At 40.8% G+C, this 57,057-nt stretch carries 64 protein-coding genes, 4 tRNA genes and 3 pseudogenes (1 of these 71 cut by a window edge); 64 read left to right on the forward strand and 7 right to left on the reverse strand.

Annotation, left to right across the window (positions count from 1 at the left end):
• Window positions 1-180: 180 nt before the first annotated feature.
• Together CRO04_RS09265 and CRO04_RS09270 are read left to right on the forward strand one after the other, a co-directional pair.
• Window positions 181-378, forward strand: coding sequence for a hypothetical protein (locus CRO04_RS09265; protein WP_097003958.1), 198 nt, complete (start codon window positions 181-183; stop codon window positions 376-378).
• 31 nt (window positions 379-409) lie between these two features.
• Window positions 410-967 (forward strand): hypothetical protein, encoded by a 558-nt coding sequence (locus CRO04_RS09270; protein WP_097003959.1) that lies wholly within the window; start codon window positions 410-412, stop codon window positions 965-967.
• Between the two features lie 71 nt (window positions 968-1,038).
• On the opposite strand, the gene CRO04_RS09275 is transcribed toward CRO04_RS09270, so the two are convergent.
• The gene (locus CRO04_RS09275; protein WP_097003960.1) at window positions 1,039-1,365 is read right to left on the reverse strand and encodes a hypothetical protein; all 327 of its coding nucleotides are present in this window, start codon (window positions 1,363-1,365) and stop codon (window positions 1,039-1,041) included.
• Between the two features lie 123 nt (window positions 1,366-1,488).
• On the opposite strand from CRO04_RS09275, the pseudogene CRO04_RS09280 reads away from it, so the two are divergent.
• Window positions 1,489-1,797, forward strand: a pseudogene (locus tag CRO04_RS09280) (HIT family protein); the annotation flags it as partial.
• 422 nt (window positions 1,798-2,219) lie between these two features.
• Window positions 2,220-2,441, forward strand: coding sequence for a terminase small subunit (locus CRO04_RS27425; RefSeq protein WP_330400812.1), 222 nt, complete (start codon window positions 2,220-2,222; stop codon window positions 2,439-2,441).
• Window positions 2,442-2,561: 120 nt separating this feature from the next.
• Here CRO04_RS27425 and CRO04_RS09290 read toward each other — a convergent pair.
• A tRNA-Val gene (locus CRO04_RS09290) sits at window positions 2,562-2,634 on the reverse strand.
• Between the two features lie 74 nt (window positions 2,635-2,708).
• A tRNA-Pro gene (locus CRO04_RS09295) sits at window positions 2,709-2,782 on the reverse strand.
• Window positions 2,783-2,908: 126 nt separating this feature from the next.
• On the opposite strand from CRO04_RS09295, the gene CRO04_RS09300 reads away from it, so the two are divergent.
• The 3 genes from CRO04_RS09300 to CRO04_RS09310 are packed head-to-tail and all read left to right on the forward strand — an operon-like array spanning window position 2,909 to window position 6,919.
• Window positions 2,909-3,703: a Cof-type HAD-IIB family hydrolase gene (locus tag CRO04_RS09300; RefSeq protein ID WP_097003962.1), complete on the forward strand. Its 795-nt coding sequence runs from the start codon at window positions 2,909-2,911 to the stop codon at window positions 3,701-3,703.
• Window positions 3,703-5,139: a dihydrolipoyl dehydrogenase gene (gene lpdA / locus CRO04_RS09305; protein WP_097003963.1), complete on the forward strand. Its 1,437-nt coding sequence runs from the start codon at window positions 3,703-3,705 to the stop codon at window positions 5,137-5,139. The genes CRO04_RS09300 and lpdA overlap by 1 nt, the downstream gene beginning before the upstream one ends.
• A complete protein-coding gene (locus tag CRO04_RS09310; RefSeq protein WP_097003964.1) occupies window positions 5,132-6,919 on the forward strand; it encodes an aminopeptidase P family protein in 1,788 nt (595 codons plus the stop codon). Before lpdA ends, CRO04_RS09310 begins: the two co-directional genes overlap by 8 nt.
• A 21-nt stretch (window positions 6,920-6,940) precedes the next feature.
• Here the strand turns inward: CRO04_RS09310 and CRO04_RS09315 are convergent, their stop codons facing one another.
• Window positions 6,941-7,279: a helix-turn-helix transcriptional regulator gene (locus CRO04_RS09315; protein ID WP_097004066.1), complete on the reverse strand. Its 339-nt coding sequence runs from the start codon at window positions 7,277-7,279 to the stop codon at window positions 6,941-6,943.
• Between the two features lie 174 nt (window positions 7,280-7,453).
• Here CRO04_RS09315 and CRO04_RS09320 point away from each other — a divergent pair, with 174 nt between their 5' ends.
• Window positions 7,454-8,353: a GGDEF domain-containing protein gene (locus tag CRO04_RS09320; protein WP_097003965.1), complete on the forward strand. Its 900-nt coding sequence runs from the start codon at window positions 7,454-7,456 to the stop codon at window positions 8,351-8,353.
• A 2-nt stretch (window positions 8,354-8,355) separates the two neighbouring features.
• Here CRO04_RS09320 and CRO04_RS09325 read toward each other — a convergent pair whose 3' ends face one another.
• Entirely contained in the window at window positions 8,356-8,934 is a 579-nt protein-coding gene (locus tag CRO04_RS09325) for a prolyl-tRNA synthetase associated domain-containing protein (RefSeq protein WP_097003966.1), read from the reverse strand.
• A gap of 153 nt (window positions 8,935-9,087) precedes the next feature.
• Between CRO04_RS09325 and rlmD the strand changes: the two genes are divergently transcribed.
• The 51 genes and pseudogenes from rlmD to CRO04_RS09590 all read left to right on the forward strand — a co-directional run bounded on the left by rlmD (window position 9,088) and on the right by CRO04_RS09590 (window position 52,656).
• Complete coding sequence (rlmD, locus tag CRO04_RS09330) at window positions 9,088-10,563, forward strand: 23S rRNA (uracil(1939)-C(5))-methyltransferase RlmD (protein WP_097003967.1); 1,476 nt, start codon at window positions 9,088-9,090, stop codon at window positions 10,561-10,563.
• A 270-nt stretch (window positions 10,564-10,833) separates the two neighbouring features.
• Window positions 10,834-10,906 (forward strand) — tRNA-Ala (locus CRO04_RS09335).
• 170 nt (window positions 10,907-11,076) lie between these two features.
• On the forward strand, window positions 11,077-11,259 hold the full coding sequence (locus CRO04_RS26575) for a hypothetical protein (protein ID WP_207654426.1): 183 nt from the start codon (window positions 11,077-11,079) through the stop codon (window positions 11,257-11,259).
• Between the two features lie 249 nt (window positions 11,260-11,508).
• Entirely contained in the window at window positions 11,509-12,498 is a 990-nt protein-coding gene (locus CRO04_RS09345) for an aldo/keto reductase (protein WP_097003969.1), read from the forward strand.
• A 94-nt stretch (window positions 12,499-12,592) separates the two neighbouring features.
• Window positions 12,593-13,492, forward strand: coding sequence for a LysR family transcriptional regulator (locus CRO04_RS09350; RefSeq protein WP_097003970.1), 900 nt, complete (start codon window positions 12,593-12,595; stop codon window positions 13,490-13,492).
• A gap of 129 nt (window positions 13,493-13,621) precedes the next feature.
• On the forward strand, window positions 13,622-14,155 hold the full coding sequence (locus tag CRO04_RS09355) for a flavodoxin family protein (RefSeq protein WP_097003971.1): 534 nt from the start codon (window positions 13,622-13,624) through the stop codon (window positions 14,153-14,155).
• Window positions 14,156-14,167: 12 nt separating this feature from the next.
• Entirely contained in the window at window positions 14,168-15,322 is a 1,155-nt protein-coding gene (locus CRO04_RS09360; RefSeq protein ID WP_097003972.1) for an aldo/keto reductase, read from the forward strand.
• An 18-nt stretch (window positions 15,323-15,340) separates the two neighbouring features.
• Entirely contained in the window at window positions 15,341-16,096 is a 756-nt protein-coding gene (locus CRO04_RS09365) for a carboxymuconolactone decarboxylase family protein (RefSeq protein WP_097003973.1), read from the forward strand.
• Window positions 16,097-16,123: 27 nt separating this feature from the next.
• The gene (locus tag CRO04_RS09370) at window positions 16,124-16,543 is read left to right on the forward strand and encodes a cupin domain-containing protein (RefSeq protein ID WP_097003974.1); all 420 of its coding nucleotides are present in this window, start codon (window positions 16,124-16,126) and stop codon (window positions 16,541-16,543) included.
• A 15-nt stretch (window positions 16,544-16,558) separates the two neighbouring features.
• Window positions 16,559-17,395 (forward strand): SDR family oxidoreductase, encoded by an 837-nt coding sequence (locus CRO04_RS09375; RefSeq protein ID WP_097003975.1) that lies wholly within the window; start codon window positions 16,559-16,561, stop codon window positions 17,393-17,395.
• 143 nt (window positions 17,396-17,538) lie between these two features.
• Window positions 17,539-17,913 carry a nuclear transport factor 2 family protein gene (locus CRO04_RS09380; RefSeq protein ID WP_097003976.1) on the forward strand — a complete coding sequence of 125 codons (375 nt, stop codon included), beginning with the start codon at window positions 17,539-17,541 and terminating at the stop codon, window positions 17,911-17,913.
• Between the two features lie 158 nt (window positions 17,914-18,071).
• Entirely contained in the window at window positions 18,072-18,914 is an 843-nt protein-coding gene (locus CRO04_RS09385) for an aldo/keto reductase (RefSeq protein WP_097003977.1), read from the forward strand.
• 22 nt (window positions 18,915-18,936) lie between these two features.
• Window positions 18,937-19,440 carry a flavodoxin gene (locus CRO04_RS09390; protein ID WP_330400814.1) on the forward strand — a complete coding sequence of 168 codons (504 nt, stop codon included), beginning with the start codon at window positions 18,937-18,939 and terminating at the stop codon, window positions 19,438-19,440.
• A gap of 30 nt (window positions 19,441-19,470) precedes the next feature.
• Window positions 19,471-19,809 (forward strand): NAD(P)H-dependent oxidoreductase, encoded by a 339-nt coding sequence (locus CRO04_RS09395; RefSeq protein ID WP_097003979.1) that lies wholly within the window; start codon window positions 19,471-19,473, stop codon window positions 19,807-19,809.
• A gap of 18 nt (window positions 19,810-19,827) precedes the next feature.
• Window positions 19,828-20,937 (forward strand): aldo/keto reductase, encoded by a 1,110-nt coding sequence (locus CRO04_RS09400; RefSeq protein WP_097003980.1) that lies wholly within the window; start codon window positions 19,828-19,830, stop codon window positions 20,935-20,937.
• A gap of 28 nt (window positions 20,938-20,965) precedes the next feature.
• Window positions 20,966-22,084 (forward strand): aldo/keto reductase, encoded by a 1,119-nt coding sequence (locus tag CRO04_RS09405; protein ID WP_242974409.1) that lies wholly within the window; start codon window positions 20,966-20,968, stop codon window positions 22,082-22,084.
• Between the two features lie 21 nt (window positions 22,085-22,105).
• Window positions 22,106-23,275 carry an iron-containing alcohol dehydrogenase gene (locus CRO04_RS09410; RefSeq protein ID WP_097003982.1) on the forward strand — a complete coding sequence of 390 codons (1,170 nt, stop codon included), beginning with the start codon at window positions 22,106-22,108 and terminating at the stop codon, window positions 23,273-23,275.
• A gap of 52 nt (window positions 23,276-23,327) precedes the next feature.
• Window positions 23,328-24,083 carry a flavodoxin gene (locus tag CRO04_RS26795; RefSeq protein ID WP_242974410.1) on the forward strand — a complete coding sequence of 252 codons (756 nt, stop codon included), beginning with the start codon at window positions 23,328-23,330 and terminating at the stop codon, window positions 24,081-24,083.
• An 84-nt stretch (window positions 24,084-24,167) separates the two neighbouring features.
• Window positions 24,168-24,548 carry a MerR family transcriptional regulator gene (locus tag CRO04_RS09420; RefSeq protein ID WP_097003983.1) on the forward strand — a complete coding sequence of 127 codons (381 nt, stop codon included), beginning with the start codon at window positions 24,168-24,170 and terminating at the stop codon, window positions 24,546-24,548.
• Between the two features lie 25 nt (window positions 24,549-24,573).
• Window positions 24,574-25,140: an ECF transporter S component gene (locus tag CRO04_RS09425; protein WP_097004068.1), complete on the forward strand. Its 567-nt coding sequence runs from the start codon at window positions 24,574-24,576 to the stop codon at window positions 25,138-25,140.
• Window positions 25,103-25,708 (forward strand): hypothetical protein, encoded by a 606-nt coding sequence (locus tag CRO04_RS09430; protein WP_097003984.1) that lies wholly within the window; start codon window positions 25,103-25,105, stop codon window positions 25,706-25,708. The genes CRO04_RS09425 and CRO04_RS09430 overlap by 38 nt, the downstream gene beginning before the upstream one ends.
• A gap of 75 nt (window positions 25,709-25,783) precedes the next feature.
• A complete protein-coding gene (gene fliB / locus CRO04_RS09435; protein WP_097003985.1) occupies window positions 25,784-27,046 on the forward strand; it encodes a flagellin lysine-N-methylase in 1,263 nt (420 codons plus the stop codon).
• Between the two features lie 301 nt (window positions 27,047-27,347).
• Window positions 27,348-27,416 (forward strand) — tRNA-Ala (locus CRO04_RS09440).
• Between the two features lie 165 nt (window positions 27,417-27,581).
• Window positions 27,582-27,749 (forward strand): annotated as a pseudogene (locus tag CRO04_RS09445) (23S rRNA (uracil(1939)-C(5))-methyltransferase RlmD); the annotation flags it as partial.
• Window positions 27,750-28,777: 1,028 nt separating this feature from the next.
• Entirely contained in the window at window positions 28,778-29,245 is a 468-nt protein-coding gene (locus CRO04_RS09450; RefSeq protein ID WP_097003987.1) for a hypothetical protein, read from the forward strand.
• Entirely contained in the window at window positions 29,242-29,427 is a 186-nt protein-coding gene (locus CRO04_RS09455) for a hypothetical protein (protein ID WP_097003988.1), read from the forward strand. The genes CRO04_RS09450 and CRO04_RS09455 overlap by 4 nt, the downstream gene beginning before the upstream one ends.
• Entirely contained in the window at window positions 29,393-29,647 is a 255-nt protein-coding gene (locus CRO04_RS09460; RefSeq protein ID WP_166432515.1) for a hypothetical protein, read from the forward strand. Before CRO04_RS09455 ends, CRO04_RS09460 begins: the two co-directional genes overlap by 35 nt.
• 312 nt (window positions 29,648-29,959) lie before the next feature.
• On the forward strand, window positions 29,960-31,216 hold the full coding sequence (locus CRO04_RS09465) for a potassium channel family protein (RefSeq protein WP_097003990.1): 1,257 nt from the start codon (window positions 29,960-29,962) through the stop codon (window positions 31,214-31,216).
• A gap of 415 nt (window positions 31,217-31,631) precedes the next feature.
• Window positions 31,632-32,210: a hypothetical protein gene (locus CRO04_RS09470; RefSeq protein ID WP_097003991.1), complete on the forward strand. Its 579-nt coding sequence runs from the start codon at window positions 31,632-31,634 to the stop codon at window positions 32,208-32,210.
• Between the two features lie 484 nt (window positions 32,211-32,694).
• Entirely contained in the window at window positions 32,695-32,898 is a 204-nt protein-coding gene (locus CRO04_RS09480; protein ID WP_097003993.1) for a hypothetical protein, read from the forward strand.
• 4 nt (window positions 32,899-32,902) lie between these two features.
• Window positions 32,903-33,835 (forward strand): DNA adenine methylase, encoded by a 933-nt coding sequence (locus tag CRO04_RS09485; RefSeq protein ID WP_097003994.1) that lies wholly within the window; start codon window positions 32,903-32,905, stop codon window positions 33,833-33,835.
• Window positions 33,836-33,873: 38 nt separating this feature from the next.
• Complete coding sequence (locus CRO04_RS09490; RefSeq protein WP_242974419.1) at window positions 33,874-34,308, forward strand: hypothetical protein; 435 nt, start codon at window positions 33,874-33,876, stop codon at window positions 34,306-34,308.
• A complete protein-coding gene (locus CRO04_RS09495) occupies window positions 34,305-34,589 on the forward strand; it encodes an AbrB family transcriptional regulator (RefSeq protein WP_097003996.1) in 285 nt (94 codons plus the stop codon). The genes CRO04_RS09490 and CRO04_RS09495 overlap by 4 nt, the downstream gene beginning before the upstream one ends.
• Before the next feature lie 3 nt (window positions 34,590-34,592).
• Complete coding sequence (locus CRO04_RS09500; RefSeq protein ID WP_097003997.1) at window positions 34,593-35,180, forward strand: hypothetical protein; 588 nt, start codon at window positions 34,593-34,595, stop codon at window positions 35,178-35,180.
• A 52-nt stretch (window positions 35,181-35,232) separates the two neighbouring features.
• Window positions 35,233-39,276 carry an S-layer homology domain-containing protein gene (locus CRO04_RS09505; RefSeq protein WP_097003998.1) on the forward strand — a complete coding sequence of 1,348 codons (4,044 nt, stop codon included), beginning with the start codon at window positions 35,233-35,235 and terminating at the stop codon, window positions 39,274-39,276.
• Window positions 39,277-39,306: 30 nt separating this feature from the next.
• The gene (locus tag CRO04_RS09510; protein WP_097003999.1) at window positions 39,307-39,867 is read left to right on the forward strand and encodes a YodL domain-containing protein; all 561 of its coding nucleotides are present in this window, start codon (window positions 39,307-39,309) and stop codon (window positions 39,865-39,867) included.
• A 55-nt stretch (window positions 39,868-39,922) separates the two neighbouring features.
• A complete protein-coding gene (locus tag CRO04_RS09515; RefSeq protein WP_242974411.1) occupies window positions 39,923-40,288 on the forward strand; it encodes a SpoVG family protein in 366 nt (121 codons plus the stop codon).
• 53 nt (window positions 40,289-40,341) lie between these two features.
• A complete protein-coding gene (locus CRO04_RS09520; protein WP_097004000.1) occupies window positions 40,342-40,632 on the forward strand; it encodes a DUF6133 family protein in 291 nt (96 codons plus the stop codon).
• On the forward strand, window positions 40,622-41,047 hold the full coding sequence (locus CRO04_RS09525; protein ID WP_097004001.1) for a prepilin peptidase: 426 nt from the start codon (window positions 40,622-40,624) through the stop codon (window positions 41,045-41,047). The genes CRO04_RS09520 and CRO04_RS09525 overlap by 11 nt, the downstream gene beginning before the upstream one ends.
• 11 nt (window positions 41,048-41,058) lie before the next feature.
• Window positions 41,059-41,937: a Flp pilus assembly protein CpaB gene (cpaB, locus tag CRO04_RS09530; protein WP_097004002.1), complete on the forward strand. Its 879-nt coding sequence runs from the start codon at window positions 41,059-41,061 to the stop codon at window positions 41,935-41,937.
• Window positions 41,934-42,746, forward strand: coding sequence for an AAA family ATPase (locus CRO04_RS09535; RefSeq protein WP_097004003.1), 813 nt, complete (start codon window positions 41,934-41,936; stop codon window positions 42,744-42,746). Before cpaB ends, CRO04_RS09535 begins: the two co-directional genes overlap by 4 nt.
• Window positions 42,743-44,143: a type II/IV secretion system ATPase subunit gene (locus tag CRO04_RS09540; protein ID WP_097004004.1), complete on the forward strand. Its 1,401-nt coding sequence runs from the start codon at window positions 42,743-42,745 to the stop codon at window positions 44,141-44,143. The genes CRO04_RS09535 and CRO04_RS09540 overlap by 4 nt, the downstream gene beginning before the upstream one ends.
• A complete protein-coding gene (locus CRO04_RS09545) occupies window positions 44,140-45,069 on the forward strand; it encodes a type II secretion system F family protein (RefSeq protein ID WP_097004005.1) in 930 nt (309 codons plus the stop codon). Before CRO04_RS09540 ends, CRO04_RS09545 begins: the two co-directional genes overlap by 4 nt.
• A gap of 4 nt (window positions 45,070-45,073) precedes the next feature.
• Window positions 45,074-45,946, forward strand: a complete 873-nt coding sequence (locus tag CRO04_RS09550; protein WP_330400815.1) for a secretion protein F — start codon at window positions 45,074-45,076, stop codon at window positions 45,944-45,946.
• A 132-nt stretch (window positions 45,947-46,078) separates the two neighbouring features.
• Window positions 46,079-46,474, forward strand: a complete 396-nt coding sequence (locus CRO04_RS09555) for a DUF4320 family protein (protein WP_097004071.1) — start codon at window positions 46,079-46,081, stop codon at window positions 46,472-46,474.
• Window positions 46,471-47,022, forward strand: coding sequence for a hypothetical protein (locus CRO04_RS09560; protein ID WP_097004006.1), 552 nt, complete (start codon window positions 46,471-46,473; stop codon window positions 47,020-47,022). The genes CRO04_RS09555 and CRO04_RS09560 overlap by 4 nt, the downstream gene beginning before the upstream one ends.
• Before the next feature lie 96 nt (window positions 47,023-47,118).
• A complete protein-coding gene (locus CRO04_RS09565; RefSeq protein ID WP_097004007.1) occupies window positions 47,119-47,706 on the forward strand; it encodes a DUF6550 family protein in 588 nt (195 codons plus the stop codon).
• 70 nt (window positions 47,707-47,776) lie between these two features.
• A complete protein-coding gene (locus tag CRO04_RS09570) occupies window positions 47,777-49,024 on the forward strand; it encodes a hypothetical protein (RefSeq protein ID WP_242974412.1) in 1,248 nt (415 codons plus the stop codon).
• Window positions 49,025-49,842: 818 nt separating this feature from the next.
• A complete protein-coding gene (gene ltrA, locus CRO04_RS09575; RefSeq protein WP_242974420.1) occupies window positions 49,843-51,639 on the forward strand; it encodes a group II intron reverse transcriptase/maturase in 1,797 nt (598 codons plus the stop codon).
• A gap of 146 nt (window positions 51,640-51,785) precedes the next feature.
• Window positions 51,786-52,244 (forward strand): annotated as a pseudogene (locus tag CRO04_RS09585) (hypothetical protein); the annotation flags it as partial.
• Between the two features lie 73 nt (window positions 52,245-52,317).
• Entirely contained in the window at window positions 52,318-52,656 is a 339-nt protein-coding gene (locus CRO04_RS09590) for a DUF3852 domain-containing protein (RefSeq protein WP_097004009.1), read from the forward strand.
• A gap of 108 nt (window positions 52,657-52,764) precedes the next feature.
• Here the strand turns inward: CRO04_RS09590 and CRO04_RS09595 are convergent, their stop codons facing one another.
• On the reverse strand, window positions 52,765-53,172 hold the full coding sequence (locus CRO04_RS09595; protein WP_330400820.1) for an SRPBCC family protein: 408 nt from the start codon (window positions 53,170-53,172) through the stop codon (window positions 52,765-52,767).
• Window positions 53,173-53,367: 195 nt separating this feature from the next.
• On the reverse strand, window positions 53,368-54,030 hold the full coding sequence (locus CRO04_RS26580; protein ID WP_207654427.1) for a hypothetical protein: 663 nt from the start codon (window positions 54,028-54,030) through the stop codon (window positions 53,368-53,370).
• A 418-nt stretch (window positions 54,031-54,448) separates the two neighbouring features.
• Here CRO04_RS26580 and CRO04_RS09605 point away from each other — a divergent pair, with 418 nt between their 5' ends.
• From CRO04_RS09605 to CRO04_RS09625, 5 genes are all read left to right on the forward strand, one after another.
• Complete coding sequence (locus CRO04_RS09605) at window positions 54,449-55,351, forward strand: conjugal transfer protein TrbL family protein (RefSeq protein ID WP_097004010.1); 903 nt, start codon at window positions 54,449-54,451, stop codon at window positions 55,349-55,351.
• On the forward strand, window positions 55,348-55,728 hold the full coding sequence (locus CRO04_RS09610; protein ID WP_097004011.1) for a DUF4406 domain-containing protein: 381 nt from the start codon (window positions 55,348-55,350) through the stop codon (window positions 55,726-55,728). Before CRO04_RS09605 ends, CRO04_RS09610 begins: the two co-directional genes overlap by 4 nt.
• Before the next feature lie 116 nt (window positions 55,729-55,844).
• Window positions 55,845-56,108: a hypothetical protein gene (locus CRO04_RS09615; RefSeq protein WP_097004012.1), complete on the forward strand. Its 264-nt coding sequence runs from the start codon at window positions 55,845-55,847 to the stop codon at window positions 56,106-56,108.
• Window positions 56,105-56,692, forward strand: a complete 588-nt coding sequence (locus CRO04_RS09620; protein WP_097004013.1) for a hypothetical protein — start codon at window positions 56,105-56,107, stop codon at window positions 56,690-56,692. Before CRO04_RS09615 ends, CRO04_RS09620 begins: the two co-directional genes overlap by 4 nt.
• 80 nt (window positions 56,693-56,772) lie before the next feature.
• A protein-coding gene (locus CRO04_RS09625; RefSeq protein ID WP_097004014.1) for a Fic family protein crosses the window boundary here: on the forward strand, window positions 56,773-57,057 show its start. Its footprint extends 474 nt past the window's final position; the window shows 285 of its 759 coding nt (coding positions 1-285); it begins with the start codon at window positions 56,773-56,775; its stop codon lies off the right edge, out of view.

Genomic DNA, 57,057 nt, shown 5'->3' on the forward strand with positions numbered 1-57,057 from the left:
ATAAGTGATTAGATTATATCACAGAATAAATGAAATAACAGGCATATTTATGGTATATGTTCTACAATATAATTTTCGTATAGAGCAATCGTAGTTGACAGAGCGATTGCTAAGTGTTATATTTAACTTATAGACCACGTGGTCTATAAAGCCTGTACAATCATTTTGCGAGGTGATTTTATGGAGAAAATATGTTTTATTACTGGAGGAAATGCCGGAATAGGCAGAGAAGCAGCCATACTTTCATTGGTGCTTGTTAAATTACTGAAGAAGGTACCTGTAATTGGTACAATTTTTGGAAAAGCCTGTGAACCAGCGTATCGTAAGGCACTGATTGTCGTGACATTAATCATGGTATTTCTCTTATTGTATCTGTAGATGGAATAAATATGAAAGGAACGGTGAAATAATGAAGAATTTAGATAAAAACACAGCGTTACTATTTGCAGTATTATCTGCAGCCTTTGTATTCCTGATGGCAACCGATTCAGTTTTCTTTGAATGGGCGTTTTCAAGACACCAAAATATATTGAGCTGGTATATACGGCCTATCTTTATGATTCCGTTATGCTATTTTGCTTTTATAAGAAATGCAACCGGAATAAGTGCTACGATCTTTTTATTGTTAACCAGTATGTTCTGGTTTCCCAGACCTGGTGCGATTGATCCGAAAGTTGGAGAGTTTCTGGCAATGGAGCGGGAATATCTTACACAGAACTGGACGGCTGCAAAAATTATAGTTACCAGCATCGTACCTGTTTCAATGGGATTGTTAATATGGGGTTTATGGAAGCGCAATATAAAAGCTGGTATCGGTGTGCTGACCGGAATTGCCTTTGGCAAGATAATATGGAGTGTCGCGGAAGGCGGAGCATCTGGAGCGAAGGTTATTATTCCTGCATTAGCAGGTCTTGCCATATGCTTAGTGGCGGTAATATGGTGGTACAAAAAGAGACATATTGAATAAAGGAAAAACAATTATGCATGTATCATACTGTAAAAGACGGTGTCAGGACAAAGGTCCCGGCACCGTCTTACCTAATTCATCTGTTTCCAATATTTCGATAGAAAAGCAAATGTAATGATAGGATTAATAAAACCGGATAACGCCAAAATAATACCCACATGATGTATTGCTACATTCAGAATCATGGTAATTATTATACAAACTACAATGGCATAAAAAGCAATCTTTCTTTTTTTTACCAACAAAAGAATATAAGCCACAATAACAAAGGCTCCTACAACAGCCAAATCAAAAAAACCTGCTGCACAATTAACAATTAAAGTAAATACACTTAAAATTATACAAATGATGCTCCAGATTTTAATACCTTTACCAAATACTAATGTTTCTTCGTTCATATCATTCCCTCACATTTCTATTAGTTCTACTTATGTATAATCGTCTTTATCGATAAATTCTTAAGGTTTTATAATATAATTGTATAATAAAAATAAAAACACCGGGAAACAGAGCATGGTCCTGAGTTGTACGATTTAGAGCGAAACTTTAAGGTAAAGCATCTTGAAGAGATGGCAATGGTTGCAGAAGCAGTCAATAATATTTTTAAACCGGATAAAATGAATTATGAATTACTTGGAAACAGTTGCCCTCACATTCATTGGCATTTATATCCAAGAAAAAAAGGTGACACTCCAATAGTAAGCTCGGTATATCAACTCCCTATTTCAGTTTTATTTGATGAACGTACACGACCTTCTAATGAAGAAAAAGAAGAATTAAAACAAATAATTAAAAGTGAAATAGAACTATTACTCGCCAAGCAAGCATAATAAGGAGTTGAAAAATTGAATATATAACGAATACTACTAACTATCAGTATTGAGCTGGTAGTTTTTTATTGCCCAAAAGAGAGGAGCTTAACAAATTGAAATCATTATTACATTATCCCGGAAGCAAAAGAAGAATCGCCTACTGAATAATTGAGAATATGCCAGAGCACAACAGCTATCTGGATCCGTACTTTGGCGGAGGTGGAGAGAGATGGAAAAGACAAAGTTTAGTAATGTACGGAATGGTTAGTGTAGCAAACGTAATTATTGAATACACAAAAAAATACCCTGCGGTTGCCGGGTGTAAGAGGGGTTAATAGTTGGTTTAAAGAAAAATGGGGAGATAAAGGGGCTCGAATTGCAACTGGAATATTTACAATAGTTTTTCTAGTGTTAGCAATACTAATATGGAGTAATTTTAAGTGAAAAAAGATGGCTTAGGCTGTCTTTTTTCAATCTTTACTAATAAAAATGATTGGAAGGTGAGACTGATGGCATTAACAGCTAAACAGAAAATATTTGCAGATGAGTACCTGATTGATCTTAATGCTACCAGAGCTTACAAGGTGGCTTATCCAAAGGTCAATAAGAGAGAGAAAATAGAAGAAGTTCTGCGTCAGTTGTATCGAGAGAGGAAAATATAACCTCTCTTTTTGGTTTTAGAGATAAATTTTGTGTTGCATTTCGTGTTGCATAGTTAGGAAAAACACCGAAAAACCCAGTAATTACAAGGAATCTCGGTGTTTTCTATATTTTTAAAATAATGGAGACAACAGGACTCGAACCTGCGACCCTCTACACGTCAAGCAGATGCTCTCCCAGCTGAGCTATGTCTCCATAACTTTATCAGTAAACCAAAAGCACCGGTTTCCTATCATTTGGGAAATCCGGCACTGATTCGTAATTGTCAATCGGAGTAACAGGATTTGAACCTGCGACCTCTCGGCCCCCAGCCGAGCGCGCTACCAAGCTACGCCATACTCCGTTTCCTGACACTCAGACATTATAGCAGAAAATTTCCAATTGGTAAAGTATATTTCTTGAAAAAAATTTAAATTTAATATATGATGGAGTAGACAAGACGATAAGGAAGAAAAAAAGGTGAAGATAGATGAAACCAATTGTTAGCTTTGATGTAGACATGACGCTGCTTGATCATAAAGACTGGTCTATTCCGGCAAGTGCGATGGAGACTATCGAAAAACTGAGAGAAAATCACACTATAGTGCTGGCCACCGGAAGAGACATGGATTCCATATTCAGTACTGCAATAAGGGATCAGATACGGCCGGATGCCATTATTCATCTCAATGGTACCAAGGTGACGGTAGGAGAGACCATAATCTATGAGCATACCTTCGATAAAAATCTTTTGAAGCAGATTCTATCCTATGCAAAGCAGACGCCATACAGCGTAGGAACCAGCGTAGGTGAGTATGATTATTATGTGAATCCAGAGGTAGTAAAGGAGCATGACAGGAGGCTGTGGGGGGAATGCAGCAGAAACTTTGCAGATGCCGATATGCTCGCTAAGCTGGATGTGAGAACGATGGCTTTTATTGGAGATGAGGACGGCGCCAGAAAGATGGAGGAGGAGTTCCCGGAAATTCATGTTCATATGTTTGCGGACAAGAGAGGCGCAGATGTTGTTGAGCGAAAGGCATCAAAAGCGGTAGGCCTGGCCAGACTCTGTGAATATTATAAGATTCCTCTTTCCAGGACAGTAGCTTTTGGAGACAGTATGAATGATTACGATATTGTAAAGGCAGCTGGGATCGGGATCGCTATGGGCAATGCAATGGAAGAATTAAAGAGAGCGGCAGACTATGTTACAGATGCCATCGATCAGGATGGAATTAAAAATGCCTGCCTTCATTTTGGAATGATCCGGCAGGAGGAGATTTAATGGCAGACCATTATGACATTATCATTATAGGAGGAGGACCGGGCGGTTATACTGCTGCATTAAAAGCAGCTTCACTGGGATTTAAAACCGCAATTGTAGAAAAGGAGAAGCTGGGAGGCACGTGTGTTAATAAAGGCTGTATTCCCACAAAATCGCTTCTGCACGCAGCAAGTAAATTTAAAGAACTGCAAAATTGTGATGAATTCGGCGTATCCACAGATTTTATTTCCTTTGATTTTAAGAAAATGCAGCAATATAAGAAAAGTTCCGTTAAGTCCTATCGAAAGGGCATTACAGATCTCATTGAAACAGAAAATATTACGGTTCTTTCCGGAACGGGTATCATACGAAGAAATAAAACGGTAGAAGTCCACAGTGTACAGGGAAAGGATTATTATACTGGGGATTACTTAATTATAGCAACAGGTGCAAAGTGTGTAATTCCTCCAATACCGGGTGCAGATTTGCCGGGGGTTCTGACCAGTGAGCGGCTGCTGGCTTCGGACAACTGGAATTATGACCGTCTTGTGGTGATCGGAGGAGGAGTCATAGGTGTGGAGTTTGCTACCATTTTCAGTGCACTCTGTTCCCAGGTGACAATTCTGGAACGGGAAGCCCATCTTCTTGGACCTATGGATTCGGAAGTATCTCAGGCACTGGAAGAGGAGCTGAAACTAAGAGGGATAACAATTCATTGTCAGGTCAATGTGAAGGAAATTAAAGAAGATACAGACCATGGTTTGTCCTGTGTCTTTGAAAAGGCGGGAGAAGAGCATACCATTCAAACCGGGCACATCTTAATTGCAGCAGGGAGACAACCCTTTCTGGAAGGTCTGCTGGGAGAGGACGTAAGTCTGGAACTGGAGAATGGCCATTTAAAGGTAAATTCGGAATTTCAGACCAGTGAACCCGGGATCTATGCCATCGGAGATGCAGCCTCAGATATTCTTCTTGCCCATGTAGCTGCGGCACAGGGTACATATGTAGTGGAGAAGATCGCTGGAGTGGAGCATACCATACGCCTGTCTGTTGTTCCCAACGGAATGTTCGTGAAATTACCGGTTGTTCCCAGCTGCATTTACACAGAACCTGAGATTGCATCAGTGGGGATTACCCGGGAAGCTGCTATAGCAAACAATATGCATGTACGATGCGGTCATTATTCCATGAGTGGCAATGGAAAATCCATCATTACCAGCAGGCAGAACGGATTTATTCATCTGGTATTTGAAGAATTTTCCGGCACTCTTGTGGGAGCCCAGATTGTCTGTCCCAGAGCAACTGATATGATTAGTGAGATGGCGACCGCAATTGCAAATGGATTAACGGCGAAACAGCTTCGGCTGGCCATGCGTGCCCATCCAACGTATAGTGAGGGCATAACGGCAGCAATTGAAAATTATTTTGAAACCAAAGGAGAGCAAGGCAATGATTAAAGAGAGACTGGAACAGTTAAGAAGCCTTATGGCAGAACGCCATATTGATGCCTATATGATACCTACCTCTGATTTTCATGAATCAGAGTATGTAGGGGAATATTTTAAAGCGAGAGAATTTATGACCGGATTTACCGGATCAGCAGGAACTGCAGTGATAACAAAGGATGAAGCTGGCTTATGGACAGACGGCAGATATTTTGTGCAGGCAGGAATGCAGCTTTCAGGTACTGGTATAGAACTGAGAAAAATGGGCAGTCCAGGAGTTCCTGACATCATGGAATATCTGGAAAAAGTGCTGCCGGAGGGTGGAAAACTGGGTTTTGACGGACGGGTTGTCAACTGCCGCCAGGGCCAGGAACTGGAAGAAAAGCTGGCAGACAAGCATGTAACTATAGTATATGAAGAGGATCTGGTGGATCAGATCTGGAGTCAGCGCCCGGCTTTATCCAAAGAGCCTGTCTGGATTCTTGATGAAAAGTATGCCGGTAAATCCGCTTCTGAGAAAATCAGTGATTTAAGAAAAGAAATGAAGAAAGAAAAGGCAACAGTTCATGTTCTCACCACACTGGATGATATTGTATGGCTTTTAAATATCAGAGGCAATGACGTAAGCTGCAATCCGGTTGTCCTTTCCTATGCAATGGTAACAATGGAGCGGTTTTATCTGTTTATTAATGAAGAAGTGTTAAATGATGAGGTGAAAGCTTATTTAAAAGAGCTGTCTGTAACAGTCTGCCCTTATCATGATATCTACGTTTCTGTTGGACAGCTGAGAGATCAGAAAATTCTTATGGAAACAGGAAGAACCAATTATGCCATCGTAAAGGGTATTGATTCTTCCAACCGGATCATTGACCGGATGAATCCCACTGTACTGGCAAAAGCTATGAAGAACCCTGTAGAAGTGGAAAACATGAAAAAAGCTCATGTGAAAGACGGTGCGGCCATGGTGAAATTCATCTACTGGCTGAAGAAGAATGTGGGACATGAAACAATCACTGAGGTAAGCGCCCAGGAGTTATTAGATAAACTTCGTTCTGAGCAGGAGGGAAATTTAGGGATCAGCTTTGATACCATCTCTGCTTATGGAGCCAATGCGGCCATGTGCCATTATAAGGCTACATCAGAGAGCGATGCAGTGATTGAGCCAAAAGGACTTTATCTGGTGGATTCCGGCGGTCAGTATTACGAGGGAACCACAGACGTAACCAGGACTGTAGCAGTAGGTCCGCTGACCAATGAGGAGCGGGAGCATTTTACACTTACAGTCATCAGCATGTTACGCCTGGCAGCTGTAAAGTTTCTTCATGGCTGCAGGGGTCTGACGCTTGACTATGTTGCCAGAGAGCCGTTCTGGAGCCGGGGCATCAATTTTGACCATGGTACGGGACATGGAGTGGGGTATCTGCTCAATGTTCATGAACGTCCCAATGGAATCCGCTGGCGTATGGTTCCGGAGCGTCAGGACAACTGCATTCTGGAAGAAGGTATGATCACTTCCGATGAGCCTGGAGTTTATATAGAGGGCAGCCACGGAGTGAGAACCGAAAACCTGATAGTATGCAAAAAAGCGGAGTCAAATGAGTACGGTCAGTTTATGGAATTTGAATTCCTGACCATGGTGCCGATTGACTTAGAAGCGATTGATCTTTCCCTGATGACAGAACGGGATATAACGCTTCTCAATGATTACCATAAGGCGGTTTACGAAGCGGTGGCACCACATCTTACAGAAGAAGAAGCATTGTGGCTGAAAGAGAATACCAGAGCTATATAGAAAACAGGCAGGACCTTTTAATTAAGGTTCTGCCTGTTTTTGACTGTCTGCCTTCGCGCTGAGCCGCAATAAAATTGGAAATACTGCTTCCAGATCTTCATGGCTTAATTCTTTCAAGATTGCGGCGGCCTCCCAGAAAAGAGTCTGCTCTTTTTTTTCTGTATTAAAAAACTCAATGGGAGTAATTTCAAGATAATCACAGATTTCAAAAAACTGTTTCATGGAAGGCAAAGAACGCCCTGAAGAGATACCCTGAATATAGCTTTTATTCTTTCCCAGATCTAAACTCATCTGATATTCGGATATATTTTTCTTCAGGCGGAGTTCCGTAATTCGGTTCCTGACAAATTGTTCATCCAACATTATCACCTCTTGGTTTATCATAAAGGATATTTTAACCAGACATTACGTATTATATGCGTAATAATGCCCTAAAAACAAGTTGCATATACGGTTGAAAAGCGTTATCATGTATGATATACGAATAGAAAAGATGGGTAATGAAGGATTCCATGAGGTACAGGGGGAAGTATCATGACAGGAAATTCAGAAATGCAATTAGAAAGTGAGAGTAAGGGAATCGAACAGGAGCTTTACCGTTTCAGCCAGACGGAGCAGCTGTACGGGTATATGAGTTTTTTTACTGACACTGTATTGTTCGAGTATTCCTATCCGGAGAAGCGGCTGTATCTTTCCGCTAATGCAAAAGGTAACATTAATCTGCAGGCATTTCAGCTTTTTTTTTCTAAGCACAGAGACAATGCACCAAAAGAGGGTGAGATGCGTTCATTTGAGTTCAGCCTTGGAAAGATGGGAGAGCCATTTCACTGGTGCAGCTGCAAGTTAACTGCTATCTGGGAGGACAAAAAGTCAGCTCCCTTTAAGCTGATCGGAAAGCTGCAGGACATCAGTGGATTAAAAGCAAGAGAAGAACAGCTGCTTTTAAAGTCGATTAAAGACGGCCTGACCGGAGTATATAACAAATCGGCATTTGAATATCGGGTTGATGAGCTTTTAAAAGATGAGATGGAAAGCTGGCTATGTATGATTGACATAGACAATTTCAAAGAAATAAACGATTGCTATGGACATCCCACAGGGGACAGGATCCTGATGAAGGTAGGCGGAATGCTTTGCGACCTTTTTCCGGAACCAGATCTGGTAGGCAGAGTAGGCGGAGATGAGTTTGTGGTATTTACATCTGGCAATAATGTTTATAAGCGGGCGGAAAAGCTTTTAAAAAGGGCAAAGAAAGCAGTACCGGATGGAGAAGGACGCCTTTCTGTCAGTATCGGCATTGTTTCCAGTGCCGGAAAAAAAGAAATAAATTACCAGAAGCTTTTTTCACAGGCGGACCGTGCCATGTATTATGCCAAGCAGGCGGGAAAGAACAGAATAGCCTCCTACCATGATAACATCTGGCAGGTCACTTAGCATTAGTTCATACCAGGCAGATCAACCGGGATGAAGCTATGGTTTATGGCGGGAAGAATCTGGTTAATTAAATCAGCTGTTTTCATTTTCAGACTGCTGGTATTGATGCAGGGGTGGCAGCCAAAGAACTCAGAGAAGAGCACATCTTTGTCAATGAGCAGCTGAACTTTGTTATCTCTATCATTCATAAGCCCGAGAACAGAAACAGAACCGGGAGTGATATCTAAAAATTTAATCATAAACTCCGAATCAGCAAATGAGAGTCTGGAGGAGCCGATTTGTTTTGAAAGAAAAGAAGTGCGGAATTTCTTTTTCCCAGGAAGCAGGAGTAAGAAGAATTCCGTTTTTTTTGCGTTGCATAGAAACAGATTTTTGCAGATATCAATGTTTAGCAGGGAATCAACTTCCCGGCAGGCATCAATGGTGGGGAGCGGAGCATGGTCGAGCCGCTGATAGGGGATTTCAAGCCGGTCTAAGAGATCGTAGGTGCGGATCTCTTTTTCCAATCGGTCAGATAAATCAGCTGGTCGGCCATAATAAAGTGTTCTATCTATATAGAAGTTGTTACTGGCATCTGACAATTGTCTTTCCTCCTTTTTCTCTTTTGAACTATTATAACCGCCGGCGGTGAAAAAGCAATAGTTTTTTAAGAATCAAAGGAATTCGGTGGTTTTATGGGAAAGAATATACTATAATAGCTTTTGATAATAGAAAAGAAAAGGCGGTTTCATGAAATGATAGATAATCGATTGAAAAAGGAAACGTTTCGTATAGAAGGAAAGAAAGCCAGGGGAAAGAGCGGTGAAGGAGAAAAAGCCGGAGGAAAGAAAGCCGGGGGAAGAACAGAAAAGAACGAATTTGCCAATGACAGGAAAGGGCGTATGGGGGAGAAGGAGAACGGGAAAAAGGAGAGTGGGAAAAAGGCGGTCAGGCAGAATGGGAATGAGCAAACAGGCAGGCTGCGGACCGGGAAGATTCGAACCGATAAGAAAAATGATGATGAGAAACCGAATAATAAGATCAGAAAGGAGCGGGGACAGGGCAATACAACCCAATGCCCGGTATACAGAAGGTGTGGAAGCTGCCAGCTTCTCCATCTGCCCTATAAAAAACAGCTGGATCAGAAACAAAAAGATCTGGAGACATTGTTAAAGCCGTTTTGCCGCCTGGAGTCTATGATAGGTATGAGCGATCCTTATCACTATCGAAATAAAGTACATGCCGTTTTTGACCATGACAGAAAGGGAAATCCCATATCGGGTGTTTACGAAGCCAATTCCCATATAGTAGTTCCTGTAGAAAGCTGCCTGATTGAGGATCAGAAATCAGATGAGATCATCGGAACCATCAGAGGAATGTTAAAATCATTTAAAATCCGTACTTATGATGAGGACACAGGATATGGCTTACTGCGCCATGTCTTAATCCGCCGCGGTTTTGTGACAGGCGAGATCATGGTGGTGCTGGTGACCGCCTCTCCCATATTTCCTTCAAAGAATAATTTTCTAAAAGCCTTGAGGGAACACCATCCGGAAATTACGACAGTGATACAAAATGTAAATAACAGGGGAACCAGCATGGTGCTGGGAGATAAGGAACATGTACTTTATGGTAAAGGTTATATCGAAGACGTTCTTTGTGGATGCCGCTTCCGCATATCTTCCAAGTCCTTTTACCAGGTAAATCCGGTACAGACAGAGGTTCTCTATAAGAAAGCGATTGAAGCAGCGGGTCTGACCGGAAAAGAGCGGATCATTGATGCTTATTGTGGTATCGGCACAATTGGAATTGTTGCCAGCAGCCATGTAAAAGAAGTGATTGGTGTGGAATTAAATAAGGATGCGGTTCGTGATGCAATTGAAAATGCTAAAATCAATAAGGTAAAGAACGCAAGCTTCTATTGTAATGATGCCGGAAAGTTTATGGTGAATATGGCGGAGTCCGGAGAGCATGTTGATGTTGTGTTTATGGACCCGCCAAGGAGCGGGAGCACGGAGGAGTTTATTGACTCTGTTTCTAGAATGAGACCGGATAAAGTGGTATATGTGTCTTGCGGGCCGGAGACATTGGCCAGGGATTTGGAGTACTTTAGGAAGAAAGGGTATGAAGCGAAGAAGGCGTGGGGGGTGGATATGTTTCCGTGGACCACACATGTTGAAGCGGTGATAAGGATGACGTATTGTGGTTTGGATAAGAAAAACAGGGGTTAGACCACAAGATATAGTGGTTTTTGACTGAAAAATGAGCAAAAGATGGGGCTAAAAAATGCGATTTTTAGCCCCGTTTTTTTGGCTCTTCCACGGATGACATAGGATAGTTGAAGGCAAAATCGGTCCAAATTGTTTTTATAAATAGGAAAAAGTAAGGGATATAGCTTAGCAGGGAGCGCGAAATGTCGGGTGTGCGACCCCTCGAAAAAGAAAAAGTTTCAAAATTAGAAAAGACGGAGAACCGCATAGATAAAGGGTTTTCTGGCATATGGGGATATAGCTCAGCTGGGGGAGCGCTTGAATGGCATTCAAGAGGTCGTGGGTTCGAGTCCCATTATCTCCACTTAAACTATAAGCCACGGGCAGGGATGCTTGTGGCTTAAATTATAACTTATAGGGACGGGACACTTGGTAAATCAAGGGCAAAAGAGGTACATTTTCAAATGTGAAATGTGCCTTTTTTATTTACTTAACAAATCTAAATTAATGATTATACTTATAAGAGAATACAGTTTGGACAGAGATGAGATTGTAGTAGCAACTAAAGTGGATATGGTAATACGTCCTGGAATATTAAATGGTGGCGGACTTTCACGAAATGATGAGGTTTCTGCTTTAGGTATCAAGCTTTCTGAGGATGAAATTATAGCTCTTGAAAAATCATATGTTCCGCATCCGGTACTTGGATTGTTTTAATAATTAATTGTAAAAAGGCATTTTTCAAAGAAAGTTCTTTGAAAAATGCCTTTTAGATTAGTTAAGCAATAATATAATCTGTAATCTGTAACATGATATGAACTTCTATAAATATGTAAAAAAATCTTGCTACGGAGTTAACTCCAAGTGCTATTCTAAATTAAAAGATATTTGGTTAAGCTTCTGACAGGCTTTTAACTATAGAAATAGGTTTGACAGAGATAATAATATTTAAAGTGAGGTAGAGAAATGAAAAAGCAAATTTTAGGTAGAAAACTTGAAGTATCAGCAGTTAGTCTTGGTTGTATGGGAATGACACATGCCTATGGAGCTCCATCGGGTGTAAAGGAAATGACTCAACTAATCGAACAGGCAGTAGATATCGGATATACCATGTTTGATACTGCTGAGTGCTATACAGGAACGAATCCCGATGGAAGTACAGCGTATAATGAAGAATTAGTTGGAAATGCATTAAAACCACACAGAAATAAGGTGATAATCGCAACTAAATTTGGTGTACGGATAACTGCATCTGGTCTTGAGGCTGACAGCAGACCTTCCACGATAAGACAGTCAATCGAGGGAAGTTTAAAACGCCTTGGTACAGATTATATTGATTTATATTATCAACATCGTGTAGATCCGAATGTACCAGTAGACGAAGTAGCCGGTGTTATGCAGGAACTTATGAATGAAGGGAAGATTATAAATTGGGGCATTTCTCAAGCGGATATTGATATAATCCGACGCGCCCATGCAGTATGTCCTTTGAGTGCTGTTCAGAATCGCTACTCAATGATGTATAGAGATACAGAAGTTTTGTTTTCCGTTTTAGAGGAATTAAATATAGGACTTGTAGCTTTTAGCCCACTTGCAAACGGTTTATTAACAGATGCGTATAAGAAGGGGACAGTATTTAATGAGAGTGGTGATTATAGGAGTTTTATGCCACAGTTTAAACCAGAAGCTTATGATGCGAACAGAGAATTATTAGATATGCTGAATCATATTGCAGTGGAGAAAAATGCAACTCCAGCAGCGGTATCGCTGGCCTGGATGATTTGTAAGAATCCATGGATTGTGCCGATTCCTGGGACAAGAAAGCTGACACGTCTGGAGGAAAACGCTAATGCAGCCAATATTGAACTTACTCAAGATGATGTAAAACAAATGGATGATTTGCTTAATCAAATGAATATGTCTGAGATATTTGGCGGTATGCATGTTAACAGATGATTTCAGCTACTAGAAAAGGAAGAATATTGGATTTAAATCAAAATGATATATTTTTCTATATACCTATAATTGCTAGAAAAAAAGGAGGTTTTCGATGCTACTCAGACAAATAAAATATTTTATAAAAGTTATTGAAATGAACAGCTTTACAGTAGCCGCTGAGGAGTGCTTTATTTCTCAATCTGCTATTTCTCAACAAATCCAGGCACTTGAGGCTGATTTGGGAGTGGAGCTGATTGTTCGCGAGAACAGAAAATTTTCTTTGACTCCTGCAGGTGAATACTTTTATAAACATAGCCTTTTATTGCTAGATGAGGCAGAGAGGCTAAAAAAAGAGACACGTGAGATTGCAGGAAATAGGAATAATCAACTCAGAATTGGATATTGTATGAGTTTTGCTATGCGGGAACTACAGCAGACTTTGGCATTATTTTCTCAGAGACATTCCGAAACTGATATTCAGATTGTGTATGGTAATCATGAAGATTTATATGATTATTTAAGGAATGAAGATGTGGATTTGATAATCAATGATCAAAGGCGGGCATTATCAGATGCTTATATTAATTATCATTTGTGTACAGCATATTCATTTATTGAAATATCAAGCATGAGTCCTTTAAACAAAATGGATTTTCTGACTATTGAGGAACTAAGGAGAATTCCATGTATATTGATTGCCTCCAAAGAACAACAGGAAAATGAACAAGATTATTATCAAAACACCTTGGGATTTAACGGAAATTTTATTTTCGCAGAAAATTTAGAAGCAGGAAGAATTTTAGTTGCGGGAAACAAGGGATTTATGCCGGTGGAAAGCGGTCAGAACTTTATGCAGACGCAAATTCCAATCCGCAGATTACCTCTGATTCAGGATAAAAGTCAGATTCAGAGGAATTATTATGCATTTTGGAAAAAAGGCAGAGATGCAGAAGATGTCAGGGAATTTGCTGACATATTGCGAACACAGCTTGCAAATAATGAGGAAGAATAATTTCAGATAAGCTTAACTTATGGAAGTGATTAGTAACTGGAATTGCTCTCTTGGGGATGAAAAGATATTATGAGATTACAAAAGAAAAGGAGTAATTGTAATGTTTGGTGACTGGAGGAGAAAAATTATATGAAAGTAATTGCGGTATGTGGAAGCCCCAGAACGAATGGAAATTCAGATGTATTGTGTGATCAATTTTTAAAGGGAGCTGGGGAAGCAGGATGTGAGACCCAAAAAATCCAGATTGGAAAAACAAAAATAAGTCCATGTTATGCGTGTTATGTATGCAAGGAAACAGGAAGATGTGTTCAAAATGATGGAATGGATGAAATTCTGGAAAAGATAATTCATTCTGATGTAATTCTATTGGCAACGCCTGTTTATTTTTATTCCATGGATGCACAGATGAAAATTTTTATCGATCGTTCTCTGGCAAGATATCAGGAGATAAAAGATAAGACCTTTTATTTTGCAATTACTGCGGCAGATACAAGGCATGAAGCAATGGAACCAACTATAGCGGGACTAAATGGTTATACAGCCTGTCTTCCAGGCGCAGTTGTTAAAGATATTTTTTATGGCACTGGCACATGGGAAAAAGGAGATATTTTAGGACTACCGGTAATGAAGAAGATTTTTGAGGCAGGAAAGAGTTTGGGGTAGGAGGACAATGTAATGGATTTAATGAATGAAAAAAAATTAGGTTTTGGCTGTATGCGTTTGCCGTTACTTGATAAGGAAGACCAGACTTCCTTTGACTATGATTTGATCTGCAGGCTGTTTGATAATTATCTGGAGAAGGGATTTACCTATTTTGATACTGCATATACCTATCACGGCTACCATGCTGAAGAGGCAATGCGTACAGCACTTGTTGAGCGTTATCCAAGGGAAGCGTTTCAATTGGCAACCAAATTGCCGCTTCGAGATTTCAAAGATTCCGAACATATGGAGCAGATTTTTAGTGAGCAGTTACAAAACTGCGGGGTTACTTATTTTGACTATTATCTGTTACATAATATGGGTTCTAACGTTTATGACAAATGCTGTAAATACAATGCCTTTGATTTTGCAGCAAAGAAAAAAGAAGAGGGAAAAATTAAAGTTGTCGGAATGTCTTTTCATGATATGCCGGAACTTTTGGATGAAATACTGGAGAAATATGGTAATAAGATTGATTTTGTTCAGCTTCAAATCAACTATATCGATTGGGAACAGCCAAATGTTCAGTCACGCCGGTGTCTTGAGATAGCGAATAAATATAATAAACCAGTCGCAGTCATGGAACCATGTAAAGGCGGAACTCTAGTGAATGTTCCGGAGGAAGCTAAAAGTTTGATGAAAGAATATAATAGCAATGCTTCGACTGCCAGCTGGGCTATGCGATTTGCAGCAAGTCAAAAAGGAGTATTTCGTGTGTTAAGTGGTATGAACAGCATAGAACAGGTAGAGGATAATGTCTCATCCATGCTCCATTTTAAACCATTAAACGAAAAAGAGATGGAGATTATTGAGAAAGCCAGAAATATTATTAATTCAAAGACAGCAATTGCATGTACAGCATGCAGCTATTGTACCCATGATTGTCCAAAGAATATTGCTATACCACAGTATTTTGCGTTATACAACAGCATAAGCAATACCACGGGAAGCTTTTCCAGTCAGATGGTTTACTATAATAATATTGCAATTACTCATGGCAAGGCCAGTAACTGTATTGGTTGCAGACAATGTGAAAAAGCCTGTCCGCAGCATCTTCCGATTACCGATTACCTAAAAGATGTAGTTAATAAATTTGAAAAGAACAGGATTATACCAACAAGAAAATAGAGAAGGAAGGATTTTATAATGGCAATTTCAGAATTTTCAAAAAAATATCATGAAAAAATGTTTCCTGGATATGCTTCAAAATTTTTGGTGACAGATCCGGAATTTATTGAACGGTTTGATAACTTTGCATTTGATGAAGTCATTAACCAGGATGTTTTAGATGATCGGACAAGATTTATGGCTATACTGGCAGCCTTATTAGGATGTCATGGAATTGACGAATTCAGAGCTATGCTTCCAGCCGCACTCAACTTTGGAGTGACTCCTGTAGAAGCAAAAGAGATTGTATACCAGTCAGTTGCATATTTAGGAATAGGAAGAGTGCTTCCGTTCCTGCATGTTGTGAATGAGGTTCTGACGGATAGGGGAGTGAAACTTCCTTTGAAAGGTCAGTCAACTACTACAACAGAGAACCGTCTGGAAAAAGGAATTCAGGCACAGGTTGACATATTTGGTGAAGGAATGAAAGAGTTTTACAAGTCCGGACCAGAAGAGTCAAGGCATATCAATTATTGGCTGGCAGATAATTGCTTTGGAGACTATTATACCAGAAGTGGGCTGGACTATAATCAACGCGAGATGATTACGTTTTGTTTTCTTACAGCTCAGGGGGGTTGTGAACCCCAGCTTACAAGCCACGCAGCAGCAAATATGAAGATTGGTAATGATAAGGCATTTCTGATAAAAATCATATCTCAGTGCCTTCCGTATATTGGCTATCCACGTTCCCTGAATGCACTTCGTTGCGTGAATGAGGCAGAGAAACAATTATAAATAAAAAATTTTATGGAGGAATGCAAAATGAGTATCAATAATAAAGAATTAAGCAATGGAGCAATTTTCCCTATCGGCGAACCTCTTCCAGAGATGTTTAGTAAATTTTTCGTTGGACAGGCATATTTGAATATGCTTACGACAGAAGGTGTAGGCATCGGTAATGTAACATTTGAGCCAGGATGCCGAAATAACTGGCATATCCATCACAAAGGGGGACAGATTCTTCTTGTTACTGGCGGCAGAGGCTATTATCAGGCATGGGGAGAAGATGCAAGAGAACTGGTTCCTGGAGATGTGGTAAATATTCCGGCAGAAGTAAAACATTGGCATGGAGCTGCCCCAGACAGTTGGTTTGCTCATTTGGCTATTGAAGTACCAGCCGAAGGGACAAGTAATGAGTGGTTAGAAGAAGTTACTGATGATATTTATAATAATTTGAAATAATCAGGAGGTAGGATTATGAAGACATGGCTTATTACAGGAGTAAGTAGTGGTTTTGGTCTGGAAATAACAAAGCAGCTTTTGAAAAGCGGAAATAAGGTCATTGGAACGGTAAGAGATATGAGTAAAGTTACTGATTTACTCGAACAATATCCGGATACATTTTTTGGAGAGCTATTAGATGTAACAGATGAGAAGGCAATACAGGAACTGGTTGCTCTTTCTTATATAAAACATGAGAAAATTGATGTAGTTGTCAGCAATGCAGGATATGGCTTGTTTGGAGCAGCAGAAGAGCTGTCAGATGATGAAGTAAATCATATTATTGCGACAAATCTGACGGGATCCATTCAATTGATACGATCCGTTATTCCTTATATGCGTAAGCAAGGTGGAGGTAGAATTATTCAAATTTCATCCTATGGCGGTCAGGTTGCGTTTCCAGGAAACTCCATGTATCATGCTACAAAATTTGGTATTGAAGGATTTTGTGAATCCGTAGCGCAGGAAGTCGCTGAATTTAATATCGGTGTTACAATTGTTGAACCGGGAGGTGCGCGTACGCAGTTCCGTTATGGAAGTGCAAAAGTTGCAAAACTGATGCCTGAGTACGATGGAAATCCAGCTCATAATTTCCTTAACATGCTTGATGCTTCCAAAGTATTGGCTCCGGGTGATCCTGAAAAAATAGCTGCCCGGATCATTGAAAGCGCAGAAAGGGAGCCGGCGCCTTTAAGAATGGTGCTTGGATCACAGGCTCTTATCAGTACAATTAATACACTGAAGGTGCGTTTAGAGGACTTTGAATCGCAGACGGAATTAGCAGCTTCTACTGATTTCCCGGTTAAAGGATAAATTGGGAATGCGACTAGAGTTACCATAGATATGAATATTGATCTTTATAAGATTTTATATTTGGGGGACATTGAAGAAGATATATTACCTCAAATGCAAGTGGAAGGAAGTAGGATACATGTGGTTGTTGAGGTGGATAGATAATGGAATTGACAGAAAAAGAACGATTAAAACAGTGTTATCTGGAGATGTATCGATGTATGGTAGACAAAGATACCAAGGGATTAGCAAAGATTCTTGACGGTTCTTTTGTATTAGTTCATATGACAGGAATGCGTCAGAACAAGAAAGAATTCTTATCATATATTTCGATGGGCAAGCTACGCTATTATGCTGCTCAGTTGGAGAATATTTTTATCGAAGATGATATCCAGCCAATACTTGTAGGGCAGAGCAAGGTTGATGCTTCCGTATTTGTTGGTGGCAGCAGACATATTTGGTCATTACAGTTAACAATGAAAATGATAAAGAACAATAATCAATGGTTAATTACAGAAGCAGTGGCTTCAACATATTGATAGGATGTTATAAAATTATGCACAAATGGAGTTAACTCCAGCGTGTGTACAATAAATGAGAATTTCATAAAGTTATAAACAAAGTAAAAAAAAACTTGCTTTGGAGTTAACTCCAAGTGATAGAGTTGTAGTAGAAAGAGATATTGGAGGTTTCTGCTATGAATTATGTAACATTAAATAATGGAGTTAAAATGCCAATCTTAGGATATGGAGTATATCAGGTCACACCGGAAGAATGTGAAAGATGTGTACTTGATGCGATTAAAGCAGGGTACCGTTCCATTGATACGGCTCAGGCTTATCAGAACGAAGAAGGAGTTGGAAATGCAATTGAAAAATGTGGCATTCCGCGAGAAGAGCTGTTTATTACAACAAAGGTATGGATTTCTAACGCAGGTTACGAAAAAGCCAAGGCATCCATTGAAGAGTCGCTAAGAAAGCTGAAAACAGATTATATTGATTTACTGCTGATACACCAGCCTTTTGGAGATTATTATGGAACCTATCTTGCAATGGAAGAAGCTTATAAAGAGGGAAAAATCAAAGCCATTGGAGTGAGTAATTTCTATCCTGACAGACTAATCGATATCTGTCAGTTCACTGAGATTATCCCGGCAGTAAATCAGGTAGAGACACACCCATTTAACCAACAGACACAGGCTCATGAAATCATGGAAAAATACAAAGTACAACATGAGTCATGGGGACCATTTGCAGAAGGAAGGAAAGATATGTTTACCAATCCGGTAATTTCTGAAATTGCTGCAAAATATAACAAATCTGTTGCGCAGGTAATCTTAAGATATTTAATTGAAAATAATGTAGTGGTAATTCCAAAATCTACGCACAAAGAAAGAATGATTGAAAATTTCAGTGTATTTGATTTTGAATTAACGGAAGAGGAAAAAAAAGCAATTAAATCTCTGGACGAAGCAGAGAGTGCATTTTTCTCACACTATGATCCACAGACAGTAGAATTTTTAACAGGACTAGGCAAGTAAAATATATTGGAGGAGAATAGAAGTGGCAAAAGAATTAATAGCTTATTTTTCTAGAAAAGGAAATAACTATGTAAATGGTTCAATCAAGAACCTGTCAGTTGGTAATACAGAAGTTGTAGCAAAAATGATTCAGGAGTTAACAGGAGGAGAGCTGTTTTACATTGAACCTGTCATAGAATATGATGCTGATTACGATACATGTACGAAGGAAGCACAAAGAGATTTAAGAGCAAATGCCAGACCTGAGTTTAAGAATGCGCTGGATCATATTGATGAGTATGATACAATTTATCTCGGCTACCCAAATTACTGGGGAACTATGCCTATGCATGTATGGACATTCCTTGAAAAATTTGACTTTACAGGCAAAACCATTAAACCATTATGTACTCACGAAGGAAGCGGTATGGGACATAGTGAAAGCGATATTAAAAAGTTATGTCCTGGAGCAAAGGTCGAGAAAGGACTTGCAATCCATGGCGGCAGTGTAGGAAGTGCAAAAAAAGCAATTGAAAAGTGGATATAAGTTTTATTTGAAAGAAGAGGTGGCTTGCAGATGAAAGTTCTTTTAGTAAATGGCAGTCCGCATCAGCACGGGTGTACCTATACTGCTTTGTGTGAAATTGCTGATACATTGAAAATAGAAGGGATTGAGTCAGAGCAGATAAATAAATATTTCCTACATGCACAGATGCCGGTGATTCCATCGAGATACTGGAACATGGTTCATGGTGCCGCACCAGAACAAGTTCGTGAAGACAAAGAAGGTATGCAAATCATGAGAACTCTGGCAAGAAACATGGCATGGTTTCTAAATTGTAAAGAAATAGGAATGAAACATGGTATTTCCTTTCCGTTACGCGAAGAACGCATTTCTACAAATTTTATTCGATAGTTATCAAGGGGGTTATTCATGGAAAATATAAAAAAGAATTTTGGCTTTGGATGTATGCGTTTGCCAATGATAGATAATGAAGTGGATTATGCTCAATTTTCAGCTATGATTGATATTTTCATGGAGAATGGATTTAACTATTTTGACACAGCTCATGGATATATCGGTGGTAAAAGTGAAACTGCACTTAGAAATTGCCTGACAAAGCGTTATTCCCGTAAACAGTATATTTTAACGAATAAACTATCTACCCACTTTTTTGAGAAACAGGAACAGATACGTCCGTTATTTGAGAGTCAGTTAGAAGCCTGCGGTGTAGATTATTTTGATATCTATTTGATGCATGCACAAAGTAAAGATATTTTTGCAAAGTTTAAAAGATGTGAAGCATACGAAACTGCACTGGAACTGAAAGAAGAAGGGAAAATCAGACATTTCGGCATCTCATTTCATGACAAGGCTTCTGTTTTGGAAGAAATCCTGACGGAGTATCCCCAGATTGAAGTCGTTCAGATTCAATTCAATTATGTAGATTATGAAGATCCGGCTGTTGAAAGCAGAAAGTGCTATGATGTCTGTCGCAAATATGGGAAACCGGTTATCGTTATGGAGCCAACGAAGGGCGGTAATCTTGTCAATCTTCCAGATGATGCAAAAGTGATATTAGATTCGCTTCATGGTGGAAGTACAGCTAGTTATGCAATTCGTTTTGCTGCTGGTTTTGAGGGAATTATGATGGTACTTTCAGGAATGAGCAATATGGAGCATATGGAGGATAACATCAGTTACATGAAAGACTTCCATCCACTGTCTGAAACAGAATTAGAGGCAGTAAACAAGGTATGCGAAGTGTTCAAGGCTCAGAATCTGATTCCCTGTACAGCATGCCGTTATTGTACCGATGACTGTCCTAAGAAGATTGCTATTCCTGATTTATTTGCCTGCCTGAATGCGAAAAAGGTATTTCATAATTGGAATACTGACTACTATTATCATAATGTACATACTGTACAAAATGGAAAAGCCAGTGAATGTATTAAGTGCGGTAAGTGCGAGCATGTTTGTCCTCAACATTTGAAAATTCGTGATTTGCTGGTTACTGTAGCAGAAGAATTTGAAAAAAGATAAATTGTGATGTAAGAAGTTTGGAGGATATATGATGGAATACAGAAAGCTTCCGCGCGGAGAAGAGAATGAAGTATTCAGCACTCTTGGTCTTGGTATGGGAGGAATTCAAAAATGCAGTGAAGACGAAATAGAAAGGGTTATCCGTAAAGCAATCGATCATAGAATTAATTTTTTTGATCTCTGTGCCGGAGGCAGAAATGTATATGCTCCTTTTGGCCGTGCAATAGCAGGACAGCGCGATAAATTGTTTTTGCAGCTTCACTTTGGAGCTGTATATAATTCCCAAGGAGATTACGGATGGTCAAGGAATTTAAAGCAAATTAAAGATACCTTTCAATGGGAGCTTGAAAGTCTTGGAACCCATTATACCGATTTTGGTTTCCTGCATTGTGTTGATGCAGATAACGACCTGAATGAATTGATTACTTCTGGAGTTCTGGATTATCTGAAGGAATTAAAAGCAGAAGGAAAGGTTCGTCATATAGGGTTTTCTTCGCACACACCTGCTGTTGCCAACAGAATTATTGATACCGGCTTGGTTGACATGATGATGTTCAGCATCAATCCTGCTTATGATTTTGAAAAAGGCGATGAGTATGGAATTGGTTCTATCTCTGAACGAGCACAGTTATTTCAAAGATGTGAGCGGGACGGGGTAGGAATTTCTGTCATGAAACCCTTTCACGGAGGACAGCTTCTGGATGAAAAATCCTCCCCTTTCGGAAAATCTTTGACAAGATATCAATGTATAAAATACGCTCTTGATCGTCCGGGCGTATTGACGGTTGTTCCGGGAGTCCGAAACCTGATAGATTTAGAACAACTGCTTGGATTTTCTGAGGCACCTGCTTCGGATATGGATTATTCGGCTGTTGGTGGTTTTATTGAGATCATTGACACTGGAAACTGTGTATACTGTAATCACTGTCAGCCGTGCCCAGCGAAAATCGATATAGGGTTGATTAATAAATATTACGATTTGTCTCTTGCCGGAGACAAAATGGCAGCAAATCATTATGAAAAATTAAATATCAAGGCGGATGCCTGCTTAGAATGCGGTCATTGCGACAGCCGCTGTCCGTTTCATGTAACTCAAAGTGCACGGATGAAAGAAATTGCAGAGTATTTTAAAATCTATAATCATTAATGTAGAAAAGGAGACAAAGTAATGAATAATTTTATTTATGATATACCGACAAGAGTATACTTTGGAGAAAATCAGTTAGGGCATCTTGGAGAGGAACTGAGTAATTATGGGACAAGAGTTCTTCTCACTTATGGTGGAGGATCTATTAAAAAAACAGGACTTTATGACAAAATAGTTGCAGAAATTAAAAATGCAGGATTAGAACTTTTTGAATTATCTGGGATCGAACCAAATCCAAGGGTTTCATCCGTAAATGCAGGTGCAGAAATCTGCAAGAAAGAAAACATTGATGTGTTACTTGCAGTAGGTGGTGGTTCTGTTATAGATTGTACGAAGTTTATTGGTGCAGCCGCTTTTTATGACGGAGATGCATGGGATATTCTTATGCAGAAAGTTTCAGTTGAAAAATGTCTTCCAATTATTGATATCTTAACTCTGGCAGCAACAGGTTCTGAAATGGATTGTGGCGGAGTAATCAGCAATCCGGAAACAAAGGATAAGATTGGATTGTTGTTCCCGGTTATGCAGCCAAAGGTATCTTTTCTTGATCCAACCAGTACTTATACAGTTAATAAATATCAGACAGCATGCGGTGCAGCAGATATGTTGAATCATATCATGGAAGTCTACTTTAATATGAATCAGGATCTGTATATGCTTGATACAGTCATGGAAGGACTGATGAAGACAATCATCAAGTATGCTCCAATTGCAATGAAAGAACCAGAAAACTATGAAGCAAGAGCAAATCTTATGTGGACATCTTCCTGGGCAATCAATGGTTTTGTCAATGGGGGAAAAAGACAGGCATGGAGCTGCCATCCTATGGAGCATGAAATTTCTGCATACTATGATATTACTCATGGCCTTGGTTTAGCAATTCTTACTCCTCGCTGGCTGGAATACACATTAGATGAAACAACTGTTTCCAAGTTCTATCAGTTCGGATGTAATGTGTTTGGCATAGATGCATCACTTCCACAGATGGAAGTTGCGAAGAAGAGTATCAAAATGGTGAAGGAATTTTTATTCCAGACATTGGAACTTCAGAGTACATTTACCGAGATTGGAATTGATGACAGTAACTTTGAAATTATGGCTAAAAAAGCAGTTGCAAGTGGTGGTCTTGGCTTTGCATTTAAACCATTAAATGAAGAAGATGTAATAAACATTTTTAAGATGTGCATATAAGAATAAAAGGGGACAGGCGCAATCTGCCCCCTTATTAAAAAGGAAGGTGACTATGAGAAGAAAAGTTGCTATATTAGTTCTATTTATTGCTGTTGTTTTAACAGGTTGCGGCAGAAATTCTGAAGAACGTGTAACCAGAAGTGCTGCTGCTGACGAAACAACTGCTAATATGATAAATAGTACGAATATTGATGAAACTTCACCTGATAAGATAGATACTGGAGTTAAAGGTGATGATGATACAACAGAGAAGAGCAGAATTTTAATTGTTTACTTTACCCGTGCGGATAATGTAAAACAGGATGATAAATTAGATGCAGTTTCGTCAGCCAGCATAACAAAAAATGGAGATACCATTATTGGCAATATGAAAATAATGGCAGATTATATTAAGGAAACCACTGGTGGAGAAGAATTCTCTATTAAGACAGAATTATCATATTCGCAAGATTATGATGAAACCACAGATCAGGCAAAAAAAGAACAGCAAGATGATACGAGACCAAAATTAATCAGTCAGGTTGAGAATATGGAGGAATATGACATTATATTTTTGGGATATCCAAATTGGTGGGGTACCATTCCAATGCCGGTTTTTAGTTTTTTAGAGTCATATGATTTCACAGGAAAGACGATTATTCCATTTTGCAGTCATGAGGGCAGCGGCCTTGGAAGCGGAGTTTCAGATATCGAAAAACTTTGTCCGGATTCTGTGATCTTAGAAGGATTAGCAATCCGTGGATCCAAGGTTAATGAATCAAAGAACGACATAACAGAATGGATTGATTCACTTGGTATTTTGAAATAAATTTTATGTAAGAGGAAATAGTAGTGAAACTATGAAAGAGGCTTATACAATGAGCAGTAATATATAGAAAAGGAGTAGCAGATTATGACAATTGCAGAGGTAAGTAAAAAGTATGATTTAACAGCTGACACTTTGCGTTACTATGAACGCATCGGACTAATACCGCATGTAACACGTAACAGCAGCGGTAATCGGGCTTATACAGAAGAAGATTGCCGTTGGGTACACTTTATCAAGTGCATGAGAAGTGCGGGGCTGTCAATAGAAGTTCTTATAGAATATGTAAGTTTATTTCAACAGGGAAATGATACAATTGACGCCAGAAAAGAATTATTACTGGAACAAAGAAGACAGATTGCAGATAAAATTGAAGAATTGAGTAATACATTAAAGTATCTTGATACGAAAATCGAGGGTTATGAGGAACGTTTGCTGAAATTTGAAGAAAATTTAAAAAAAGCATGAAGAATAGTATTAGGAGAGATTAAGGATGAGAATGAATACAAGAAAGATTGTTTTGTCAGCTTTGTTCCTGGCAATTGGAATTGTGCTGCCCACTGTGACGATGCATGTGCCGGGGATAGGCAGAATGCTTTTACCAATGCATATCCCTGTGTTATTATGTGGATTTATTTGCGGAGCGCCATATGGTGCAATTGTTGGGTCGATTTTGCCGATTTGCAACAGCGTTTTGTTTGGCGCACCGCCTTTGATGCCAGTAGCGCTTGCGATGTCCATTGAACTACTTTTTTATGGAATGATGTCTGGTATTCTATACAGACAATTGAAGAGATACAAATTTGGAATATATTACTCGCTGATTCTGACTATGACAATTGGGAGAATTGCATGGGGAATAACCTCTTACCTATTATTCTCAATTCTTGGAAACTCTTTTACATGGATTATTTTTTTAACCCAGGCATTTGCAAGTGCAATTCCGGGTATTATCATTCAGTTAATTATAGTTCCCGCGATTGTAATCAGCTTAAGGAAAACGGATATGGAAGTGTATTTATATGGAAAAAGAGAAGTTAGTGATAGCACATTCTTGTAAAAAAAAGTTTGCTCCGATCGTAGAGTATATTAATGAAATGCTGAAAACAAACGAAAATTCATCAATTCTGGTTGGAATTGATGGTATGTGTGCTTCGGGAAAGACAACACTTGGATATTATCTGAAAAATGAATTTGATTGTAATTTATTCCATATGGACGATTTTTTTCTTCAAAAACACCAAAGAACACAGGAGCGTCTCAATGAAATTGGTGGTAATGTTGATTATGAACGATTTAAGAAAGAGGTTATCGTTCCGACGCTAAATAAGCAAATTATAACATATCGTCCCTATAACTGTACTTTAGGGATGATACAGGTTGGAGAAGAACTTTCATGTAAGCGGTTAAATATTATTGAGGGTTCCTATTGTCAGCATCCCTATTTTGGTGACATTTATCAAATAAAAATATTTATGACTATTTCTGATACTAAGCAAATAGAACGAATCAAAATACGTAACGGTGATAGTATGTTAAAAAGGTTCATATTGGAATGGATCCCAAAGGAAAAGGAGTATTTTGAAAAATATCAGATACGAGAAAATAGTATATTGATTGATAACTAAGTCAAGGTACTCGACTGCAATGAAATACATGATTGGTATTAAACTATAGATAGACTCACTAAAGGAGCGTGGATTTTGAAGAAAGTATTACAACCGGATTATGTATCCAGATTTACATGCATTTCGTCAGACTGTGAAGATACCTGTTGCTGTGGGTGGCGGGTTGCCATTGATAAAGATAGTTATGAAAAATATCAAAGTCTCATGTACACAGGTAATAGTAATCTGTTCGAAGGAAAAATAACAAGAGACGGCATCTTGAAGGTCGAGGGAAATTATGCGGAAGTCGTGTTATCTAAGAATATTTGCCCTTTTTTGACCGATGAAAAGCTATGCGATATTCAGAAATTGTACGGTGAAAACTATTTATCTGTAACGTGTGGTATTTTTCCCCGAAATTATGTGAGGGTTAACGGGCAGTTGGAATTGTCGTTGAATTTATCCTGTCCGCATGCTGCCCGCCTCGCCTTGCTGGATTCTCTCCCCATGCAGTTTTCATTGGTAAGTATAAAGGATGACCCTCGGATTGCGAAGATACCCTCTGTATATTTATCGGAAACAGAGTACCCTGACCGGATATATCCGTATTTTGGAGAAGTGCGTCATTTTGTATTAGCACTTTTACAGAATCGGAATTATTGCTTTGAAGATCGATTGATTATACTTGGGCGCTTCTGCAATGACCTGAATTTAATGCATACATTCTCAAAAGATGACGTGCTGCAGCTTATCGACGATTACACGCATCTGATTGACTGTTTTGGTTTCAATAAATTTATCAACAGCATCCCAAACCAACCTGCAGCGATGTTAAAAACGTTGATGAGTTTACTTGAATATCGATTGAAAACTGGTGTAACCGGCAATCGGTTTTTAGAGTGTATTGGCCAATTCAAACACGGACTTCATTACACAGATGAAATACAAGATGAGACGTTAACCTTTGAATACAGAGATATTAAAATGAACTATTATGATAGTTTCATGAAGCAGTATGAATATATATTCGAAAATTATTTTGTTAATTATGTTTTCAAAGAACTTTTCCCATTTGGACAGCAAACGAGTATTCATGACAAAAGCATTTTTACTGTTCAAAAAACAATATTTATCGAGTACATATTAATGGTATTGCATTACACAATGATCAAGAACTTATTGATTGGTATGGCAGGTTATCATAAGAATCAATTTGGAACACAGCAAGTTCTGAAATTAATACAGTCATATGATAAAAATATCAACCATGATATTCCATATCTTCAAAGACTTCTTCAATTTTTTAGTGAAAATAATATGATCAATGTTGCCTGCGCAGCGATGCTTATCAAAAATTAAAGATATTTATTATTCAATTTTTATTGGAAGGGTTTTCTATATAAACCTCGCTTTTGGCATTTAACAGATATTTTGCAACTGATGATAATCCCTGTTTTACTCCGGACGTAATAACGATTTGATTGTGATGGCATCAAATTCTCCTGCTCGTTTTAAATAAGCTGACGTATTGTTGTGAAGAGAAGAAATATATAGGTTGTACCATAATACGTAGTGGTTTTTGGGCTCTTCTACGGATGAAATAGGATAGTTAAAGGCAAAATCTGTCCAAATTGCTTTTAGAGATAGGGAAAAGGATAGCATATAGCTCAGCTGGGAGAGCGCTTGAATGGCATTCAAGAGGTCATGGGTTCGAATCCCACTATCTCCATTATATACATAAAGCCACAGGCATGAATGCTTGTGGCTTGAATTATAACTTATAGGGACGGGACACTTGATAAATCAAGAGCGAAAAAGGTACATTTTCAGTTTTGAAAATATACCTTTTTTGCCCTTAATCTAAATTGAACTAATGATTGTATTTTAGAAAACAGTAGATATGATTTCTTATACCACGTATGTTGAGACGGTTGTTCTATTGTCCCAACAAAAGCCGAATGATAAGATTGTGGTTGATTTGGACTCGGACGAGTTAGATGCGACAAGTGCGAAGACGAAGGCTGCTTATGTGTCTTATGCACTAAAGCCGGATGGGCTGCAGGAATATGTAGATGCGATGAATGTTTTTAACTGAAATTGATTGTGGGAGTCAGTCTTGTATTGTAAGACTGACTCATTTTTATGAATATAAAAAATTAGAAAGTAATGATAGAATATAAAGAGGTGAAAATTTATGCATTACGATGGAATAATGTTTTGTAATGGATTGACAATAAATCTTCTACAACAGTTAAAGCCTTTAATTCCAAAGAATAAAAAATATTTATTATCTATTGATTAACTATTTTATTGTAGAGTTCATTCCCCTTTTGTAACTATTTTTTTTATCTTTGATAGTGCCAATGGGGCGTTGATTAAACTATGGTTTGTTTGCTTCATTGATTGTCACATCGAGTAAAAGAGAATCAATCTTGATATTTAGTTGGAACAAGCATAATGTAGCAGAGCATGGGATAACACTTTTGGAAATTCCGTATAAGAATAAGAGATTTGAGAAAGTGGAAGAGTTCTTAAGAGCAAGTGATATTATTTAATTTCCAGTTTGTAAGGACGAGCAATTAGCTTTGCCATTAATTAAAAGATTTTGCAGGGGAAACGGCAGCAAGTGGGGTAAAAAACTTACCCCACCTAAGAATCTGGCAGTTTGCTTTTGCAATGTAGTATAAAACTTCCGTTTACGGGAATGTGGAGTGTGTGGCTTGATGTCATAAGCCGAGAAATAGAACAATGAAAAAGTGTAGAAAACAAGCGGATTTTGGAAGTTGGTGCTGTTTGGACAATGGCTCGGGCTACCGATTTTTACGTTCTTAAACCGTCTGTGGAAACTGGTCTATTGCAAATAATGGCGAAGTGTTGAGTTGACAGGTTGGATATGAGATAAGATAAGCAAGCAAAAATGAAAGGAAAGTTCTTGTTTTAGTATGTGGAATGTTGAATAGAAAATGGACGCATTAAAAATTATTATAAGTGTTAATAATATATTATTGACAAAAGTTCAAGACAGTGGTATCCTGATAATAACAAATTATTAACACCAATAATGCTAGGTGTTAGAAAGTGAGGGTAACAATGCTAGTTTCAAAAATGGTACAAATTGAATTCGCCGATTCCAGAATACGGGCTGTTGATGCAATTCAGGATATTCGTAGAGCCGCGGAATCTGCATCATTAAATTTGTTTTCAAGGTACGATGTTCAGCTTCAGATGCCTATGGTAATTGGTGACAACAAAGTTATAGTTGAAATAAAGGTGCCGGAAGAGATTGTCGGGACATTTGCGGTAGGAAACCATCTCCGTGGCATCGCGTCTTATCTGCTGAAAAGATGTAATGGAAGATATGATCAGTATGTATTTGGAAAAAGGCTTCTTAATTATAATGAAATTCCTGCTCCAGAGATGAAATCTGACAGCTTGCCGATGGTAGACCGCCTTGAGGCAATTTCAGAGTTTGCGAAACTTCTCGAACGTTCTGATTCTGAGGCGATGGAACAGATAAGTCAAATTCTCATTATTTTAAAGGAGGCGAGCAAGCCATGATTTTGACTGTTTTCAAAAATGTAGGAGATCGGCTCTCTGTGGCAGATGCATACCAGAAGCTGATTTCATTATTGGCAAATGATTTATACGCCAGAAATAAGGCATCAGGATCATTGGGAGGGGCAGTTAACGGAGGAACGATTTTTCTTGATAACAATGGATACTATGAAAGGATTAGGTAATACATATATGGAAAACAGCCTTAATAATCTGACGCAGGGTGTGCCGGAACTTGCAAAAAATTCTACAGTCACTTTTTGTCTTGAAGGCTGGCTAGCTGCAGCAGTTTTAATCTCAATTCCAGCTTCGCTTGTTCTTGTATATGCAAAAAAGCTTTTGCAGCAAACTGATTTAAAAATTAAAATGTCTATGAATAGGTATGAGGCTTACGATATTTCCTAACCAGTATGTTGAGGATTTTATCGTTGGCAGCTCCTATTTTTACTAAATTAAACATCGATATATGAGAGTTGCTATGCTATAATTGACATAGTTATCAATTCTAAAAAGAAACATGACATGCTGAAAATCTTGAAATTATACCCTTACACCAAGGGGACACCAGATGTTGTGGTTTCGTAGCGAAAAATGAGCAAAAATTGGGGTAAAAAATGCCCCTTTTTTGCCCTGGTTTTTTTAGCTTTTTAGATGACATCTGCCAAAAGTGAATCTGAACAAATATATTTTGATCTTTTTGTGAGGGGGTGTAATTAAATGATTTCTATGCGAATTAACTTATTTGATAACGAGACTAAAGAAACTCTTAATCAAGAAATTGCATTCAATGATAGGAACAGCATCGAATTTTGTGATACTTTTTTTATTAGTATTCTTAATGAAATTAATACTAGAGAGAGATGTTTTACAATAGGAGATATCCATATTTCTTGTGAAAATGCAACTATAATTGTTAATAACTACACATTAAGAGATACGATTTATCTTTTTTCTTTTTCTGATTTTCATTCTTCGGTTTCAATACTAAAATGTTATAATACTAATCTACATATCGTTGATATTGACGTAAAGCATATGGAAATAGAAAAAGGAGATTTACTTATAGCAGATTCTAAAACGGGTGATATTTATTCGGATGCATCCACTTTCATGAAACCTGATTTAGAAGATAGTGTAGTAGATAATTATACAAATAAAATAGATATAAGAAGAAGTAACGTAGATAGACTTATTTACCATCAATCTGCAACATCAATTGTATTTACTGAAAGTAATGTGAGAGAAATAGTTGGACATGTTAGGGGAAAGAATAAAATCAATGTTGGATTGTTCTCTTTATGGAAAAGTAATGTAGAGGTTTTACAAATTGGAGTGAAATGCAAACAACTTCAATTTACAGATTCATTTATTAGGCGATTATTTTTGCAGTCATCTGTAATAATTCATTCCTTCGAAATAAATAATACTGAGATACAATTTGTTAATGAGTGTAAATTAGAATATTTTGAGAAACAGAACCTTGCTACATGGCAAATTATAAAACAAGGAAATTATAAAAAAAATGTTGAATTATATTGTCAAGCTAGTTATAAAGTATCAGAGATAGAAAATGATTTATGTATAGAAAAAGAACAAAATAATCTCAAAAAGGTTTTACTAAAAATATCAAATAACTTTTTGAAAATCTGTAATGGGTATGGATATAAACCTAAAAATGCAATAATATTTTCTGCATGTGTAATTATAATTTTTGGATTCTTATTCTGGATTTGTGATTTTATTGAATTATTTTTTTCCGGTAATATGACAGTTGGAATTCAATACTTACCACAAAACGTTAAAACTCTATTCGAATATATATATTTATCAGGTATAACATTTACTACAATAGGTTTTACCGAATTGGGTAAGCTTTCTTGGATTAGCAGGCTTTTTATACTAATAGAGGGATGCTTAGGTGTATCAACACTTTCGTTATTCGTTACTGCCCTTGTAAAAAAATATTCGGATTGAGTTTTTGTATAATAAAAATTAATTAACTCATAGGCTATGTTCTTCGTTATGGAAAAACATAGCCTTTTTTATTGTCTAATTTGCAGAAAAGAAAGGACTGATATGATACTAATGCTTGCTTAATTTATGAGAGATACCCCTCTTGACACTTAAGAATACAGCGGTTTGTTGATGGGAGTGAGACAAGCAAGATATTTTAAAAATCGGCTAGGAAACCAACACAGACATCTGTAGAATGATAAATATATAGGCAGGACTAAGCCCTAAAAAAATCAGGGCTTAGAAAAAACGGGTGTTTTTTAATCATAAAAATACACCCGTTTTATATCTAAGCTTATGTTTAAACAAGGAGGTACAAAAGTATGGTATATAACTACAACCAATTTCCAACGAGGATAAGAAAGGCGGCGAAAAGATGATACAAGTAATGCTATCCAACCCTAAACGAACAAACCTGCTGCCCGTGTCGGTCTGTTTTCCTATTTCAAAGTATAAAGATGTCTACACAAGGCTGGAAGCCGTCGGGATCGGAAGTGCCACAGAACGTGACTGCCATGTCACGGAAATCGTCGAAGTACTCCTCATCCTTAAGCGGTTGGAGAAGGTTTCGGTCAATGTGGATGAGCTGGACTATCTTGCAAAGCGTCTTGAGAGCTTTGATAAGCACCAGCTTGCCAAATTTCAAGGCGTAGCCGTCAGCCATGGCTATGACGATATTGCCGACCTCATCAACCTGACCTTCTGCTGTCTGGATGCAACGGTCGTCCTCGATTTCACGGACCTGAGCGCTATCGGACGGGAACACTATATGGATCTCCACGGCGGCGTAACCGAGGATGCGCTTAAAACTGTGGACTTCCGAAAAACTGCGCTTTCCCTGCTTCTGAACGAGGACGGCAAGGTCACGCCTTATGGTGTCGTTTACGCAAACGGTATGAGCTTGGAACAATTCAACAACGGACAGCATTCCCCCGATTATGACTATGATGGGTGAAGCTGTAATGACCGTGGCCATGACAAATCGTAATGAGCCTAACCACCATGAAGCCATTATATCCCGCCCGCTGTTCGAGCAGGTTTAGGCGGAGATCGCGCGAAGGGCCGGAAAACGCAAGGTATCGGACAAGACCAGTAAAACCCAGCAATCCAAGTAATGATGGGTTCGGCGAAGGTTTTGAGCAGAGGCCGATTAAAACTTCGGCTGGAGAAATCTATGTTAGTTTATGGAACGGCGGAAGCAGCTGGAGTATAATGACGCAGGAAGAACTGAAACAGGGACAGGGGCAACAGATGGGTAGTATGCAGTTTGGATAACCAGTCTCACAATAAAATAACAATTTAATTTGCGTTTTTTGGTTTCAATGGAAACTGAGAGACGCTCTTTTTTTACAACCTAATAACAAAATAATTATAAATTGGCGCTGTCTTTGAAAAAAAAGATGGTGCCTTTTTTATTTTCAGCGAAAGGAGTGCAAAGCATGAATCAAAATTCAAAACCAACAGAAAGAAAAGGTACGGGAGCAACCAGTTTACCCAAACGCTATGGTGTCTCACTGCCACAGGATCTCTCGCGCTGTGATGGCTGCCCATACCCCCAAGTCGGTTTCATCTGCTGGAGTCCGGATGGAACCTGTATGAAAACGGAGGTTGATGCGATCAACCGCCGCAGCAAGGGCAGGTGAAAAAATGAACAGCATCATTAGCTGGGTGGGCGGAAAGAAGGCGTTGAGAGAGTTGATTTATCAGCGAATGCCCAAAGAGTTCGGACGTTACATTGAGGCTTTCGGTGGTGGTGGCTGGGTGCTGTTCGGGCGTCCCATGGATACTGCCATGGAGGTGTATAACGATTTCAACTCCGACCTGGCAAATTTGTTTAAGTGTGCAAAGGAGCAGACCCTTGACCTGGTTCGGGAGCTGAACTTTCTGCCGCTGAATAGCCGGGATGAATTTAGTGTACTGCGCAAGTATCTCTCAAAGGAGGAGTTCACCAGCGAGTATCTTTCAAAGGAGCTGGAGCTTGCCGAGCGTCACCTTCCTCCACCAGATTATAAGGACATACAGCAGATTCTAACGGAGCAAGCGGTAATGAATGATGTCAAGCGTGCCGCTGCTTTTTTTAAGCTCATTCGCTACAGCTACGGAAGCGGCTGTACCAGCTTCGGCTGCCAGCCTTTCGATATTCGAAAGACCTTCCATCTGCTCTGGCAGGCCAATATTCGTTTAAGGGACACAGTCATTGAAAACAAGGACTTTGAAGATCTCATCCGGCAGTACGACCGGGAGAATGCCTTCATTTACTGTGACCCTCCTTACTACCAGACAGAAGGACATTATGCGGTAGAGTTCAGAAAGGAAGATCATTATCGCTTGCGGGATACGCTGACAGTCTGCAAGGGTAAGTTTTTGGTCAGCTACAATGACTGCGAATTTATCCGGGAGCTGTACCAGGACTTTCATATAGAAGCTGTTAGCCGTCTTAACAACCTAGCACAGAGATATGACAACGGAAGTGAATACGCCGAGGTATTTATCTCCAACTATGACACCGGAGAACGGCTGAGAGATAGGCCATTACAAATGACTCTTTTTGATCCTGAACTCTTTTTCAGTGAGTCTTAACCGGAAAAAATATAAAGGAGGAACTAATTTTGAAAATTATGAAAACAAAAGCGGCAGTCGACCACCAAGGGCTTCTAACTATTCCTGTGATTCCTGCCGGACTTACCCCTGGTGAACAGGTTGAAGTGGTGCTTGCATCCAGGGGAGATGAAGCATCTCCACTTCTTTTACTTACGCAGGCAGGGATTGAAGTTGCCATACCACTGTGCGCTCTGCAGGAAGAGGATACGCTGGAAGAAAAGGATGAACCAGAGGATGAGGACGGTCTGAATCTTCCAGAAGAGGTGCTGGAGGGGGCGGGGATTTCTGCAGACAGTGATTTGGAAATCATCTGCGGCGATGGTGCTATTGTTATTTTGGTTCCGGATATTTTGAACCGTCTGCCGGAGGAACTAGCTGGGCTCTTTCAGGAGCTTGGCATTTACCCTGATACCATTCGGGAGGTAATGAGGAAGGAGGGATACTGTCTATGAATTCAAAAAATACATACCGAATTATTGACTGCAAGGGCCGTGTACTGATTCCAAAGGAGATGCGCTCCGCGTCTGGATTGGACTATGGCGATATCGTAAAGATGAATGTCCGACAGGGTGCGGTCAGTATTCAAAAGGTGGAGCTCATCGAGGTGGGAGATCAGTCTCCGGAAGCGGTGGAAGCCTTCGTCCGTGCAGCGATTAAGCAAATGCCGGACGGCACACGTCTTGGACTGATCGGTGAATTGACTGAGCTTCTTAAGCAACGGAAGGAGGATTAAGTTATGGAAGAAAATATGCTTTTTACCCCGCTAGACTGCCAGCAGATCGGATATGACTTTTCTATTGCCGGTAAGGTTGTCATTCTTCGCGCCTCCTCTCTGCCTGAAAATAATAGAAGTGCGGAGAATCAGCTGTATTTTTGTACCGGAGGTTTCGGCAGCAAGCCCAATCCCAATGGACGGGCGGTCTTTGCCGTGTCTCTGGAAAACGGGGAGCAAACCCGCTGGAACCGCAGCGATATTATGGGCATTGCAAAGCCGGAAATTCTCACAGACCATGCCAGGCTCCAGCTTAGTCAGATACGCCCGGCAGGAGCGCTGGATTTAAAAAGCCATCAACCGCAGTACAGCGGCTATTGTTTTCTGCCAGATGGTCGCTACACCTCCGGTGTATGGCTTTGCAGCCAAAAAGAAATGCAGGAATTTGTTGAAATGCAGATGGATTACCAGCATAGGATTATGATCTGCGACAGGAATGACTTCTGCGTATTTGAGATGCAGGATGGAAAGCTCCTTTATCCGACCCAGGAAATGCTGGAAGCGCATCAAAAGGAACAGGAGCAAAATGGCGGCATGGAGTTTAAGCTATGAAGATTACATACTTTAATTGCTTTTTTCAAAAAAATGAAAGGAAGGTACTCTCATGACAGATAAAAAAAAGAAGAGGGTCGGCATGCTTGCCATACTCCTTCTATTCCTGCTGCTTGGCGGCGGTTTTTTTATTTATACCCAGGAGCGTCCGGAATTGTTTATACCGAAGGATGAAATCATTACCCGCGGTGAATTTGCCGCAATTATAGTACGGGACATTCCGCTGAATACGGCGGATGCAAAAAAGGATACAGCCAGCTTCCTGGATACCCGCGGTCACTGGTCGGAGAAGTATATTGAGGCACTCATCAAAGCAGGGATCATTGATCCTGCTGATTATCCAGATGGCTTTAAACCAGATGAACCCATTACCCGTGCAGAGATTATAAAGATGCTGGTGCGTATCAGCGGAAGGGATGAGGAAGCCAAGAATACCAAAGGTCACAGTGGATATGACGATGACAAGGATATCAAAAATAGTGACAAGGGCTACGTCATCATCGGCAGGGAGGATGACATTATTGGAGATGAGGATGGCGGCAAATTGAAGCCGAATAAACCAATCACCAAGGGCGAAGCAGAGAAAATGATTGATAAGACAAAGCCGCTGCCTATTCCAACCTCTGAAATACCCAAACCGACCCCAGAGCCCACTACGCCTGTTCCAGTGGAGCCAGCGCCAATGCCGGTGGAGCCTGCGCCAGAGAAGCCTACACCTATACCAAAACCCGGACGGGATTCGGATGACCACGGTGATTCCAGCGGTGGCTCCTATTCCTATCCAGATACGCAGGTGCGCTTTGAGTTTCCCGTCACCGCTCATACCGATACTGAAATTAAAATCATACCGGTATGGAAATACATGGAGAGCTTTTCCTGGTCATTGACGAAAACTGCTGCGGATGGCTCCGAACAGCCAATGGAGCTTGCAGGTATCGGCACACTCGGTATGGAGGAAGGAACGCTCCAGTTTAGGGAGCCAGGGAAATACACCCTGACCGCAGCTGCAAAAAATGTCAGAGGAAAAGAAACTCTGCTCGCTAAAACAGTAACCATTTACCCGACGATTGACCTGACTTTTGCCCTCCCTGAAACGACTCATACAGACAAATCCGTTACGCTGGACTATTCTTTGGAAGCCCTCTATGGATATGACATTGTGTGGACGGCAGAAAAGGACGGAGAAGCGGTTCAGCCAGCCGATATTCTGGACGGCACTCTCTCTAATGAGGGAGGCAGCTTTGTCTTTAAAAGCAAGGGCACATACACCCTTACTGCCACGATCATGGATATAACCGGACGCATCTTTATCCATACGGAAAGAACAAGAGTCTATCCCGTCGCGGAGATTGCATTCAAGCTTCCAGAAACGTCTCACACCGATACGGCCTTGGAAGTTACTGCAGCACGAATGAATGCAGATGGATTACCTGTGGTCTGGAGCTTAATGAAAAACGGTGAATCGGCTGAAATCAAAGACGAACTGGAAGGTTCCCTGACCAATGCGGGTGGAAAGATTCGATTTAGGGACAAGGGCGTGTATCGGATTACCGGAACGCTAACTGATGAAACCGGCAGAGTCTTTGATGCTATGCAAACTATTATTATTTACCCAGTTGGCTCTGTAGGTTTTTACCTGCCAGAAATTACGCACATGGACAAATGTGTTCAGGTAGAAGCTACATTCCAGAATCTTGGGACTTCTAAAATCCAGTGGTCACTGACCCGAAACGGTGAAGACATCACTCTTTCTGATAATATTGAAGGAACGCTGACCGATAAAAACAGTACCGTCCGCTTTAAGAAAAAGGGAGATTATGTTTTAAAAGCCGCCTTTACAGACCCTGCCGGACGCAGCTACAGCTATACCTCATCCATTAAAGTTTATCCGGTTCCATGTATTACCTACCAGCTGCCGGAAACAGCCCATACGGATACCCCCGTTTCTGTGATTCCAAAAACCATGGATTTGGATGGCTTAACTGTGGAATGGCTGTTAGAGAATAGCTTTGGATTCCAAAATCTTGCGACTTATCTTGATGGTACACTGACAAATAGCGGCGGAACGATCCGCTTTAAGCACGCCGGAGTTTATGAGCTCATTGCAAGAATCACCGATGAAACCGGGCGTGTATTCCTGTATGAAAATGGAGGAAAAATTGAAGTACTTCCGGTACTGTCTCTTTCTTTCGAACTTCCGGAAGCGACTCATACCGACCGAACGATTGACCTGCGAACCCGCGGCAACAATAACACACTGCCGGTAGAATGGACGCTCACAAAGGATGGAAATCCTGCGGAACTTAACAATGCGCTGGAGGGCAGCCTGAATGCCTATGGCGGGAAAATCCGTTTTAAAGAAGTGGGAACTTATACCCTAACAGCTTCTATGACGGACGCATTGGGGCGGATATTTTCCTACAGTGCCAGTACTACAGTCTATCCAGTTCCTACGATTACACTAAATGTACCTCTCATCTGGTATACAGGTGAAGCCGGAACGATCACCGTCAGCGGTACGGACATGGAGAACCTCACTGCCTGCTGGAAGATTATTCAGGACGAAGAAGGCTTGGAGCCTTATGAAATCTACGCCTCCGGAACCCTTACCAGAATGGGCGGTACAATTACATTACCCGCAAAGGGGAACTATCAGCTGATTTTGACAATGACAGACCCTGCCAGCCGTACCTACGAAAGAACCCAAAGCTTTACCGTATACCCAATCCCTGATATGAACATAAGTATTCCAGCATTGACCTACAGCGGAGATTCTATGGCGGTCAATACCACAGGTTCCGAGCTGGATAATATGAGTATAGCATGGCTCCTCTCAGCGGATGGCGGGGCAGCAAATCCCTATACCCAGCATGCGGATGGCTCCCTTTCTACCAATGGCGGGAATCTGCGTATCTCTACAGGCAAAACAATAGCTGTAAAGCTGGTGGCAGAGGTAACTGATTCCAACAGTCGGAAATTCACCTTTACTTCCAATATCGGAACCATCAAGCCCATTGCCAGCTTCCCGTTTACAGTTCCATCTAACGTTCACATTGGTTCCGGTTTTCAAGTATCCCTGCCGTCAGCTACCGGACTGGACGGTAGAATCCTTTCGTGGTCATTAACAAAAGGAGGCAGTACCGCCAGCTATAACGGAAACCTATCTAATAGCGGAGGTAATATTTCTATCAATGTCACAGGAAGTTATGTCCTGACTGCCAGCACTACCGACAGCATGGGCCGAACCTTTAGCTATTCCCAGAGCTTTGCGGTTACTAATAATGCGCCGAACAAGCCTGTAGGATATGCCTCAGTCTATAGAACTGCTCGGAACGGTAAGCTGTTGGTAAACATTACTGCATCAGCTGCAGATCCGGATGGGGATGCAGTAACGCTGGAATACTCCGGTAACACTGCTGACAGCTATTATTCCGTGGGTACCCATACTGTTAAGGTCCGTGCCAAAGATGCATGGGGGCTATATTCCGACTGGACGAATATTACCTTTACTGTAACCAATTCTGCACCCAGCACTCCAGCCATTACCCGTACACCAAGCGGAAACAGTATAGCACCCGGTGTTCCTGTCACCATTACTGCTTACAGCACAGATCCGGATGGAGATGCCATTACCTACATTTGGGAGGGACGTCCTGCTGAGACCAGCACAGCGTATCCGCTTGGCAAAAATGTGGTGCGGGTAAAAGCAGTGGATTCCACCGGAGCCGAATCCTCCTGGGCAGCCATTGTATTCTTTGCAGCTGACCCAAACCGCGGTGGCGGTATGACCCTGACCGGTCCGGAGTCAGTGATTTTAGAGCAGGGTATTTCCGGCGCGACCATAACCAACTATACCTTTACTGTGCCGCCAGTATCCGGGCATTCCGGCAATGATTATGGCCGTGTCCGAGGCTACAACATCCTGACCGGGCAGTGGGATCAGCTGGATTACGAAACCACCACAAACGGCATCACCTTCAGCCGTTCACTTTCACCCGGCATCTACAGTCAGCTGGAATTTTATTACTACACAAATCACGATTGTATGTATAACAAGAGTAATATTACATATAGCGTAGAGTTTTACTTCCAGTAAGGGTGAATGCATCTGAAGGGAGGAATTTTCATGAGCAACATTCAAATTAGAAGCAACCGTATTCTCTATTACGGCAACATAGCTGGTTACCTCTCAAGAGAAAAAGCTGTGGTAGATCCCATGTTTCAGACCGATGAGCTGGAGTCCTATCTTACAGAAAAGAGAGGACTGGAGGTGGACTGGAAGCCCGGCACCTTTGAGAGACTGGCGGCAGGAACCATTGATCCGGAGGGCAACGCAGCATTGCTCAAACGCTGCCGCGTGTGGCAGCTTGCACCCGAAGTAGATATTATGATGAAATTCATTAGCTATGATACGCTTACAAGACGCTTCGGGGAGCCGGACTCTGCCAGCTATCAGGTAGTGTATGACGGCGAGGTGGAGACTAATGATTTGGAAGCACTCTATACGAAATTTAATATCGACCACCCACCCGGCTACCAGGGACATAGCTTTTCTATGTCCGATGTGCTGGAGTTGTACGATGAAAATGGCTGTGCATTTTACTACTGTGATACCTGTGGTTTCAAAGAAATTTCTTTTCAGGAGCCGCAACAGGAGCAAGGTCAGGAACCACAAATGAATCTATAATTACAAGTATTGCAGTTGAAGGGCTGCATTTATTCTAGAACTAGGAGGAACTCAAATGAATTCACAGACAACACCTATGAAAATCGACGTGAAGATCGGCTCTATATACCCGGACGGAAATGTTCGCGCCTATGCATCCGTTAATGTGAATGACTGCTTTGCCATTCGCAACATTAAAATTGTTGACAGTACTAAGGGGCTGTTTATTGCAATGCCAAGTTATAAGGCAGGGAGCGGCGAATACAAGGACATCTGCTTTCCGGTTACGAAAGAATTTCGGGAACAACTAAATCAGGCAGTATTTCAGGCTTATGATCTTGTTCTGACACAAAATCATGAACAGAACCAGCGGAAAGCCGAGATGCCTACTTCGGATGAAATGCCAGAACAGAATGCTGGCATACAAATGGCAGGGCTTTGAGGTTCAACATTTTATCATCTGTTATTAAATAATTATTTTGGAGGAAAATTGTCATGAGAAAACCATTAAATAAGGTAAGATACAAAATGTCAGGTATTTCTGCAACTATTGAAAGTAAGCTGGTATCTCTATTTGATAAATCAAAAAATACTCTGACTGTTTCAAACGTATGGAAACTTCTTAGCTCCCAGCGTGGGGAAGGTTTTGTGGATACTGCTATTAAGATTCTAATTTCTGTAGTCATTGGTGCGTTGGTGTTGTCGGGACTCTATGCCCTATTTGGAGAAACGGTACTCCCGACTTTGAAAGAGCGCATTGTAGATATGTTCAACTATGGTAAGTGATTGGCCGCATCTGCTGCAGGGCGGCTTTTTTATTGCTTTACTGGTTGCAGCTACCATATGGGATGTAAAAAAACAGATCATTCCTGACGTGATTTGTCTTGGAATTGCTCTGACCGGGCTTTTGGACTTTACACCGGAAAAATTGTTTGGACTGTTAACCGCTGCAGTGTTTCTGTTTCTTGCGCTTTTCCTGGGTGGTCTATTCGGAGGCGATATCAAATTTTCAGCTGCAGTGGGTCTGGTATTGGGCTTTCAAAAGAGTATGACCGGTATGATTTTAGGACTGATTCTGATGCTGACATTCCATATGATCCATACTCTGATTTGTAAACGGCACAGGAAAGATATAAAAAAATCATATCCCCTTGCACCTTTTCTTTCAATTGGCTGCCTTGCAGCTTATTTTTTATGTTAGGAGGAACATTCATGCGTTTTTTAAAGAACCGCACAGTACTTGGTGTTATTTGTATTATGCTCGCATTACTTATCTGTTTTGGAATTACACCTCTCTATAACCAGAGTATATCGCAGAAAGCAACCATTGTCCGGGTGGTAAAAGAGATTGGAAGCGGAGAGGAGATTACTAAAGATATGGTTCAGTCGGTAGAAGTAGGCAGCTATAACCTACCAGAGCAGGTGGTTCGGCAAATGGATTCTGCTATTGGTAAATACGCAGTAACGGCATTGTCACCTGGTGATTATATTCTAACTTCAAAACTGGCGGCTGCTCCGGCAGAGGAAAATAATTACTTATATGACCTCGATGGAGATAAACAGGCTATATCAGTCAGTATCAAAAACTTTGCACAAGGGCTATCTGGTAAACTGGCATCCGGCGATATTGTCAGTGTCATAGCATCGGATTATAAAAAACAGGGGGCAACTGTTATTCCACCAGAACTGACTTATATCAAGGTCATTGGGGTAACTGCAAGCTCCGGTTATGATCTAAATCAGAATAACATCGAATCCAATCAATCGGCAGAAAAAGAAAAGAAGTTACCTGCTTCTGTGACCCTGCTGGCTTCGCCGGATCAGGCGAAAATCCTGGCAGAGTTGGAATCGGAGGGCAATATCCATCTTTCTCTTGTCTATCGGGGCAGCAAAGAAAACGCAGATAAGTTTTTAGATATTCAAAGTAAACTATTGGAGGCTTTGTATCCTTCCCTAAGCCAGAACAGAACCTCTCAGGCAGACAGTACAGTTCCAGAAGATAGTTCTGGTGATACATCATCAAATGACAGCTCTGAAACGGACACATATGCCAATTCTGCTGTAGAACCGGAAAGTAGGGGGAATGAATGATTAATTTTATGAAAGGAAGTCTTTTTTTCAGGAATCAGATGAAGCCATCCCAGGAGGACTTAAATCCAGATGTTCAGGTGTTAGCGGTGTGGGGCAGCCCTGGCAGTGGAAAGACTACAGTTAGTGTACGGCTTGCCAAATATCTGGCTGCTCATAAACGCAATGTATTGTTGCTTTTATGTGACATGACGGCACCGATGCTGCCATGCATATGTCCGCCGACAGATCTGGAATGTGAACGTTCCCTCGGAAGTATTTTGGCAGCAACTCATATTACAGATGAGCTTATCCGTCAAAATTGTATTACCCTCAAAAAAATGGAGTATTTGACCATCATAGGAATGAAGAAGGGGGAAAATATGTATACTTACCCACCCTATACTACGGAGTTGGCAACGGAATTAATTGACCGTCTTCGGGATATTGCTCCTTATATTATCATCGATTGTAGTAGTTACATTGCCTATGATGTTCTTTCCGCTGTATCTCTTCTGGAGGCTGATTCGGTTCTTCGGCTGGTAAATTGCGATTTGAAATCCATCAGTTATCTGTCCAGCCAGCTCCCGCTCCTAAAAGATCAGAAATGGGATGCAGATAAACAGTATAAGGTTGCATCTGATGTAAAACCAAATCAGGCAAGCGAGCATATTGAGCAGGTGCTTGGAAATGTAACCTTTAAACTTCCGCATTCTGATGAACTTGAGAAGCTGGGATTAGATGGGAACCTCCTTGGAGATCTTTCGCTTAAGGACAGCCGGGGCTTTCGGAAGGAGATAGCAGAAATCGCAAAGGAGGTGTTCGGTGTATGAGAAAAGAACACGTACAAACGGATATCCTGTTGAATCAAACCACCGACGGTAATCAGGAACTGTTTTTTTCTGCGGAAGGGTCGATCAGAGAGTTCCGGCAGGTACTCAAAGAGGTGCAGTCCTATATTTCCAGCAAGTATGCAGCGTTAATCACTGACGGAGATAGCGAAGAAGTCAAGTCCCAGGTGAAGCGCTATATCAGCAAATATGTTCAGGATTACCGCCTGGCAGTTGCCGATATGTCACAATCCCAGCTGGTTGATGCCCTTTACACTGAGATGGCAGAGTTTTCTTTCCTGACTAAATACGTTTTTGGTGCAGGAATTGAAGAAATCGATGTTAATGCCTGGAATGATATCGAGGTGCAGTATAGCAGCGGAGTGACCAAAAAACTAGATGAACAGTTTGAAAGTCCGGCACACGCGGTCAATGTGGTACGACGCATGCTTCATGTTTCCGGTATGGTTTTAGATAATGCAAGCCCCGCCATCTTGGGACATTTAAGTAAAAACATTCGAATTGCGGCTTTAAAATCCCCGGTGGTAGATGAGGATGTAGGCGTAGCCGCTTCCATTCGTATCGTAAATCCTCAGAGTATGCAAAAAGCTGATTTTATCCGGGGAGGCACAGCCACGGAACCTATGCTGGATTTTCTTACGGAATGTCTGCGGTATGGTATTTCTGTCTGCGTTGCCGGAGCTACCAGTTCCGGTAAAACTACACTGGCCGGTTGGCTGCTTACCACAATCCCAGACAATAAACGTATTTTTACCATTGAAAACGGTTCCCGTGAACTGGCACTGATCCGTAAAAAGGACGGCAAAGTTACTAACAGTGTAATCCATACTCTGACCCGGTTCAGTGAAAATGAAAAACAGAACATTGATCAGGATATTCTTCTGGATATGGCTCTGCGCTTTAATCCTGAAATCATCTGTGTGGGCGAGATGCGTGGACCAGAAGCTTATGCTGCACAGGAGTCTGCCAGGACAGGGCATACGGTGCTGACCACCATTCATTCAAATTCATGTGAAGCTACCTGGCGCCGTATGGTTACCCTTTGCAAGCGGAAATACGATATGGCTGATAACACCCTGATGGATCTGGTCACAGAAGCCTTTCCTATCGTGGTATTCGCAAAACAGCTTGAAAATAAAAAACGGCGAATGATGGAAATCATGGAATGTGAAATCCTACCGGATGGCACAAGAAACTATCGGAGTCTGTTTCAGTTTCAAATTACGGAAAACCGTGTAGAGGACGGAAACTTTATTATAAGTGGAAGCCATCAGGCAATACAAGGTATCTCTCAAAGTCTGCAGAAACGCTTTCTTGAAAATGGGATGCCGCAGGATACCTTAAAACGGATTCTTGGGCTGGGAGGTGATATAGCATGACCACAATTCTTTTAGCCTCCTGTATCGGGTTAATAGCCGGCTTTTTCCTCTTATTAGGCTTAGCTCCCATGGAATTTACAGATAGCCTGTTTGGATTTCTGACAAGAAAGAATAAGAGCATACGTTCCGAAATCAACGAGGCGGCCAAGCGGAAAAAGATGTCTCTTTTCCGGCGGGAGATTACAGAGATACAGGAAATTCTAAAGATTACAGAACGGATCGGATGGTTTTCTCTTGTCTGTGCCGCCTCACTATTAGGCTTCGCCACCGGTGTCAGCCTTGCTGTACTTATGAATAATGTATTTCTTGTTCCAGTTCTGGCTGTCGGTATGATGTTTCTGCCATTCTGGTATATAAGGCTGACCGCCAGCCATTACAAAAAAAACATTGCGGATGAGTTAGAAACTGCTTTATCTATTATTACCTCAGCATACCTTCGGAATGAAGATATCGTTACTGCGGTAGAAGAAAGCGTCTCTTACTTAAATCCTCCTGTAAAAAGCGTGTTCGCCGGATTTTTGACAAAGGTAAAACTGGTTAATCCGGATATTGTAGAGGCACTTCATGGCATGAACTCACAAATTGAAAATGAAGTATTCCATGAGTGGTGTGATGCTATCGCAGCGTGTCAGTATGACCGGTGCTTAAAAACGACTCTGACTCCTATCGTAAGCAAGCTGTCCGATATGCGAATCGTTAACGCGGAGCTGGAGTATATGGTGTTCGAACCAAGAAAAGAATTTATAATGATGGCACTCCTTGTAGTCGGCAATATTCCCATTATGTACCTGCTAAACAGAGACTGGTACTATACTTTGACGCATACGGCAGTTGGACAAATTGTTTTGTCGGTATGTGCAGCAGCAATCTTTATTTCAACAGCCTTTGTGATTAAGCTTACAAAGCCCGTAGAGTACAGGAGGTGATGAGATGATGGGACAACTATTTTTTGTTGGATTTTTACTTGCGTCAGGACTGTTCTTTCTTTTGGCAGATGTTTTGAAGCTCCCCACTTTGAGTACGTCAAAAGCTATGCGGGGAGCAGGAAGCAGTAGTAAAAGAGCTTCTGGAACCCTGGAAGCCTGGTTGATGTCCGGTGCAGTAAAGATGTCTAAATACATTCGATTGGACGAATATAAGCACAGTCGTATGAGCAATGTTCTAAAAGCGGCCGGTTATTCTATGACCCCGGAAGTATATGAGGCATATGCTCTCACAAAGTCCGGAGCTATTCTGTCCGGAATTATTCCATGTCTGATCCTGCTTCCGTTGCTTACTCCTATTGTGGTAATCCTTGCGGTACTGTCATATTTCAAAGAAATCCGAAAGGCGGACGAACAGCTGAAGGTAAAAAGGGATCAGATTGAAGGGGAACTGCCGCGGTTCGTGGCAACCATAGAGCAGACCTTAAAAGCCAGTCGTGATGTACTGGCTATGTTGGAAACATACAAGAAGAACGCCAGCTCTGCTTTTGCTCAGGAGCTGGGCATACTGACGGCCGATATGCGTTCCTCCAGCTATGAGGCAGCACTGACTCGATTTGAGGCAGGATTTAATTCCCCCATGTTATCCGATGTAGTCAGAGGACTCATTGGCGTCCTAAGAGGAGACGATAGTGCTGTATATTTTCAAATGCTGGCTCATGACTTCAAGGCGCTGGAACTTCAGCGTTTAAAAGGTCAGGCACAGAAGGTCCCTTCGAAGATCCGTGTGTATTCCTTTGTGATGCTGATGTGTTTTCTGCTAACCTATCTGGTTATCATTGCGATTCAGATTATGGATTCTTTAGGCAGCATGTTTTAGGAGGAATTTATGGTTAAAGATGAAAAGAGACAGAAAGAGGATAGTGGGAGCATGTGCTATGGCGTATCACGTTCAGAGAGTGGGAGAGATGGGGGACACTATGTTATAAAACTTAGACGAGGTGGTACATTTATACAAAAACTTCTGCGTTCTCAGTGTGGGGAGGGATATGTTGATGTGGCGGTACTGGTTCTGTGTGTTATGCTGGTGATTGCCGTCGGGGTCAGTGTTCTGCCGGTATTTATCTCCAAAAATAAGCTGGACATCTATGCAAGTGAGCTTTGCCGTGAAGCAGAAGTAGCAGGAGGTATTGGGACGGAAACCACCCGTAGAGCACAGATATTAACGGAACAGACAGGTCTTAAACCGGATATTTCATGGTCCCAGACTGGAAAAATCCAGCTGAATGAAGAGTTTACGGTAACTTTAACCATGCAGACAGATATCGGGATTTTCGGAGGTTTCGGCAGTTTTCCTATTACTCTGGCAGCTAAGTCATCTGGTAAAAGTGAGGTGTATTGGAAGTGACAACTGTTAAAGTTGGTGATATACTAAAAAGTAAGAAAGGTTCGTCTTTTCCTCTTACCGTTGCAACAGCACTTGCCCTTTTACTACTTCTGTGTGTTATTTCGGAGGGCCTCCGATTGATGATTGTTGCACAAGGTGTTCGTGATGCAGTACAGTCCGCTGTGATTTCGACTGTAAATGACAGCTATGATGACGTATATCACGGTGTAAGGGAAGGTTACTCGGGAGCATATCAGCCGTTTGCGGGTGATTTTGAGGAAAGTTTGGATTATGGTGATATTTACAGTCGTTTGGATCAAGTGCTTGGATTAAGACAGGAAAAAGGATATCATGTGAAATATGCCGGGAGCACAGCCGAGTTCCGATTGTCAGCTCTATCTGTCAGTTTAGATAACATGACGTTTGCTCCTGCAATTCCTGACAATTCCAATGGTCTTTTGGTTGATACGACAATCCGGTTGGAAGTTCCGGTATCTTTTGGAGGAAACTTCCTTCCGCCTATGACAATAAATCTGAAGGTTATGGCTAAATATATGCCTTTATTTTAAGTTCTCACATATGTACCATAGACTTGCGAAAGGATCTGTGGTAATGTGTGTTACTGAATAAAGGAGAAACTTATACTGAAAGAGGGGGAGATTTGAATGAAACTATCTGACAGGAAAAAGAAATGGGGTATTGTCACAGGAATCGGTTTTATGTGTATCATCCTGGTAATTGCAATTGTTTCCAGATTTAAGACGGAGACACTTGTTGAAGCAGAGGCAACTACCGCTGCGTTGATAACAACTACAGATTCTCCGACCATTTCAACACTGAGTGTCACGGGAGAGGAAACGACAACTCCGGTTACTACGCAAGAAGTAAGCGTTCAGCCGATTACTTCCACAGAAGCGGATATACAGAATATGGATACCGGAGATTCAAGCGGTACCGAGCAGAGTATTCAGACAGAGGTAACAAAACCCGCTGAACCTTTAGAAGAAGCAAAAAAAGATCCGACTAAAACACCAAGCGGAGAAAAAGTAACTACTGCGGTTCAGGCGGAAGAGAGCGAGGTCCAATCAACGACAGCACCTACGCAAACATCATCGTCAGAATCAGAAGATAATCATGAAGGGGAAATTTATGTTCCCGGTTTTGGTTGGGTAGAAGATAATGGTGGTAGCGTATCTGGAACGACCGCTGAAGATATGTTTGAAAATGGAAATAAAATTGGTTCAATGGATTAAATGTAACAATAATCAGAAAATGCATCACCTTAGATTTATGGGGGGTGCTTTTTTTGTGGAAGGGAGCAGTATGAGAGGTATTATTCATCTGATTCTTATGATTCTTATGGTGACCTTATTTCCAGTAGCAGCCTATGCAATCGGCGACGGAAACATTGACAATGGTGGAGGAAGCATGGGACAGGGAACCTCACAAAACAGTTGGACTCCGGGAATGGAAGGGGTTCGGGTAACTGTGGTGGAAACTGAGAGTCGAAAATCGGTCACGACACCCATTGATCTTACAAATAAGAGATTAAGCAATATTTCATGTTCATTTGGAAAGGTTTGCAAGATTTCTTATTCGGAAGGAGCTATCCTTGCTTTGGATAAAGGAGCATATCAGTTCGTGAACCCAAGTCAGTCTCTTCCGAAGATTATCAGTTCCCAAAGTCTTGGAGCAGCCAGCATTGAGGCGATAAAAAGTTATTTCACAGATGAACAGGTCATACGAAGCATCGCAAATCAGACAGGAATGGATTATGATGTATTGATTGGTGGAAGGTATAAGCTGTTGCTGGAACCAATTATATATGTTAAATTTCAGGGATTATATATGGCAATGACGGCAACAGAAGCAGCCATGTATGATGAATTAACAAGCGGAGCGGTACGTGCTGTGCTTCCAACGTCTGCTTTTCAAAACTTACCTCTTTCCATGTTTTTGGAGGCGGAAGATTTGGGGTATCCAGCATGGAGTGGACCAAAAACAGGTATTCGAACTAATCAGGAAATAAAAACAGCCTTGGGTTTGGGGATTGTTCGATTTAAAGAGACAGATATACCGCCAGAAGCTGAGGACTATGATTACGAATATAGAATCAACACAGAGGTGATTACCTCAGTAACTGTTAGCGGTGAGCAAGCTGATCCAGATAATCCTGTAAAAGTTAAATTTACCGTTGGGAGTGAGACTTATACAGTAAGTGGTGTGTATTATCCGGAGGGAGATAGTCAGTTGGTTTGGGTAAGGTGGACGACACCTTCTACTCCACAGACCATGATTATACGTGTATTTGCGACAGGAGGAGGTGTGGTAAATAAGGGGACAATTACCGCAAAGATTGTAGACCTGTTAGGAAACGACCCTCCTAATCCACTGGCAGATGATCGTAACGACTCATACACCGCCTCATCTATACCAAATAATACCCAGAAGACCTCGGCGTCATGGGGAGTCTGGCACCCATGGTGGCAGGAGAATTGGGTGTGGCATGACGGAAATGACGATGATGATGGGTATTGGGAAGATGAGGGATGGTGGGGTGCGACTTGTTAGCTTACAAACACTATTCTATAGGAATAAATCCTATGGACGAAAGACCGTATAGTGCTAAAAAAGCTGGATGGCAATGCTATCTAACTGTAACTATTGATAGGTGGAATGATGGAGTAACGCCCTGAAGCACCTACCCTAATACTCCGATTAGCATTGCATAATAGCATATGCAGTGTTAAAAGCTCGGTGAAGTCGGCTGTATGCACTCGCTATATCGACAGTGGAAACACATCGTTATGGCAAAAACAAGCTATAAAAGGCTGTGGGTGATAGGTCGGGGGTCTATAAAATATCTATGGTGAGAATGAGAGAAAATCTCTGACGAATATTTGAATGAAAGGGTCTAAAAGCCGAAGTTGTCTAATTGGCAACTAAGCAAATTGCTGGTGTGTGAGGTAAAGTAAAATTCCCACCCATGAAATACCTTATGCCGTTACAGGCGGTATCAAGCACACAGGCTCATAGGATACACCTAAGGATATATGCAAAGATAGAAAGTTACGGAACAAGGGAAAGTTAGAACACGAACACAAATAATTGTGGGAAAGTGATTGCTATATCTGTGTTGGCAGAGAAAATGAAAAATTAATATAATCTGCCTTTATCTAACTGAAAGCGGTGGCACGAGCGATGAAGTTGCTGTAATGGCAATGGAGCAACAGCCACTAGTCAATATAAATGAAAACAAATACAACGATGCTAAACAAGGTTCTCTTACGACTAAAAGATGCGGTATTCCTGCAAAGGAGGAAACAGACTTGTTTGTAAAACACAAAGTCAGCAAAAAGCAATCCCTGCGTAACAATGAATACTACGATATGCAATCCATTTTTGACAGGCTATACAGGCAGTCGGCACAAGGAAAATCATTTGACAGACTGCTTGAAAGCATTGCATCAAGAAACAATATTTTACTTGCTTACAGAAATATCAAAGGGAACAAAGGCAGTCAAACAGGTGGTGTAGACAATCTGAACATCAAAAGCATAAATGAAACCAATACAGATATTCTGGTGGAAAAAGTGCAGAAAATGTTCGACAACTACTGTCCCGGAAGAGTCAGACGGGTAGAAATACCAAAATCGGACGGTAGCGGAAAATTTAGACCGCTTGGAATACCAACTATTTCTGACAGACTGATTCAGCAATGTATCTTACAGGTTTTAGAGCCGATTTGTGAAGCAAAATTCAGTGACAACAGTTATGGGTTTAGACCCAACAGAAGCTGTGGAAATGCAATATCAAAAGCGATGAACTGTATGCAGCAAAAGCATATGCACTATTGCGTAGATGTTGATATTAAAGGCTTCTTTGACAATGTTAATCATGGGAAATTGCTCAAACAGATGTGGACTTTAGGACTAAGGGACAAAAAACTGCTGTGCATTATCTCGAAAATTCTAAACAGCGAAGTTGTTCTGCCAAACGGTGAGGTTATCAAAAGCGACAAAGGCACACCGCAAGGCGGGATAATCAGCCCCCTGCTTTCCAATATCGTGTTGAATGAATTGGACTGGTGGATAAGCAACCAATGGAGTAGCAAGGAATTAAAAGAAATTACTCCGAAGTTCAATAAGCGGGGCAATCGTGATAGGGGCGGCGAATACAAAAGGTTGAGAACCAAAACCACCCTCAAAGAAATGCACAGTGTGAGATACGCTGATGATTTTAAGATTTTTACAACCGATTACCATACGGCTAAGAAAATATTTGTGGCGGTAACACAATGGCTAAAAGAGAGGCTTGACCTCGATATTAGTTCTGAAAAGTCCACGATAACAAACCTCAAGAAAAATTACACCATATTTTTGGGGTTTAAGCTGAAGCTGCATTCAAAAAGCAATAAACAGGTTGTTAAAAGTCATATGTCAGATAAGGCGAGAAAGAAAATCATTACAGAATATATAAAGCAAGTAAAGCAAGCCCAACGCTCCAAATGTCCTAATAAGGATTTGTGGTTGCTGAACAGCAAGGCAATCGGATATCACAATTACTATCAGATAGCCACAGGGTGTAGCAAAGATTTTGGTAGTATCGCATTTATCGTAAGGAGAGCCATAAAACACAGGCTTAAACCCAAACGAACAGGAACAGCAATAGGATATATCAAGGACAGATACGGTGGCAGTGTACAAGTTAGCTTTATCGGGAATACAGCAATCGTGCCAATTAGCTATGTACAATTCGTCATTCCAGTGGATAAGAAAAGAAGTGTAAACAGTTATACCGTAGAAGGCAGAGCAGAAATTCATAAGAAGCTTGCCAATATGGATATTTCAATTCTTCACTATTTGATGGAAAATGTACCTCAAGGTACAAATGCTGAATTTTACAACAATAGAATTTCCCTATACAGCGGTCAAAATGGAAAGTGCTTTATCACAGGTAAACCGCTGGAAATGGAAAGTATGCATTGTCATCATAAAATTCCAAGATGTATCAGAAAAGATAATAGTTACTCAAATTTGGTGTGGGTTACTGCTGATGTTCACAGACTGCTTCATGCAACAAAAGCAGAAACAATTGAGCATTACAGAAGCCTTGTTAATCCGGACAAGAAGCAACTGTCTAAAATCAACAAGTTAAGAGCCATGCTGGAACTCCCCTGTTTGTAAAGGAAATCACTTTGTGTTTAGTTAAAGTATCATTAGATAAGTTGAAATTTATATTGATGGAACGCCGTATGAGGTGAAAGTCTCACGTACGGTGTGGAGTGGGGGAAAAGTTAGAGATGACATCAAAGACTTACCTATCACTATAATTTGACTGGAATTCATATAGTGCAAGTCTTTCGGCCTCTATGAGAATCACTCCGGATGAAAAAGACCCAACTGCTTCAGACAAAAATTTAAAAAGTGGATACGGAATCAATCAAGCTACAACTGCTCATGTTAGTACCAATCAATCATCAGCTGTGACGAATGTACAGACGGCCTTGACTTACTTTCCTGAATTTCAATACCAAACCTACTGGAGAAAGCTGGATCAGACTCAGTCAGGATATAATGCAAAGTTTGAATTCCCGATTAACAAATTTTCAACCTATAAACGGCGGACGCATTTTACACCCATTTGGATGCCGAATGGCAGCTATACCCCGTATACCTGGCTATTCGATTGCTGGACACCAGATGGTATGCTATCCATGAATCTAACTGATTCGGTGTATATTCTAGGAAGCCTTTGGGACGATTGGCATATCGCTCCTGTAAAGCCCTGATTGAAAGAAGAAAAAGGAGTGCACTGTTAACTTAGTAGTTTATTCTAAAATTAATGAAAGAGGTGCAATTTCAATGAAGCTAAAACGTATCCTTGTGATTTTTAATATAGTATTCTTGCTGATTTTCCTGTTTGCAATGACTGCACTCGCTGCTGGAAGTGGTGATGTTGCTGGAGCCATTGAAAGTACGTGGAATGATGCGTCCAGCCAAATAAAGACTGTTGTTAACAAGGTTGTATTTCCGGCTATTGACTTAATTTTGGCAGTCTGCTTTTTTGCTAAACTTGGGACTGCATATTTTGATTATCGTAAGCATGGTCAGTTTGAATTTGCTGCTCCTGCTATTCTTTTTGCTTGCCTTGTTTTTACTTTAACTTGTCCTTTATATATCTGGGGCATTTTAGGCATATAGGCAAAGCAGTAGCCGTTGCATCTTTGGTTCGATGCAACGGCTCAACTTCGTGATAAGTAAGATTTTATTTGGTTGGACTATTTTTCAAAATCCCGTGCAATACTCATTTTATTCGCCCAATGATTTTCTTAAATCTATAACATAAGTTTCTTGCTGCTTTTTAAGATATGACTTTACAAATAAATTCATAATGGGATTTGCGACTTTAACTTCTTCTGTGAATTCAATCTTAGTGCCAGATCCGTCTTTTGAAAAAAGCCCAATCCAATGCCCGTTCATATTTTTGTTTTTCATATCAAATTCATAGCGTTCATATGGATTTTTAATCGTAATAGTAAACTGAGTTTCAAATCCATCTTTCGTAAATTCAGTAAAGCTATTGCCATCATCAGACACTTCAATTCTTACTACATTACTACGCCAAGTATACGCTGTATTGTCAGTAACAATGTTCCAAACGGTTTCGATTGGACTACAAAAATTTGCTATAATAGTTGACTCTTTTATCTTTTCCACCTTCTTGTTACATAAATTCGCTTCTTAAGCGTAAACTTCGATTACTACCTTTTCAAAAATGTCTTACTGAGTAGAAAATCTAAGAAGAGTTTACCATAGAGGCGAAATGGATACAAGCAACTCATTATGAATTAGCAGAAAAGCACAGAGAGTCAATTTCCCCTGTGCTTCTCCTTCTCCATTTGCTTATCACCCTTACAAAACATCAATCATAAGCTGAAATACTAGTCTGCTGGTTTCAGGATCGCGGCACATAAGTCTGTCAAGCAATTCATCGGTAAAGCCTTGTGCAAACACTACCGCAATTGGTGCAAGCAGAAACCGCTTTTTCAGTCTTAAGTTGAGTTCTTCCATAAATGGCTCACCTACAATCTGAGAAATTTGGTTATAAAACTCCTTCAGTCGGAAGAAATCAATCGCATCCTCTATAATTTTCACTTGTTCTTTTACAAAGCATTCAGTTGCATAAGCTTGCAGCTCGTCTTCAAGAAAGACGAGAAGCATATATAATTGCGTGTTATTTTCCTGAAAGGATAATTTTTTTCTCTGCGCTTCATAAGTTTCCAATATCGAATGGTAAAGAGGGTGTGGGCTATCTGGCTCAGTGCCGTCCAATACATGAAGGCATAGGCTCTGGAATTCACCGCACCCCATAAATCCATCGCTAGCGGCCTCATAAGTAAGTACTGTGTTGACGCCCTCGAAAAAGAGGGAGAGGTAGCAGTCCAGCAAATAGCCTTGTGTTCCAAGTCTCTGCTGGATCTGCTTGGCAAGCCTTAGAAGTGACAAGAGGGAGTCTCCGGAGTATTCAACTTCCTGCCTCCCCAGAAAACTGGATTTGTGTTCAAAAATATTCATAGTATCCCGACCTTTCATAATGTGGTCGGGAATTTCCCGTATTATAAAAGCGCATGCAAAGGCGGGGGTAAGTACACCCCATTTCCCATGCACACGTTTATTTTTTCATCTTGTGCCGCACCGACAGATGCAGTATAATAACCTTGTCGTGGTGCCGCTTTGCGGTTGTGCTGGGTGCCGAATCACCTTAGCGCAGGGTTGATGTGTTACCGCACATCAGCCTGCCATGACGTTTTTTATTGTCGGGGAAACCCCGCCAATACCATGTAAACTCAGAAAAGATAAAATGTCAAGTAATGCTTTCCGAATCTCTCGGAGGGCATTTTTTAATTTAATGAAATGGAAGTTAATTAGATGTAAACTGACTTAATTTGTATTGATAGGAGCCTGAAAGGGCTCTTTTTTTGGAGGTGATGCCATGTTCATATGGGACTTTGTAGCCGATACGGTGCTGGGTCAGATTCTTGATTGGATTTATAGTCAGATTATAGGATTTCTCGGAAATTTCTTTTCTGCCATGGGGGGTATGGGTGCGGATCTGTTTGAGATGAGCTGGGTTAAGTCAATTGTGCTGTTTTTTGTTTACCTGTCTTGGTCGCTCTATGGTACCGGGCTGGTAGTGTCCATGTTTGAATGTGCGATTGAATATCAGTCCGGAAGAGGAAGTATCCGAGATACTGCTCTTAATGCTATTAAGGGCTTTATGGCGGTAGGACTGTTTTCTACAGTTCCGGTAGAACTTTACAAGCTGTCTATTTCTCTGCAGAGCAGCCTGGCAACTGGCATAACCGGCTCTGGAAGCGGGTTAAACACTCTTGCAGGCAACATTATAAGCGAGCTTTCCGCAGCAGGCAGCCTTGAAAGTGCAGGCAGCCTTGGTGTTTTCGGCGGGCTGGGCATAATCACCAGCCCCATCATGATGTTATTTATCCTAATTATGATGGGCTATGCCGTAATCAAGGTGTTTTTTGCAAATCTTAAGCGCGGAGGAATTCTGATCATTCAGATTGCAGTGGGGAGTCTATATATGTTTTCTGTTCCCCGTGGATACATCGATGGTTTTACTGGCTGGTGTAAGCAGATTGTAGGTCTGTGCCTGACTGCTTTTCTACAGGCAACCATTCTCATTGCTGGTCTGATGGTGATTAAGGATAATGCTCTGCTGGGGTTGGGTCTGATGCTGGCAGCAGGAGAAATTCCCCGGATCGCCGGAGCTTTCGGGCTGGATACCAGTACGAAAGCCAACTTTATGAGTGCTGTCTATGCAGGGCAGACAGCCATGAATATTACAAAGACCATTGTAAAGGCGGTGGCGAAATGAAGCTGGTATATATCTGTTCCCCCTATGCAGGTGAGGTTGAACGAAATATAAGGTTTGCACAGGAAGCCTGCCACTATGCCATCTCGCAGAACTGTGCCCCGGTGGCGGTGCATCTGATTTATCCTCAGCTGCTGGATGATATGGTTCCTAAAGAACGGAAAATTGGAATTCAAATGGGACTTCGGATACTCATTACATGTGAGGAATTATGGCTGTGCGGTTCCTGCATCAGCACCGGAATGCTTTACGAGCTTAAAGAGGCCGAACGGCTGGGTATACCAGTTAGGAGAGTATCAGAAGAGGATATTATGGAGCATAGAAAAATAAGAAAGGAATTTATGCCAGAGGAAGAGCCATCCACCGGAATACGATATTGATAAAGCCGTTAAATGTCGACAGCCTATATGATGGACTGTAACGATTTCATGTGTGGAGCATGTGCTCCGGGGAATCGCCTATTTACTAAATTTAGAAAGGAACAGGAGGAATACGCATGTACATCTATCCCGATAACTTAAAATCAAGGGCCACACTCTGGTTGTGGCAGCTGCGGGATATTGGCATCATCGGAGTGGGGCTTTTAATATCTGTGTTTGCATTTGTGCAGCTGTGGCTTTTGCCACCTATTGTGATCACCACTCTTTATGCCTTTTTAACAATACGTTTTGATGATATCAGTATCCTTGACTTTATTAAATATTCCTGTGCTTTCTTTTTAACGAAACAGCAGACCTACGAATGGGGGTATCCAAAATGAGTAAAGAAAAGAAAAGTACAAGACAGCGTCAGGTCACCCGTCAACTGATTGGAACCAGAGAGGTGATGGATTATTGTCTTGAAACCTACAGGAGCGATCGTCTGGTATTTTTTATGATTAAGCCCACAAATATTTCTGTTTTATCAGAAGAAAGTATATCAGCTCGTATATATGCGTTGATGACTGTTCTCAAAGGCTTTGCCGAGCTAGAGTTCCTTTGTCTCAATAGCCGGGAGAGCTACGAGGATAATAAGCGATTTTTGCGAAGCCGTATGGATCAGGAAGATAAACCGGCTGTGCGGAAGTTGCTGGAGTTGGATCTCATTCATCTTGATCGTATACAGGTGCAGATGGCAACAGCGCGGGAATTCCTCGTTATCATACGGCTTTGTAACGAAAAGGAAAGCGAGGTTTTCCCTTATTTAAATCGCATAGAGAAAATCTTGCGGGAGCAGGGATTCATTGCACAACGAGCTGGCAAGGAAGATATTAAGCGATTACTGGCAGTCTATTTTGAACAGAATGTTACAACCGAAAAATTTGAGGATTATGACGGTGAGCGTTGGGTAATACTTGGTGATTAATATCTTAGTCTTGCATTGAATAAATAACCAAAACATGGTAAAATATCATATTAGGAATAGAGAAGAAAGGAGTGGATAGCTTGGATTATAAAGTAATACTTCAAAAGAGAGATGACTACGAACAAATTAAAGATTCACTCCCTGAAATAACGGTAAAAAGCTACGCACAGCAATTTGAACTACAATATACACATAATTCTACAGCAATTGAAGGGAACACACTTACCCTTCTGGAAACTAAGGTAGTATTGGAGGAAGGGCTGTCCGTAGGTGGAAAAAAACTCCGAGAAATTTATGAGGTCATTAATCATAACAAAGCCTATCAGTATGTAAAAGACTGTATCGCAGAAAAAAAGCCTTTGGAC

Origin of the sequence: Lacrimispora amygdalina, from assembly GCF_900205965.1 — a bacterium.
Lineage (GTDB): Bacteria > Bacillota > Clostridia > Lachnospirales > Lachnospiraceae > Lacrimispora > Lacrimispora amygdalina_A.

Coding starts and splice junctions, on each gene's coding strand:
- CRO04_RS09265 (WP_097003958.1), top strand. CDS start 181: ATGGAGAAAATATGTTTTATTACTGGAGGAAATGCCGGAATAGGCAGA.
- CRO04_RS09270 (WP_097003959.1), top strand. CDS start 410: ATGAAGAATTTAGATAAAAACACAGCGTTACTATTTGCAGTATTATCT.
- CRO04_RS09275 (WP_097003960.1), bottom strand. CDS start 1,365: ATGAACGAAGAAACATTAGTATTTGGTAAAGGTATTAAAATCTGGAGC.
- CRO04_RS09300 (WP_097003962.1), top strand. CDS start 2,909: ATGAAACCAATTGTTAGCTTTGATGTAGACATGACGCTGCTTGATCAT.
- lpdA (WP_097003963.1), top strand. CDS start 3,703: ATGGCAGACCATTATGACATTATCATTATAGGAGGAGGACCGGGCGGT.
- CRO04_RS09310 (WP_097003964.1), top strand. CDS start 5,132: ATGATTAAAGAGAGACTGGAACAGTTAAGAAGCCTTATGGCAGAACGC.
- CRO04_RS09320 (WP_097003965.1), top strand. CDS start 7,454: ATGACAGGAAATTCAGAAATGCAATTAGAAAGTGAGAGTAAGGGAATC.
- rlmD (WP_097003967.1), top strand. CDS start 9,088: ATGATAGATAATCGATTGAAAAAGGAAACGTTTCGTATAGAAGGAAAG.
- CRO04_RS09345 (WP_097003969.1), top strand. CDS start 11,509: ATGAAAAAGCAAATTTTAGGTAGAAAACTTGAAGTATCAGCAGTTAGT.
- CRO04_RS09350 (WP_097003970.1), top strand. CDS start 12,593: ATGCTACTCAGACAAATAAAATATTTTATAAAAGTTATTGAAATGAAC.
- CRO04_RS09355 (WP_097003971.1), top strand. CDS start 13,622: ATGAAAGTAATTGCGGTATGTGGAAGCCCCAGAACGAATGGAAATTCA.
- CRO04_RS09360 (WP_097003972.1), top strand. CDS start 14,168: ATGGATTTAATGAATGAAAAAAAATTAGGTTTTGGCTGTATGCGTTTG.
- CRO04_RS09365 (WP_097003973.1), top strand. CDS start 15,341: ATGGCAATTTCAGAATTTTCAAAAAAATATCATGAAAAAATGTTTCCT.
- CRO04_RS09370 (WP_097003974.1), top strand. CDS start 16,124: ATGAGTATCAATAATAAAGAATTAAGCAATGGAGCAATTTTCCCTATC.
- CRO04_RS09375 (WP_097003975.1), top strand. CDS start 16,559: ATGAAGACATGGCTTATTACAGGAGTAAGTAGTGGTTTTGGTCTGGAA.
- CRO04_RS09380 (WP_097003976.1), top strand. CDS start 17,539: ATGGAATTGACAGAAAAAGAACGATTAAAACAGTGTTATCTGGAGATG.
- CRO04_RS09385 (WP_097003977.1), top strand. CDS start 18,072: ATGAATTATGTAACATTAAATAATGGAGTTAAAATGCCAATCTTAGGA.
- CRO04_RS09395 (WP_097003979.1), top strand. CDS start 19,471: ATGAAAGTTCTTTTAGTAAATGGCAGTCCGCATCAGCACGGGTGTACC.
- CRO04_RS09400 (WP_097003980.1), top strand. CDS start 19,828: ATGGAAAATATAAAAAAGAATTTTGGCTTTGGATGTATGCGTTTGCCA.
- CRO04_RS09405 (WP_242974409.1), top strand. CDS start 20,966: ATGATGGAATACAGAAAGCTTCCGCGCGGAGAAGAGAATGAAGTATTC.
- CRO04_RS09410 (WP_097003982.1), top strand. CDS start 22,106: ATGAATAATTTTATTTATGATATACCGACAAGAGTATACTTTGGAGAA.
- CRO04_RS26795 (WP_242974410.1), top strand. CDS start 23,328: ATGAGAAGAAAAGTTGCTATATTAGTTCTATTTATTGCTGTTGTTTTA.
- CRO04_RS09420 (WP_097003983.1), top strand. CDS start 24,168: ATGACAATTGCAGAGGTAAGTAAAAAGTATGATTTAACAGCTGACACT.
- CRO04_RS09425 (WP_097004068.1), top strand. CDS start 24,574: ATGAGAATGAATACAAGAAAGATTGTTTTGTCAGCTTTGTTCCTGGCA.
- CRO04_RS09430 (WP_097003984.1), top strand. CDS start 25,103: ATGGAAAAAGAGAAGTTAGTGATAGCACATTCTTGTAAAAAAAAGTTT.
- CRO04_RS09450 (WP_097003987.1), top strand. CDS start 28,778: ATGCTAGTTTCAAAAATGGTACAAATTGAATTCGCCGATTCCAGAATA.
- CRO04_RS09455 (WP_097003988.1), top strand. CDS start 29,242: ATGATTTTGACTGTTTTCAAAAATGTAGGAGATCGGCTCTCTGTGGCA.
- CRO04_RS09465 (WP_097003990.1), top strand. CDS start 29,960: ATGATTTCTATGCGAATTAACTTATTTGATAACGAGACTAAAGAAACT.
- CRO04_RS09470 (WP_097003991.1), top strand. CDS start 31,632: ATGATACAAGTAATGCTATCCAACCCTAAACGAACAAACCTGCTGCCC.
- CRO04_RS09480 (WP_097003993.1), top strand. CDS start 32,695: ATGAATCAAAATTCAAAACCAACAGAAAGAAAAGGTACGGGAGCAACC.
- CRO04_RS09485 (WP_097003994.1), top strand. CDS start 32,903: ATGAACAGCATCATTAGCTGGGTGGGCGGAAAGAAGGCGTTGAGAGAG.
- CRO04_RS09490 (WP_242974419.1), top strand. CDS start 33,874: ATGAAAACAAAAGCGGCAGTCGACCACCAAGGGCTTCTAACTATTCCT.
- CRO04_RS09495 (WP_097003996.1), top strand. CDS start 34,305: ATGAATTCAAAAAATACATACCGAATTATTGACTGCAAGGGCCGTGTA.
- CRO04_RS09500 (WP_097003997.1), top strand. CDS start 34,593: ATGGAAGAAAATATGCTTTTTACCCCGCTAGACTGCCAGCAGATCGGA.
- CRO04_RS09505 (WP_097003998.1), top strand. CDS start 35,233: ATGACAGATAAAAAAAAGAAGAGGGTCGGCATGCTTGCCATACTCCTT.
- CRO04_RS09510 (WP_097003999.1), top strand. CDS start 39,307: ATGAGCAACATTCAAATTAGAAGCAACCGTATTCTCTATTACGGCAAC.
- CRO04_RS09515 (WP_242974411.1), top strand. CDS start 39,923: ATGAATTCACAGACAACACCTATGAAAATCGACGTGAAGATCGGCTCT.
- CRO04_RS09520 (WP_097004000.1), top strand. CDS start 40,342: ATGAGAAAACCATTAAATAAGGTAAGATACAAAATGTCAGGTATTTCT.
- CRO04_RS09525 (WP_097004001.1), top strand. CDS start 40,622: ATGGTAAGTGATTGGCCGCATCTGCTGCAGGGCGGCTTTTTTATTGCT.
- cpaB (WP_097004002.1), top strand. CDS start 41,059: ATGCGTTTTTTAAAGAACCGCACAGTACTTGGTGTTATTTGTATTATG.
- CRO04_RS09535 (WP_097004003.1), top strand. CDS start 41,934: ATGATTAATTTTATGAAAGGAAGTCTTTTTTTCAGGAATCAGATGAAG.
- CRO04_RS09540 (WP_097004004.1), top strand. CDS start 42,743: ATGAGAAAAGAACACGTACAAACGGATATCCTGTTGAATCAAACCACC.
- CRO04_RS09545 (WP_097004005.1), top strand. CDS start 44,140: ATGACCACAATTCTTTTAGCCTCCTGTATCGGGTTAATAGCCGGCTTT.
- CRO04_RS09550 (WP_330400815.1), top strand. CDS start 45,074: ATGATGGGACAACTATTTTTTGTTGGATTTTTACTTGCGTCAGGACTG.
- CRO04_RS09565 (WP_097004007.1), top strand. CDS start 47,119: ATGAAACTATCTGACAGGAAAAAGAAATGGGGTATTGTCACAGGAATC.
- CRO04_RS09570 (WP_242974412.1), top strand. CDS start 47,777: ATGAGAGGTATTATTCATCTGATTCTTATGATTCTTATGGTGACCTTA.
- ltrA (WP_242974420.1), top strand. CDS start 49,843: ATGCAATCCATTTTTGACAGGCTATACAGGCAGTCGGCACAAGGAAAA.
- CRO04_RS09590 (WP_097004009.1), top strand. CDS start 52,318: ATGAAGCTAAAACGTATCCTTGTGATTTTTAATATAGTATTCTTGCTG.
- CRO04_RS26580 (WP_207654427.1), bottom strand. CDS start 54,030: ATGAATATTTTTGAACACAAATCCAGTTTTCTGGGGAGGCAGGAAGTT.
- CRO04_RS09605 (WP_097004010.1), top strand. CDS start 54,449: ATGTTCATATGGGACTTTGTAGCCGATACGGTGCTGGGTCAGATTCTT.
- CRO04_RS09610 (WP_097004011.1), top strand. CDS start 55,348: ATGAAGCTGGTATATATCTGTTCCCCCTATGCAGGTGAGGTTGAACGA.
- CRO04_RS09615 (WP_097004012.1), top strand. CDS start 55,845: ATGTACATCTATCCCGATAACTTAAAATCAAGGGCCACACTCTGGTTG.
- CRO04_RS09620 (WP_097004013.1), top strand. CDS start 56,105: ATGAGTAAAGAAAAGAAAAGTACAAGACAGCGTCAGGTCACCCGTCAA.